Raw genomic sequence first — 55,399 nt, 5'->3', positions numbered from 1 at the left:
TTCCCGGACTGACGATGCCGGCGGTTCACCAAAGTGAAACGAGCGGGGTGTGATAATCTCCGCCCGTTCGCGTGCCGCGAACTGCAAGGCATCCCGATGGCCAAGCTTTCCGACAAGAAACCAGCCGAAGCCAAATCAGGTGGGCCAGCGCCGATCGACCTCATCTGTGCGGATGCCGACGTCTCGCTGCAAATGACGCGCTGGCTGTCGCATTTGCGTGCCGAGCGACGGCTGTCGCCGAAGACGCTGGAGGCTTATGCGCGCGACGTCCGGCAGTTTCTGACATTTCTCGCCGAACACTGGGGCGCGCTCCTCTCGCTGCCACGTTTCGCCAAGCTCGAGGCCAGCGATATCAGAGCCTTCATGGCGGCACGGCGCAGCGATGACATCGGCGGCCGCTCGCTGATGCGGGCGCTGGCTGGTCTGCGTTCATTCGGGCGATTTCTGGAGCGTGAAGGCAAAGGCAACGTCGGTGCGCTGTCAGCGATACGCGCGCCCAAAATCGGCAAGAGCCTGCCGAAACCGTTGCAGATGGTCTCGGCCAAGCGCCTCGCCGACGCCGACGAGCGCGCCGGCGAAAACCGCGATCCATGGATCTGGGCGCGGGATGCCGCGGTGATGGCGCTGCTCTATGGCTCGGGCCTGCGCATCTCCGAGGCGCTTGGCCTCAAGCGGCGCGACGTGCCGGCACCTGGTGCCGGTGACGTGCTGATCGTCAACGGCAAGGGTAACAAGACCCGTATGGTACCCGTGTTGCATAATGTGCTCGAGCTTATCGCCGACTATGCGGCGCAGTGTCCGCACCCGCTGCCCGCCGAAGGGCCGATGTTTGTCGGTGCGCGGGGCGGCCCGCTCAGTCCTCGGATCATCCAGTTGACCATGGAGCGGATGCGCGGCGCGCTTGGTCTGCCCGACAGCGCCACGCCGCACGCGCTGCGCCACTCCTTTGCCACCCATCTGCTGACTCGCGGTGGTGACCTCCGCGCGATCCAGGAATTGCTCGGCCACGCCTCGCTGTCGACCACGCAGATCTATACCGGCATCGACACCGAGCGGCTGTTCGAGGTCTACAAAACCGCACACCCGCGAGCGTAGGGTCAGGCAAACCCCAGCTGTAGTAGAAGTGTCATGAGCTGCCCCTTGCGAAGTCGCCGCGGTTCGGTCAAATCGACACATCGACCAACCGGAGGGGATTACGATGGGCGCGCACGAAAGTATGGAGCACGCGGAGCATGCCGAGCATGCGTCCGGCTCGAACAAGAATATTGCACTGCTGATTGCCGTGATCGCGCTGTTTCTGGCGTTCTCGGAAACCCTCGGCAAGGGCGCGCAAACCGAATCCATCAGCAAGAACGTCGAGGCATCCAACCTCTGGGCGTTCTTCCAGGCCAAAAGCATCCGCCGCACCGTCGTTCAGGCGACGTCGGATCAGGCTAGACTCAGCCTTGGCCTGATGGGTGACGATGCCGCCAAGGCCGCATTGTCCAAGCAGATCGACGACTGGAAGAAGACAGCGGATCGTTACCGCTCCGAGCCGGAGACTGGCGAAGGCTCCGAACAACTCGCCGCCCGTGCCAAGGAAGCCGAGCATGCGCGCGACCTCGCAATGGCGCGTTATCATCACTATGAAGTGGCCTCCGCCGCATTCCAGATCGGCATCGTGCTGGCATCGGCCACGATCATCACCGGCATGATCGCGCTGGCCTGGGTATCAGGTGCACTGGCGATTGCCGGCGTCGCCTTCACCGCGATCGGCCTGTTCGCGCCGCATGCGGTTCATCTCATGTAACGACTTAAGTCGAAGCGGTCCGGCATAGCTGCAGGACCGCTTCGGCAAACGCGTTGGGCGCTTCCTGTGGTACATTGTGGCCGACGCCGGAGATCACACGGCGCTCATAGTGCGCCGTAAAATACTGGCCGTGATTCTCCGAACCTTTCACCGGCCCCACGCCGTCATCAGCGCCGTGCAACACAATGGTCGGAACATCGATCTTCGGCTGCGTTGTGAGTTGCGTTTCCAGGAAAGCATAATTCGGATCGCCGGCGACGCTGCCGGTACGGTGCATGTAGGAATGTACGACGACTTCAACGAAATCGTCATTGTCGAAAGCCGGCGCTGACCGTTCGAAGGTTTCGTCGTCGAATGCCCAGCTGGGCGACCACATCTTCCAGAGCAGTTTGGCTAGTGCGTCGCGGTTCTGGATCAGGCCGTTGCGGCCGCGTTCGGTATGGAAATAATACTGATACCACTGTCGCGCTTCCTGCTCGGGAGCGAATGGCCGCGTCGCATTCGTCAGGTCCTGTATATTGTAGCCGGTGCAGCTGACGAGGCCGTGTACGCGTTCGGGCCATAGCGCAGAGACGACGCAGGCTGCGCGTCCGCCCCAGTCATAACCGGCGACGACAGCCTTGCCGATCCGCAGCGCGTCCATCAGCTCCAGTAGATCCTGTCCGAGCGCAGCCTGTTGCCCCGAGCGGATGGTCGCGCTGGAAAGAAACCGCGTTGGCCCATAGCCACGCAGATAGGGCACGATGGTGCGGAAGCCGGCGGCGTTGATGACGGCGACCGCGTCGTCATAGCCTCTGATGTCGTATGGGAAGCCGTGCATCAGCAGGACCGGAAGGGCGCCGTCCGGGCCGCTGTATTCATAGGCGATGTCGAGAAGGGGAGTTTGGATGCGTGCCAGTTCAGCCAAGTCGCTCTCCGTTTAAGCCTACCGCGCCGAATGCGCCCGATGACGCAGCCGTTGTACCAGCCGCATCCAGCGCGATGATGAATTGGAGCGGAACATCGCCATCGCTGCCTTGATTCTTGCAGTCACAGGCGCGACCAATTCGCCGGCCCGGCGGCGGATGTCGAGAACGAATTCGTAGAGCTTCCGAAACCAGTTCATCTGCAACAGCTTCGGCCGTGTCACGTCGAAGATGAACGCGGCGACGCCGACGCCAAGAAACTTGCTGAACACGATGAGCGCGAAAGCGCTGATCCAATACTGATGCATAAGTAGCCAGGCGCCGGCCAGTTTCAACGGAAACAGCAGGATCGCCGGAATAACAAACACGACCAGCGTCAACATTGGCGACAGCCGGGCGATTCGCGCGGCGAGCCATTCCTTGAAAGCGCGCAGCGGTATCGCTGCAACGAAGCGCGCGACGACCGGTTCGAGATGATCCCACAGCCACGCTTCGATCAGGAAGATCAAAGCGAGGAAGAACCAGAGCGGCTGCAGCACGCGTCGCATCATGGTGTTCGTCTCCCAGCCGGCGTCGCGCCGGCCGTGACTCACATATGGATAGCGCGCTTGGCTACTGCAAATGCAGCTTCCTTCACCGCCTCGGAGCGGGTCGGATGGGCATGGCACGTGCGGGCCAAATCTTCGGCGGAACCGCCGAATTCCATCAGCACGCAGGCCTCGTGGATCATTTCGCCGACTTCGCGGCCGATCATATGCACGCCGAGCACGCGATCGGTCTTCGCATCTGCGAGAATCTTCACAAAACCATCGGTGGTCTGGTTGACCTTGGAGCGGCCATTGGCCGTGAACGGGAACTTGCCGACATTGTAAGCGATACCGGCAGCCTTGAGCTCTTCCTCGGTCTTGCCGACGGCGGCGACTTCCGGCGTGGTGTAGACGACGCCCGGGATCACGTCATAGTTCACATGACCGGCCTGGCCGGCGAGAAGCTCGGCGCAGGCAACGCCTTCGTCTTCCGCTTTGTGCGCCAGCATCGGGCCGGCGACGACGTCGCCGATCGCGTAGATGCCCTTCACGTTGCTCGAGAAGTGATGGTCGATCTTGACGCGACCGCGTTCATCGAGCTCGACACCTGCCTCCTTGAGGCCAAGCGCTTCGGTGTAAGCCACGCGTCCGATCGCCACGAGAATCACATCGGCTTCGATGGATTCGGCAGCGCCGCCCGCGGCTGGCTCGATCTGCGCCTTCAGTTTCTTACCCGACGTATCGACGCCGGTGACCTTGGCACCGAGCTTGAAGGTCATGCCCTGCTTCTCGAGCATGCGCTGGAACTGCCTGGCGACTTCGCCATCCATGCCGGGCAGGATACGGTCGAGGAATTCCACCACGGTGACTTCGGCGCCGAGGCGGCGCCACACCGAGCCAAGTTCGAGGCCGATCACGCCGGCGCCGACCACGATCATCTTCTCCGGCACCTTGTCGAGGGATAGCGCGCCGGTCGACGACACGATGCGCTTCTCGTCGATCTCGATGCCCTTCAACTTCGCGACGTCAGAGCCGGTAGCGATGACGATGTTCTTTGTCTCCAGCGTCTGGGCCTTGCCGTCAGCGCCGGTGACTTCGACCTTGCCGGTGCCGAGCACACGGCCGGTGCCCATCACGACATCGATCTTATTCTTCTTCATCAGGAATTCGACGCCCTTGACGTTGCCGTCGATGCCCTGCTGCTTGAAGTTCATCAGCGCCGGCAGATCCAGCGTGGGCGCCGAGACCTTGATGCCCATTTTGCCGAAGGAGTGGCCGGCTTCCTCAAAAAGCTCCGACGAATAGAGCAAAGCCTTCGAAGGCATGCAGCCGATGTTCAGGCACGTACCGCCCAGCGTGCTGTTCTTCTCGACGACGGCGACCTTCATGCCGAGCTGCGCCGCGCGAATCGCGCAGACATAACCACCGGGTCCGGTGCCGATAACAACGAGGTCGTAAGAAGCCATGATGCAGTCCTGTATTGTCTTCAGATGATGTGGGGTGTCAGGGCCTCAGCGGCCACCGGACACGTCGAGAATGGTGGATGTGACGTAGGAAGCGTCCTCCGACAGCAACCAGACGATGGCATTGGCAACTTCATCCGCAGTACCGACGCGTTTCATCGGGACGTTGACGGAAAGACGATGCGCGCGATCCGGCTCGCCGCCTGATGCGTGGATATCAGTATCGATCAAACCGGGCCGAATGCCGGCAACGCGAATCCCTTCGGCTGCGACTTCGTATCCCAATCCGATGGTGAAGGAATCGATCGCGCCCTTCGACGCGGCATAGTCGACATAGGTGTTGGGCGCACCCAGTTTGGCGGCTACCGATGACAGATTGACGATGACGCCACCCTTGCCGCCATGCTTGGTCGACATCCGCTTCACGGCTTCGCGGGCGCAGAGAATGCTTCCGGTGACATTCACCGTCATCATGTTGGCGATGCGTTCGGCAGTCATCTGATCGACGCGGATGGAAGGGCCGACGATGCCGGCATTGTTGATCAGGGCGCCGAGAGGACCAAAGGCGTCCGCTGCCTTGAACAGCGCAAGAATGTCAGCCTCGGAGCCGACATCGCATTTCACCGCGATGGCCTTGCCGTTGGTCGCTTCGATCTTCGAAACGACCTCGTTGGCGGCGGCTTCGTTGCTGGCAAAGCCGACCACGACCTTGAACCCGCGTGCCGCGGCCTTGAGCGCCGTTGCGCGGCCGATACCCCGGCTACCACCAGTGATGATGATGACGCTATCGGTCATGTCCTGCTCCAGCTTCGCTGAGGTGCCAAGACTTCAGGTATCGAGGCTTCGGATATCAAGGCTTCTTGGTCATCAACCGGCAGCGTCTCCGCTACCGGCTGATAATAGTGAATAAGGAGAGATCAGAGATCCAGAACGAGACGGGCCGGATCTTCCAGGCTTTCCTTGACGCGGACGAGGAAGGTCACGGCTTCCTTGCCGTCGATCACGCGGTGATCGTAGGACACCGCCAGATACATCATCGGACGGATCTCGATCTTGCCGCCGACCACGACCGGGCGTTCCTGGATCTTGTGCATGCCGAGGATGGCCGACTGCGGTGCGTTCAGGATCGGCGTCGACATCAGCGAGCCGTAGATGCCGCCATTGGTGATGGTGAATGTGCCACCCTGCATTTCGTCGATCTTGAGCTGGCCGTCGCGGGCGCGCTTGCCGAAATCCGCAATGGTTTTTTCGATGTCGGAGATCGACTTGGTATCGCAGTCGCGCACCACGGGAACGACGAGGCCCTTGTCAGTGCCGACGGCAACGCCGACGTGATAGTAGTTCTTGTAGATCAGGTCGGAGCCATCGATCTCGGCGTTCACGGCCGGAATATCCTTCAGCGCCTGCACGCAGGCCTTGGTGAAGAAGCCCATGAAGCCGAGCTTGGTGCCGTGCTTCTTCTCGAACACATCCTTGTACTGCGAGCGCAGCGCCATCACGTTGGTCATGTCGACTTCGTTGAAGGTCGTGAGCATCGCGGCGGTGTTCTGCACGTCCTTGAGACGGCGCGCGATGGTCTGACGCAGACGCGTCATTTTCACGCGCTCTTCGCGGGCAGCATCGTCAGCGGGTGACGGCGCGCGTACCTGCACGGCGGCGGCAGACTGATTGATCGGCGTCGGTGCTGACGCAGCCTTTTCGATCGCAGCGAGCATGTCGCCCTTGGTCACGCGGCCATCCTTGCCCGAGCCGGGGACGGTGGCGGCATCGATGCCGCTCTCTGCCGAGATCTTGCGGACCGACGGCGCCAGCGGCGCATCGACGGGTGCGGACTTCTGAGCGGGAGCAGGCGCAGCAGCGGCAGGTGCAGCGGCCGGAGCCGGGGCAGCGGGCTTCGCGGGAGCAGCAGCCGGTTTGGCGCCACCGGCACCATCGGTGATCTGGCCGAGCAGTGCGCCGACAGCGACGGTCTCGCCATCCTTGGCAACGATTTCGCCGAGTACGCCAGCGGACGGCGCGGGCACCTCGATCGTGACCTTGTCGGTCTCGAGTTCGACCAACGGCTCGTCAACGGCGACGGCATCGCCAGCCTTCTTGAACCAGCGGCCGATGGTGGCTTCCGTCACGGATTCGCCGAGCGTGGGAACGCGAATTTCAGTCATTGTCTATTTCCTCTTGTGGCGTGGCGACCCGCTCGGTCATCCCTGCCTGAACTTGAAATCAATGGGAATATGCGAATGCCCCGCGGGTGCGGGGCATTCGCCAACAGAATGGAGGCTTAGCCGAGCGCTTCGTCGAGGAAGGCCTTGAGCTGGGCGAGATGCTTGGACATCAGGCCGGTGGCGGTCGCTGCCGAAGCTGCGCGGCCGGCGTAACGCGGACGCTTGTGGGTGGCGTTGATCTGGTTGAGCACCCATTCAAGATACGGTTCGATGAAGTGCCAGCCGCCCATGTTGCGCGGCTCTTCCTGACACCAGACGAATTCCGCACCCTTGAAGCGGGTCAGCTCCTGCACCAGCGTCTTCAGCGGCACCGGATAGAGCTGCTCGATGCGCATCAGGTAGACATCGTCGATGCCGCGCTTCTCGCGCTCCTCGTAGAGGTCGTAATAGACCTTGCCCGAGCACAGCACGACGCGACGGATCTTGTTGTCGGCGGTGAGCTTGATCTTCTCGTCCGGCAGCTTCTCCGCATCGTCGAACAACACGCGGTGGAACGAGGTGTCGGCACCGAGTTCGCTCAGCTTCGACACCGCACGCTTGTGGCGCAGCAGCGACTTCGGCGTCATGACGATCAGCGGCTTGCAGATCTCACGCTTCAACTGACGACGCAGCATGTGGAAGTAGTTGGCCGGAGTGGTCGGATAGACCACCTGCATGTTGTCTTCCGCACACATCTGCAGGAAACGCTCAAGGCGTGCGGAGGAATGCTCCGGGCCCTGGCCTTCATAGCCATGCGGCAGCAGGCAGACGAGGCCCGACATACGCAGCCACTTGCGTTCACCCGAGGAGATGAACTGGTCGAACAGCACCTGTGCGCCGTTGGCGAAGTCGCCGAACTGCGCTTCCCAGATGGTCAGCGCCTTCGGCTCGGCCAGCGAGTAGCCGTATTCGAAGCCGAGCACGGCTTCTTCGGACAGCAGCGAGTTGATGACCTCGTAGTGACCCTGGTCGGGCTTGAGGTGGTTGAACGGCGTGTAGCGGCTTTCGTCTTCCTGGTCGAACAGCACCGAATGGCGCTGCGAGAAGGTACCGCGCTCCGAGTCCTGGCCGGACAGCCGGACATGGTGGCCTTCTTCCATCAGGGTACAGAATGCCAGTGCCTCGCCGGTCGCCCAGTCGATGCCTTCGCCACTGTCGATCGCCTTGGCGCGGGTGTCGAGGAAACGCTGCACCGTGCGGTGAACGCGGAAACCATCGGGCACCTTGGTGATCTTGGCGCCGATCTCTTTCAGCGTCTTGACGTCGACGCCGGTCACGCCGCGACGGGGATCTTCCTCCTGGTCGGCATATTTGAAGCCGGCCCACTTGCCGTCGAGCCAGTCAGCCTTGTTCGGCTTGTAGCCGGCGCCGGCTTCGAGCTCGGCATCGAGACGGGCGCGCCAGTCGGCCTTCGCCTTGTCGACTTCGCCTTCGGTCATCACGCCATCGGCGATGATGCGCTTGGCATAGATATCCAGCGTCGACTGATGCGCGCCGATCTTCTTGTACATCACCGGCTGGGTGAACGCTGGCTCGTCGCCTTCGTTATGGCCGTGGCGGCGATAGCAGAACATGTCGATGACGACAGGCTTGTGGAACTTCTGCCGGAACTCGATCGCGATCTTGGCGGCGAACACCACCGCTTCCGGATCGTCGCCGTTCACGTGGAAGATCGGAGCATCGATCATTTTCGCGACGTCGGACGGATAGGGCGACGAACGGGAGTAACGCGGATAGGTGGTGAAGCCGATCTGGTTGTTGACGATGAAGTGGATCGAACCGCCGGTGCGATAGCCCTTCAGGTCCGACAGCGCGAAGCATTCCGCGACCACGCCCTGACCTGCGAAGGCCGCATCGCCATGCATCAGCAGCGGCAGCACGGAAATACGCTGGTCCGGCGGATCACCATTCTGGTCCTGCTTGGCGCGGACCTTTCCGAGCACCACGGGATCGACGATTTCAAGATGCGACGGGTTCGCCGTCAGCGACAGATGGATATTGTTGTTGTCGAACTCGCGATCCGACGAGGCGCCGAGGTGATACTTGACGTCACCCGAGCCTTCGACCTCGTCCGGATTGGCCGAGCCGCCCTTGAATTCATGGAACAGCGCGCGGTGCGGCTTGCCCATCACCTGGGTCAACACATTGAGGCGACCGCGATGTGGCATGCCGACGACGATGTCACGGACACCGAGGCTGCCGCCGCGCTTGATGATCTGTTCCAGCGCTGGGATCAGTGATTCGCCGCCGTCGAGGCCGAAGCGCTTGGTACCGGTGAACTTGACGTCGCAAAACTTCTCGAAGCCGTCGGCTTCGACCAGCTTCTGGAGGATGGCGCGGCGGCCTTCCGGCGTGAAGCTGATTTCCTTGTCCGGGCCTTCGATACGTTCCTGGATCCACGCCTTCTGTGCGCGGTTGGAAATGTGCATGAACTCGACGCCGAGGGTCTGGCAGTAGGTGCGCTGCAGGATCGCAACGATCTCGCGCAGCGTGCCGTATTCGAGGCCGATGACGTTATCGAGGAAGATCTTGCGGTCGTAGTCGGCATCGGTGAAGCCGTAGGAGCGCGGATCGAGCTCCTCGTGATCCTTCTGGCCTTCGATGCCCAGCGGATCGAGATTGGCGTGGAAATGGCCGCGCATGCGGAAGGCGCGGATCAGCATCAAGGCGCGCACCGAATCGCGGGTCGCCTGATTGATGTCGCCGGTCGGGGCGGCAGCACCGGGCTGCGCGGTCTTGGCGGCGAGCTTGGCGCCCATCACCTTCTCGACCTGGGCCCAGTTGCCGTCCATGGCGGAGGTCAGGTCGTCCTTGGGCGTCAGCGGCCAGTTGGCCTTCTCCCAGGACGGGCCTTCGGCGTTCTTTTGAACGTCGGCGGGCGAGTCCTTCAGGCTCTTGAAGAACTCCTGCCACTCGGCGTCCACCGAGGAGGGGTCCTTTTCGTAACGGGCATAGAGTTCGTCGATGTAAGTGGCGTTTGCGCCTTGCAGAAATGAGGAGAGTGCAAAGGCGGCGTTCGCGTCCTGGCGAGACATGATGGCGTCCTGATTTGGTATCGCGCGGAAATTTTAACGAGGGCTGATCCGGTTGCCGGACCATCCTAAAGTCGAGCGAGCTTCTACCCTATTTAATCCGAATGTGCGCCCTGAAAAGCACGAAGAACTGAATATTTCGTCAATTCTTTGTGCGCGAGATAATGTCCGCTGATTTCAGTCGACGACACTGAGGTCTTCCTTAGCCAAAGCGGCAGCGCCTCCTTGCAGTCCGGCGCGCCGGGTGCGGCGGATTTTGGGCGGTCCGCAGGCCTCGTCGAGCAGGGCATTGGCAGCCATACCGGCGGCGTCCGCGACAGTCGGATCGCGGGTCACCATGGCGGCGACAATGGCGCCGTCCATCAAGAGGCCGATCTGGTGCGCGAGAAAGTCCGGCTTCTTGGCGCCGGCGGCTTCAGCCAGTCCGGAGATGTGCTTGAGAATAAACGATTTGTGCCGGATCGTGATGTCGCGCAGCCGGGTCTCGTCCTTGGAGTGCTCGCCGACTGCATTGATGAAAACACAGCCATAATAGGTCTCTTCGGCAAACCAGCTCTTCAGCGCGGGGAAGATAGAATCCAGCTTTTCACGCGGGGTTTTGGCGCGTTCCACGGCTGCAATGAACCAGCCGCGCCAAGCCTCACTTTCCGCCTTGAGCACGGCGTCGACGAGATCGTCCTTCGATTTGAAGTTCTTGTAGAGCGTGGTTTTCGCCGTGCCGGCCTCACTGACGATGGCGTCTATGCCGGTGGCATTGATGCCATTCTTGCAGAACAGCCTTGTTGCCGCGTCCATCAGCCGCTCCCGCGGCGTTACCTGCGGAACATTGCTTTCGACAGCCTGCGGCATCGCATCAGTCATGCCCTGTCATATGTCATGGCGCGCGCGGGGCGCAAGCGATCATCGGTTCCTGACCAATATTCGAGCGGGTAAATACGCTTTTGCCGCGCTAAGCGGCAGTTCAGCCTGCGCCCCATTTTGCGCCAATTGTGCAACTCGCTGATCCCATGATGATTTTCGCATCGGCCGACGCTGGCACGGTTTCTGCAAAGCTACAGAACGTTCTGTATCTTTCCAATTCCCAAGGGAGAAAACCAATGACTGCTGTTGCCGCAAAAACCGCCCTGACCGGCTGCCTCGCGCCGATTGACAAAGGCGGCCTCGAACAGCTGATCGCCAACGGCAAAGCTAATCCCAATGTCATCAAGACGCTGAAGTGCAAAACGGTGGCCGAGGGCAAGTTCCGCCACGCCAACTACATCCGCAACCTGCCGCCTTACATCGTCGATGAGCCGCCGGCGCTGCTCGGCGACGACACTGCGCCGAATCCGTCAGAGGCGTCATTGGCGGCGCTTGGCTCGTGCATCGCCGTCGGTCTGCACGCCAATGCCGTGCATCGTGGCTGGACCGTCAACAAACTCGAGCTGCAGCTCGAAGGCGATCTCAACATCACAGCTGTCTGGGGCACCGGCGATATCAGCGAGAAGCCGGTCGGTTTTACCGATGTGCGTATCAAGGTCGACATGGAATGCGAAGGCGTTCCGCAGGCCGAGATCGATGCGCTGATCATCCACGTCAAGAAGTGGTCGCCCGTCGCCAACACGTTTACGCGCCCAGTCAATCTCGAAGTCTCTGCCTGAATGTGAGTTAGCGCGGCCGCAGCGATGCGGCCGCAGTCTCTCTTCCTTGCGTGTGACGGAGATCGACATGACCACGACGGCAGTGCTGCGGAAATCTGACGATGTTGAGGTGACGGGCGACACGCCGTCGCTCGTTGAACGAATAGCTGCCGTCGCGCGCACCGATCTTTCGCCGATCGCTTTGGAGATCGATGAAGGCACGATCTATCCGGATCGGGCGCTACGTCATCTCGGCGATGTCGGTGCCTGGTCGGCACACGCGGATCTCGGCGAGACGATCGCGGGCATCACCACTATCGGCGAGACCTGCGGCTCCACGGCCTTCATGGCGTGGTGCCAGAACACGCTGGTCTGGTACATCCTCAACTCAGACAACGCCGCACTGAAGGCGAAGTATCTGAGCGATGCCACGAGCGGCAAGCTGCTTGGCGGCACCGGCCTCTCCAATCCGATGAAGAGCTTCTTTGGCATCGAGAAGCTCAAGCTGAAAGGTCGCCGCATTGATGGCGGCTATATCGTGCGCGGTGCTCTGCCATGGGTGTCGAATCTTGGTCCCGACCACATGTTCGGCACCATCTTCGAACTCGATGACGGCTCCGGCGAGAAGGTGATGTTCCTCGCCGACTGCGCAGACGAGAATCTCTCGCTGACGCCATGCAAGCCGTTCCTCGCCATGGACGGTACCGGCACCTACGCCGTGCAATTCCGCGATGTCTTCATTCCCGACGATCAGGTGCTCGCGGCACCGGCGATGCCTTTCGTGAAGAAAATTCGCGCGGGGTTCATCCTGATGCAGATGGGCATGGGCCTCGGACTGGTGCGCGATTGCGTTGCTATCATGGAGAGCGTCAAGCCGTCGCTCGCCCACGTCAATTGCTTCCTGCCGCAGCAGCCCGAGGATTTCGCGGGTCTGCTGGCGAAGATGGAAGCCGAGACGATGATGCTCGTCGCCACGCCCTTTGATACCAGCAATGCCTATTGGCGCAGCGTCGTCGAACTGCGTCTGCGCGCGGGCGATGCCGCCGTCGCCGCAGCACATGCAGCCATGCTGCATTGTGGCGCCCGTGGCTATCTGAAATCGCACCGCGCCCAGCGCCGGCTGCGTGAAGCCTATTTCGTGGCGATCGTCACTCCCGCCACCAAGCAGCTCAGAAAAATGCTCGCAGACAATGCGCGCGACTATCAGGGAGACCAGGGCGGGGCGTGATCCCGATCATGCAAATGAACCCGATTACGCGAACAGAAAGCGAATTGACTTAAGTCACGGCGAAACGACAGGCGATTCAGCACAAACGATTCAACAACGACGGTTCAACACAGTGGAGGCTTTCAATGGCTGAAGTTCTCATTTCCGCAGACGACCTCGTCACGTTCATGAAGTCAGAACCTTGTGTCATCATCGACACGCGCAATCCCGACGCCTATGCGGCCGGGCATATCCCCGGCGCCGTCAATCTCCATGAGATCTTTACGTTCCTCGCCACCTCGACGCCGGAAGGCATGGACGAGTTGAAGAAGAAGTTCGCCGAAGCGTTTGGCGGTGCAGGCCTCTCCGGCAGTGAGACGGCCGTGATCTACGAACAGTCGATGAATTCCGGCTTCGGCCAGTCCTGCCGCGGCTACTTTCTGCTGGAGTTTCTTGGCTATCCCAGGATCAAGGTTCTGCATGGCGGCTTTGAGGCCTGGACCATGAAGGGCCTGCCGACCACCACGGATGTTCCGACGCCGCCAGCAGCATCCTTCGCCATCAAGCCGGAAGCCGGTTCGATCCTGATCGATGCAGGCACCATGCAGGGCGCGCTCGGCAATCCGTCGATCGCCATCCTCGACGTGCGCGATGTCGACGAGTGGATCGGCGAAAGCTCGTCGCCTTACGGCAAGGATTTCTGCCCGCGCATGGGCCGCATTCCCGGTGCTGTCTGGATCGAGTGGTACCGCATGATGAAGCCGACATCGGAAGGTCCGCGCTTCAAGTCGAAGAACGAGATCCTCGCCGAATGCGCGACCGTCGGCATCACGCCGTCGACCACTGTCTATCTCTATTGTTTCAAAGGCGCGCGGGCGTCGAACACGTTCCTCGCGCTGAAGAACGCGGGCGTCGCCGATGTCAGGATGTACTTCGGGTCGTGGAACGAATGGAGCCGCGATACGAAGTATCCGATCGAGGAAGGTTTGCCGCTGGTTGGCGAGAAGCAGGCGCAGGCGGCGTAGAACTCCAGTGTCGTCGCCCGGCCTGGCGCTCACTTGCGCGCTTTGACCGGGCGATCCAGTCAGAGTGTCAAAACAAAAGGCCCGCTCTCACGAGCGGGCCTTTCTTATTCTCAGCGCTCTTGAGCTCAGCTTAGCCCTTCAGCACATCCACCAGCGTGGTGCCGAGGCGGGCCGGTGACGGCGAGACGCGGATGCCGGCGGCTTCCATGGCGGCGATCTTCGACTGGGCGTCGCCCTTGCCGCCCGAGACGATGGCGCCGGCATGGCCCATGCGACGACCGGGAGGTGCGGTGACGCCGCCGATGAAGCCGACCATCGGCTTCTTGCGGCCGCGCTTGGCTTCGTCCTTGATGAACTGCGCCGCGTCTTCTTCCGCCGAACCACCGATTTCGCCGATCATGATGATCGAGGTGGTCTTGGGGTCGGCCAGGAACATCTCGAGCACGTCGATGAATTCGGTGCCCTTGACTGGGTCGCCGCCGATGCCGACTGCCGAGCTCTGGCCGAGGCCGGCCTGGGTGGTCTGGAACACAGCTTCATAGGTCAGCGTGCCGGAGCGCGACAGGATGCCGACGCTGCCGGGCTTGAAGATGTTGGCCGGCATGATGCCGATCTTCGATTCACCGGCGGTGACGACGCCCGGGCAGTTCGGCCCGATGAGGCGTGACTTGGAGCCGGACAGCGAACGCTTGACGCGCACCATGTCGAGCACCGGAATGCCTTCAGTGATGCAGACGATCAGCGGGATTTCCGCATCGATCGCTTCGCAGATCGCATCGGCTGCGCCCGGCGGCGGCACGTAGATCACGGATGCATCGGCGCCGGTCTTGTCGCGGGCTTCGGCCACGGTGTCGAACACCGGCAGGCCGATATGTGTCGAGCCGCCTTTGCCCGGCGAAGTGCCGCCGACCATCTTGGTGCCGTAGGCAATCGCCTGTTCGGAGTGGAAGGTGCCGTTCTTGCCGGTAAAGCCCTGGCAGATGACCTTGGTGTTCTTGTCGATCAGGACGGACATCGGCTTACTTTCCCTTCACGGCGTTGACGATCTTCTGAGCGGCGTCGTCGAGATCGTCGGCGGGCAGAACGTTGAGACCGGATTCACGGATGATCTTCTTGCCTTCCTCGACATTGGTACCTTCGAGGCGGACAACCAGTGGCACCTGGAGGCCGACAGCCTTCACTGCGGCAACCACGCCGGCAGCGATGACGTCGCACTTCATGATGCCGCCGAAGATGTTGACCAGGATGCCCTTCACGTTCGGATCGGCAGTGATGATCTTGAACGCTGCGGTCACCTTCTCCTCGGAAGCGCCGCCACCGACGTCGAGGAAGTTGGCCGGGCTTTCGCCATAGAGCTTGATGATGTCGAGCGTAGCCATTGCGAGGCCGGCGCCGTTGACCATGCAGCCAATGGTGCCGTCGAGCGCGATGTAAGCGAGGTCATACTTCGATGCCTCGATTTCCTTGGCGTCTTCTTCGGTCGTGTCGCGCAGCGCGACGATTTCCGGGTGACGATACAGCGCGTTCGAGTCGAACGACATCTTGGCATCGAGGCACTTGAGTTCGCCCTGCTTGGAGATGATCAGCGGATTGATCTCCAGCATGTCCATGTCCTTGGCGATGAACGCGGTGTAGAGCTGGGACACCAGCTTCTCAGCCTGCTTGGCGAGATCGCCCTTGAGACCCAGCGCCTGAGCCACGGTGCGGCCGTGGTGGCCCATCACGCCGGTGGCCGGATCGACCGAGAAGGTCACGATCTTGTCCGGGGTGTTGTGCGCGACTTCCTCGATGTTCATGCCGCCTTCGGTCGAGACGACGAAAGCCACGCGCGAGGTCTCACGGTCGACGAGGAGGGACAGATAGAACTCCTTCTCGATGTCCGAGCCGTCTTCCAGATAGATCCGGTTGACCTGCTTGCCCGCGGGGCCGGTCTGTTCGGTCACGAGGGTCGCGCCGAGCATTTCCTTGACGAACTGCTTGGTCTCGTCGATCGACTTGGCGAGGCGGACACCGCCCTTGTCGCCGGCCGATGCTTCCTTGAACTTGCCCTTGCCGCGGCCGCCGGCGTGGATCTGGCTCTTCACCACCCACAACGGACCGCCGAGCTGCTTGGCGGCAGCTTCCGCTTCCTCGGCCTTGAGGATGGGCACGCCCTTGGAAACGGGCACGCCGAATTCCTTCAGCACGGCCTTCGCCTGATATTCATGGATATTCATAAGTTGCTCCCGAACCCCGGATGGTGAACTTGGAATTCACGTCATTTTCTTTGAACTGGCATACCGTATACCAAGCATGCTGCAAGTCAAAGCCGACGATAATTCCGCGTGACGGACGAATTGGCTGAGGGGTTCGTTGCAGTGTTTGCCAACGTCGTCAAATGCAAAACCGGCACCCAGAGGGTGCCGGTGAAGTGAGCTTGATCTTAGCCGAGCAGGTCGGGCGCGATCTTCTTGCAGGCGTCCATCAGGCCGACCACCGAAGCCACCGACTTGTCGAAGCCTTCCTTGTCCTTGCCGGCGAGTTCAATCTCGACGATGCGCTCGACACCCTTGGCGCCGATGACGACGGGAACGCCGACATACATGTCCTTGACGCCGTATTCACCGTTCAGGTGTACGGCGCAGGGCAGAACGCGCTTCTTGTCCTTGAGGTAGCTCTCGGCCATCGCGATGGCCGAAGCGGCCGGAGCGTAGAAGGCCGAACCGGTCTTCAGCAGGTTGACGATCTCGGCGCCGCCATTGCGGGTGCGGTCGACGATTTCGTCGATGCGGGCCTGCGAGGTCCAGCCCATCTTCACGAGGTCGGGCAGCGGGATGCCGGCAACGGTCGAATACTTGACCAGCGGAACCATGGTGTCGCCGTGGCCGCCGAGCACGAAAGCGGTGACGTCTTCGACCGACACGTTGAATTCATCGGCCAGGAAGTAGCGAAAGCGCGCAGAGTCCAGCACGCCAGCCATGCCGACGACCTTGTTCGCCGGCAGGCCGCAGGCCTTCTGCAGCGCCCAGACCATCGCATCGAGCGGGTTGGTGATGCAGATGACGAAGGCATTCGGGGCGTACTTCTTGATGCCTGCGCCAACCTGCTCCATCACCTTGAGGTTGATCGAGAGCAAATCGTCGCGGCTCATGCCCGGCTTACGCGGCACGCCGGCCGTGACGATGATGACGTCCGAACCTTCGATCGCCTCATAGGAGTTGGCGCCGGTCAGCTTGGCGTCGAAGCCGTCAACCGGCGAGGATTGCGCGAGATCGAGCGATTTGCCCTGCGGCACGCCTTCCGCAATGTCGAACATCACGACGTCGCCGAGTTCTTTCAGGCCAACGAGGTGAGCAAGTGTTCCGCCGATCTGACCAGAACCAATCAATGCGATTTTGTTACGCGCCATGGGAAATCTATCCTTTAAGCCCGAAGGGGTAGGGAGGGAGCAGGAAATGCTGACAGGCTGGTTATCCCTTTCGCGGACACCGTTCAAGTCGGGGCCTGCCCAATTGTCGAGCGCCGGCCTGCAATGCAAATTATTATGAGCAAACCGGAAATTGGAATCGCTCGCGAAAGTACCGATTCCGCTTTGATATCGATCCAAACGCGCGCGTCAGGTTTCGACCAGGCCCGTGGTGGCGCCTGACGCCGTGGAATCGCTGCGGCCATGGGGCAGGGCCAGATATGTTTCTGAACCCATCTCGAACAGCCGCGACGCGGTCCGCGCGAATTCCATTGCCTCGAAACCTTCGCTGGCCTGATACAGCGCGTGCGGTTCGCCGGCGGCTGAGGCCATCAGCTTCACGGCATTGTCATAGAGCGTGTCGATCAGCGCGATGAAGCGCTTGGCGGCGTTGCGGTCGCCGTAGTCCATCATCGGAATATGTTCGATGAAGAGCGTGTGATAGTCGTGCGCCAGTTTCAGATAGTCTGACGCGCCAAGCGGCTTCTCGCAGAGGTCCCCAAATGAAAACCGGGCCACGCCCTGCGCTTCCAGGGGAACACGCAGCGTGCGGCCCTTGATCGAGATATTGCGCGACTTTGCCGGTGCGCCGCCCGTGAGCTTTGCCCAAGCCTTGTCGAGCGCGGCCTTTGCTGCATCGTCGTCCGGCACCAGCCAGCTCTTTACGCCGGCCAGTTTTTCCAATCGATAGTCGGTGCGCGAATCCAGTTTGCGCACTTCCATATGCTCTTCGATCTGTTTGATGAATGGCAAAAACAGCGCGCGGTTGAGGCCGCCTTTATAGAGATTGACGGGTTCGACGTTGGACGTCGCGAAGACGACGGTGCCGAGTTCGAACAGCCGTGCGAACAGTCGGCCGAGGATCATCGCATCGGCGATGTCGGTGACGTGAAATTCGTCGAAGCAGAGGAGCCAGGCTTCGTCGAAGATCGAATTCGCCGTCAGCGCGATGACATCGCCGTCGGGGAGCTCGCCGCTCGCGATTTTCTGGCGAAAATTATAGATGCGCTCATGGGTGTCGGCCATGAACTCATGGAAATGAGCGCGACGCTTGTGCGTGACCGCGCTGGCTTCGAAGAACAGGTCCATCAGCATGGTCTTGCCGCGGCCGACCTCGCCATGGACGTAGAGACCGCGCGGCGGTTGCATATCCTTGTCGCCGAACAGGCGTCCGAAGAAGCCCTGCTTGCGCGGTGGCTTATAGGTGGACAGCGCAACATCGAGCGCCGCGATGGCCTCGACGGCGCCGGCCTGCGCCGGGTCAGCCTCGATAGCGCCGGAGGCTACGAGGGCTTGATATTGTTCGCGGAAGGATTGCGGAGGGCTGGACGACATGGGGCCCTAACGGCCCCATGCGCCCGGAAAATGCAAGATGCGAATTGGTCGAAGCGGATATGCGCTCATGCGCAGAGCGCGTAGGAATCCTCGACCAGATAAGGGCCGCCGCCCGTGGATGCCCGCGAGGAGAACAGTACGAAGCGCGAGGCGGTGAAGATCTTCGTCGGGAAGTAGCCACGCACCGAAAGATAGTCGGCGACGTCACGGTCGCAGGAATCGCGCAGCCGGGCCAGCGTGACATGCGGCGTGAATTTGCGGCCCTCGGGCTCGAGCCCGCAGCGGCGCACCAGCCGTTCCAGTTCGGATTGCAGTTCAAGCAGCGGACGGCTCGGATCAACCGAGGCGACGACAGCGCGGGGCTTCTTGCCGCCGAAGCTCGACAGGCCGCGCACCGCGACCTCGAAGGGTCGGCGTTCCACGCGCGACATCAGATCGGCGATTTCGTTGGCGGAAACGCCATCGATATCGCCGATGAAGCGAAGCGTGACATGATAATTTTCGGGATCGATCCAGCGTGCGCCTGGCAGGCCGCCACGCAAATTGGCCAATGTCTGGCCGATCTCGGCTGGTATCTCCAGTCCGGCGAACAAACGCGGCATAGTCAGCTCCTCTTTGCCGGGGCGCGATTTTCGCCGAAAGGTGCTGACTACGGTGTGCTTACGCACGCCCGCACCCCTCGGCGAAAATCATGCCCGAACAAACGAGCCGGTGACGAATCACCGATGTCTTTTTTTACCCGACTTCTGTGACTCTGCGAAGCAGATGCCGCGCTCGGTGCATGAAGGTTCCGTGAAAAACCGTCGTTAAGGTTGAGGCTGCCTGTTTTTCAACTGCGTTGCCCAGCGATCGTGCCGACAAATGCCTCGACGCTGGGCAGGATGTTTTTCACGACGATGTCCACGCCCTCTGCTGTCGGATGCATCGCGTCGGCCTGGTTGAGCTTACTGTCACCGGCGACGCCTTCGAGAAAGAACGAATAGAGCGGCACGCCAAATTGCTTGGCGAGATCCGGATAGATCGAATTGAACTTTTCCGCATAGTCGGCGCCGTAGTTCGGCGGTGCCACCATGCCGCAGAGAAGCACGGCGACGTTGCGGGCCTTCAGCCGCGTCAATATCTCGGTGAGTGCCGCACGCGGGACCTTCGGATCGGTGCCGCGCAGCGCGTCGTTGGCGCCGAGTTCGACGATCACGCCCTGCGTCCCCTCGGGCACCGACCAGTCGAGCCGGCCGAGGCCGCCCGAGGTGGTATCCCCGGATACACCGGCATTGATCATCTCGACCTCTATCCCCTTGTCCTTCAGGGCCTTTTGTAGCCGGACCGGAAACGCGGCTGCCGCCGGCAGGCCATAACCTGCGCTCAGGAGTCCCCCAGCACGACCAGTTTGACGGGCTTGGCCATGCCGGTGGCGGCCGTCTGCGCCGTAGCGGTGGGGATCGGAAGTACGACTGTCAGCCCGGCGACGACCAGCCACATAAACGTGCGCAGCAGCCCCTCGACCGCCGCAAACGAAGTGCCATATGAAGCTCGCATGGATACTTTCATTGAAGCCTCATCATCGGCCGGCGTTTCGCCGGACACCATTTCAATCTCGAACATCAACCTCTCGCTCGGCACCGGCGCGGCGCGCGTGCATATCCTCAAGGATATCAGCCTGCGCGTCGGATCGGGTGAAGCGATCGGGCTGATTGGCCCGTCGGGCTCCGGCAAGTCCACGCTGCTGATGGTGATGGCGGGGCTGGAGCGTCCTGACTCCGGTCAGGTGGTGGTCAATGGCACCTCTTTCAATGATCTCGATGAGGACGGATTGGCGCGGTTTCGCGGCCGTCATGTAGGCATCGTCTTCCAGTCCTTTCACCTGATCCCGACCATGACTGCGCTGGAGAATGTCGCGGTACCGCTGGAGCTGGCAGGTCATCCCGATCCGGCCGGCCGTGCGGCGCGCGAGCTGGAAGCGGTCGGCCTCGGCGCCCGTCTGCATCACTATCCGACCCAGCTGTCTGGTGGCGAACAGCAGCGCGTCGCGTTGGCGCGCGCATTGGCGCCAGATCCCGCGATCCTGGTCGCCGACGAGCCGACTGGCAATCTCGACGAATCCACCGGCGGCCAGATCGTCGATCTCTTGTTCGCGCAGCACGCGCAGCGCGGCATGACGCTGGTGCTGGTGACCCACGACAATACGCTGGCGCATCGCTGCGACCGCGTGGTGCGATTACGTTCCGGTCGGATCGATGGGCCCGCCACCGAGCGCAACTGGGTCGAGACGGCCTGATCCGATGACCACCATCACCGAGACCATTCCTAACAGCCGAGGCCCGTCGCTGGCGTTGCGTTACGCTTTCCGCGAGATGCGCAGCGGCCTGCGCGGCTTTTACGTTTTCATCGCCTGCATCGCGCTGGGCGTCATGGCCATCGCCGGCGTCGGCTCGGTCGCGGCAAGTTTGGGCGAGGGCGTGGCGCGCGAAGGCCGTACGCTGCTCGGCGGCGACGTGGCATTCTCGCTGATGCAGCGTGAGGCCAAGCCGGACGAACTCGCCTTCTTGCGCGCACGCGGTGCAGTGTCGGTTGCCGCAACGCTGCGCGGCATGGCGCGCGCGCCGGACGGCAATCTTGCGCTTGTTGAGATCAAGGCCGTCGATGGCAGCTATCCCTTGCTCGGCAAGGCGACCCTGGCGCCGGACATGCCGATGAGCGATCTGCTCGCCGAACGTGACGGGGCCTATGGCGCCGCGACGGATACGACATTGATGGCCCGGCTAGGCCTCAAGGTTGGTGACCGCCTCACGGTCGGTAATGCGACGTTCGAGCTTCGCAGCGAAATTTCAGCGGAGCCCGACAAACTCGCCGGCGGTGTCGGTTTCGCGCCGCGTTTCCTCACCAGTGAGGACGCTCTGCGCGCCACCAAGCTTCTGCAGCCCGGCAGTCTGGTGCGCTGGATCTACCGTGTTCGCCTGCCGGACACCGTTTCCGGCGATCGCGCTGCCAAGGCGCTGGCCGACGATGCGCGTGTCCAATTGCCGCAAGCAGGCTGGGAAATCCGTTCGCGTGACAATGCATCGCCGCAGCTCGAGCGCACCATCACGCGATTCACCCAGTTCCTGACGTTGGTCGGCCTCGCGTCCCTGCTGGTCGGCGGCGTCGGTGTCGCCAATGCCGTGAAGAGCCATATCGACCGCCGCCGCGACGTCATCGCGTCGTTGAAAGCGCTTGGTGCGACCGGCCGCGACGTATTCGCGATCTACCTCACCCAGGTGCTGGTGCTGGCGGTGATCGGCTCGCTGATCGGTATGGTGGTCGGTGCTTCCCTGCCGTTTGCCATTGTCGGCCTGTTCGGCAAGCTGCTGCCGCTGCCGGTGGTGCCGGTGCTTCATCTCGGCGAGCTGGCGCTGTCGTTGCTGTACGGGCTGCTGACGGCGCTGGCCTTCGGCCTATGGCCCTTGGCGCGCGTACACGACGTGCCGGTTGCGGCGCTGTTTCGTGATGCGGCACTGACGGAATCGCACCGGCCGAAGCTGCGCTATATGCTCTGGATGGCACTCGTGGTCGGGCTACTGATCGCGGTGGTGGTCGGGCTCGCTTACGACAAACGGGTTGCTGCCGTGTTCGTGGTGTCGTCGATGGTCGTTTTCGCCTTGCTGCGCGGTATCGCCGGCGCATTGATGGCTTTTGCGCGCAAATTACCGCGGCCGAGCATGACCATGCTGCGGCTGGCTATTGCCAATATCTACCGGCCGGGCGCGCTGACTCCGTCGGTGGTGATGTCGCTCGGGCTCGGCCTGACGGTGCTGGTGACCGTCACCCAGATCGACGGCAATCTGCGCCGGCAGTTCATGGCAGCGCTGCCGGAGAAGGCGCCGTCGTTCTATTTCATCGACATTCCCTCCACCGAGGCCGACCGCTTCAGCGCATTTCTCAAGGAGAAGCAGCCGCAGTCGACCGTCGAGGATGTGCCGATGCTGCGGGGTCGGATCGTTGCCGCGCGCGGCGTCAAGGCAGAAGACCTCAAGCCGTCATCCGATGCCGAATGGGTACTGCAGAGCGACCGCGGCCTCAGTTACACCAACGAGGTTCCGCGTGGTTCCAAGCTGGTCGAGGGCGAATGGTGGGCGCCCGACTATAGCGGCCCGCCACTGGTGTCGTTCGAGAAGAAGCTGGCCGACGGGCTCGGGCTCAAACTCGGCGACGAGGTCACCGTCAACGTGCTCGGCCGCGATATCACCGCCAGGATCGGCAATATGCGGTCCGTCGACTGGCAGAGCCTCGGCATCAATTTCGTGCTGGTGTTCTCGCCCAATACCTTCCGCGGTGCGCCGCATACCCATATTGCCACGCTGACCGAACCGAAGTCCGATCCGTCCCAGGACGCAGGTCTGGTCAAGGCGGTGGCCGACGCATTCCCGATGATCACCACCGTCCGGGTCCGGGAAGCGCTCGACACTGTGGGATCGGTTGTCACAAATCTCGTGCTGGCGATCCGCGGTACCAGCGCGGTGACGCTGCTCTCGGCCATTCTCGTGCTCGGTGGCGCGCTGGCCGCCGGTCACCGGCATCGCGTCTATGACGCCGTGATCCTCAAGACCCTCGGCGCCACGCGTGCGCGGCTTCTAGGTGCCTATGCACTCGAATACCTGATGATCGGCCTGGCCACGGCAGTGTTTGGGGTCATCGCCGGCTCGGTGGCGGCGTGGCTGATCGTCACGCGCCTGATGACGCTGAGCTTTGTCTGGCAGGCTGGCAGTGCGGCTGGCGTCGTGCTGGCGGCGCTAATTGTCACAGTGGGCCTGGGCCTGGTGGGTACGTTGGTAGCCTTGAACCAGAAGCCTGCCACCGTGTTACGGAATTTGTGACCTGTTTTGACACGAAGCAGCCTTTGCGCGGGCTGATTCGTGCAAAATGACTGACAAATCGCCAAGCTTGCGTCAGGCTGAAAGTTTACCAGGATGCCTGAATACAAATCGGAGCGACATTCCGCCACGCGTGGAAGCTTGCAGCGAATGTGTTAGTTTACCACATACCCTTTGGGTCAGACATCGAGCGCAGATGACATCGATTTTTTATGAAATCGAGTTTAGTGTCAGGAAGCGCAGATATCTGGGATATAATTTGAACCGGCGACGCGAACCCTTTGCGATCAGCCGGACAACATCGAGGTTTCGACCATGTCGGATCTAGACCGTAACTATGCTTCCCCCTTCGGCCGGGCCGGCGCGCGCGATGCCGCTGCCGTGGACGCCGGACTGCGCTCCTACATGCTGCGCATCTACAACTACATGACGATCGGTCTGGCCATCACCGGCCTGGCTGCTCTCGGCGTGTACATGGCCGCCGTGACCACGGACCCGTCGGGCGCTGCTGCCCGGATCGGTAGCTCCTACCTGACGCCGTTCGGCTACGCGATGTTCGTGAGCCCGCTGAAATGGGTATTCATCTTGGCGCCGCTGGTGATGGTGTTCGCCATCTCGTTCGGCATCAACCGGCTGAAGCCGGCTACCGCGCAGTTGCTGTTCTGGGCCTTCGCGGCTCTGATGGGCATCTCGCTGTCGTCGATCTTCCTGGTGTACACGCACACATCGATCGTGCGGGTGTTCTTCATCACCGCTGCCTCGTTCGGTGCGCTGAGCCTCTACGGCTACACAACCAAACGTGATATGACGGGCATGGGCTCGTTCCTGCTGATGGGCCTGTTCGGCATCATCATCGCGAGCGTCGTGAACATCTTCGTGGCGTCGTCGATGCTGCAGTTCATTGTGTCGGTTGTCGGCGTGCTGATCTTCGCAGGCCTGACTGCCTACGATACCCAGCGGTTGAAGAACGACTACATCTACGGTTACGCCTCGCAGGGTGGCGATATCGCCGAGCGCGCGGCGATCACCGGTGCCCTGTCGCTCTACTTGAACTTCATCAACCTGTTCACGCTGCTGCTGCAGCTGCTCGGACAGCGCGAATAAGCTTCAGGATTTCGAGAAGATCTTAGCCCCGGCCAGAAGCCGGGGCTTTTCTTTTGGGTCGGGCAAAAATAGTCTCTGCGCCATGTCCGATATTGAAATCAGACCCGCAGTCGCGGCGGATCTGCCCGCGATTACCGCGATCTATGACGAGGCGGTGCAGTTCGGCACGGCCACGTTCGAACTGATCCCGCCAGATTTGGCCGAGATGACGCGGCGTTTCGAGGCGCTGGGGAGCGGGGGCTATCCGTATCTTGTGGTTGTGCTGGAAGGCCAGGTTGTCGGCTATGCCTATGCCGGCGCGCATCGCCCGCGACCGGCCTATCGTTTTACCGTCGAGAATTCGATTTATCTCGATCCGAAAGCCCAGCGGCGAGGCGTTGGCGGCAAACTTCTGGCGCGGCTGATCGCCGAATGCGAGAGTCGCGGCTACCGCCAGATGGTCGCGGTGATCGGTGACAGCGCCAATGCTGGCTCCATCGCGGTTCATCGCAATGCCGGGTTTCAGATGGTTGGGGTGCATCCCGATGTCGGTTTCAAGTTCGATCGCTGGCTTGATACCGTTTCGATGCAGCTCGCACTTGGCGACGGCGCCCGCACGCTGCCCTGACGCTCTGCGAATCGATTACACCACCGCCAGCTTGCGATCGATCACCAAGAGCACGCGGTCGAGTTCCTGGCCGCGGCGCAGGATCAGGCCACCAGCCGAAATCACGCTATACATGCCCTGCTTGCGCGCCAGTCGCGGATCTTTCTCGATGCGATACAGCGGCACTTCCGACGAGCGGCGGAACACCGAGAACACCGCGCGGTCGCGCAGAAAGTCGATGGCGTAATCACGCCACTCGCCGTCGGAGACCATACGGCCGTACAGATTGAGGATGCGGCTGAGCTCAAGGCGGTTGAAGCTGACGACCGGCGCGGCGGCGGCAGAGCCCGTCGCCGCGCGATTCTCGGTGGGCTCAGCATCTCCCGGAATCACATTCATACAGCGCCTCCTGTCATATCGCCGACATGATCGCGCCGACCGCGGTCCTCTGCAAGGGCCGATCCGCAGGCCCGATGGTAGAAATTTCCCGTCACGGGAACGTCAGGTGAATCTTATTGCCGCCAAATTTTGGCCCATCGGGCGCCCTTCTGGATTGCGACAAGAAGATACTGCGTCGGGTCCGGTTCTTCCGGTCTCGGATTCCTCAGCCCCCAGCCCCCCGCGGTCGTTGGGATCGGACCCTGCGCAGGAAGTTAATCCCCACTGGGCCAACGCAAGTTGGTCCTTTTCTTTTGGTGGATGCTTTTGCGAGACCATCAAGCGTCATTGCGATAGGCGAAGCGACGAAGCAATCCAGTCTTCGCCGAGGGCTCACAATGATGCAGGCACGCCACGCGTAAGCGCAGCAGCTACCGAAGTTATCAATCTGATGACTTACTGCAGCGACGTATAGGCCGCGCCGCGCATCGCGCCGGGCTTGTCGCGCGTGCCGTCTTGCACATAAACGACGGCCGCATCGACTCCATCCCTGGAGATGTTCTCCAGCGGCAGCGTCCAGTTGGCGGCGTTGCCGGTCCAGTCACCGACCTTCAGCCAGTTCCGGACGACATTGTAGTAGGTCAGTTGCTTGCCGCGATTCTCACCGCGACCGACCGTGATCGGCACTGCCTTCGACACGGAACAGATCCAGACTTCGCCATGCGCCGTATCCGGCGCATTGCTCGATGCGGCAACGGACACGTTGACGTGTTTGCCGGAAACCGACATCGACACCGGCACCGTCATCACAGTGCCTTTCTTGGTTTCGCTGATCGCGCCCTGGATACGATCGGCATCGCTGCCGATCACCTGAGTGGCGCCGTTGACAACGACTTGCGGCGTGTAGACGTCGCGATCTCCGCGCATCTGTGAATAGGCTTTCTGACGCGCGCTGAAACGCGAGTCGGCCAGCGTATCCTTCCAGCCAAGGTAGTCCCAGTAGTCGATCGGCATGCTTAATGCGATCACGGACGGGTCTTTGGCGAGGTCGCCGATGATCTTGTCTGCAGGCGGGCAGGACGAGCAACCCTGCGAGGTGAAGAGCTCCACCACGGCCCGGGGCTGAGCCAGCGCGCTACCACTCGCTGCAATGGCGGCGCATACGCTGAGCGCGCCTGTCCACTGCGATATGCCGCCAAAGGATTTCATGAGGTTTTGCCACGCTCGAGGTGAGACACATGACAGACGGTGTCGCACATTGGTGTCGCTAACACGTTCATGCCCTCAAACGCCAGAAGGCGGCCCTTCATAGGCCGCCTTCTGTTCACTAGCCACTCACTTCGCGGTGAGGCACTACGTCACACCACGTATGGGCGTCAGGCTGCAAGCTGACGCAGCACGTAATGCAGGATGCCGCCGTTGCGGTAATATTCGAGCTCGTCCAGCGTATCGATGCGGCAGAGCAGCGTCTCCTTGTGGAGTGAGCCATCGGCCGACACGATTTCCGCCACCATCTGCTGGCGCGGCTTGATATCGCCGGTCAGGCCGCGGATCGTGACCTTCTCGTCGCCCTTGAGGCCGAGCTTCTTCCACGACGAACCATTCTCGAAGGTCAGCGGCAGAATGCCCATGCCGACCAGATTGGATCGGTGAATACGTTCGAAGCTTTCGGTAATCACGGCGCGAACGCCAAGCAGACGCGTGCCCTTTGCCGCCCAGTCGCGCGACGAGCCGTTGCCGTATTCGGCACCGCCGAACACGACCAGTGGCACCTGCTCGGCCTGATACTTCATCGCGGCGTCGTAGATCGACATCGCTTCGCCATCGGGCCAGTGCTTGGTCATGCCGCCTTCCGGCACGTTGCCGTCAGCACCCTGCATCATGAAGTTCTTGATGCGGATGTTGGCAAAGGTGCCGCGCATCATCACTTCGTGGTTGCCGCGGCGCGTGCCGTACTGGTTGAAGTCGGCCGGGCGCACCTGGTGCTCCGACAGATACTTGCCGGCGGGTGAGGTGAGTTTGATCGAACCGGCCGGCGAGATGTGGTCGGTGGTGATCTTGTCGCCGAACAGAGCCAGGATGCGCGCATCGACGATGTCGGTGGTCGGCTCCGGTTCCTTCTTCATGCCTTCGAAGTAGGGTGGGTTCTGCACATAGGTCGAACCCATGTTCCACTTGTAGGTCTCGCTCTCGACCGTCTTGATCTTGCGCCAGTTGGCATCGCCGTCGAACACGTTTGCGTACTTCTTCTTGAAGATCGTCGACGTCACGTACTTCTTGATGAAGGCGTTGATATCCTTCGTGGTCGGCCAGATGTCTTTCAGGAACACCGGCTTGCCATCCTTGCCTTCGCCGATCGGCTCGACCGCTAGATTCTTGGTCACCGTACCGGCAAGTGCGTGCGCGACGACCAGCGGCGGCGAGGCGAGATAGTTTGCCTGCACGTCCGGCGAGACGCGACCCTCGAAGTTACGGTTGCCCGAGAGAACCGCTGCGGCAACGATGCCGTTGTCGTTGATCGACTTCGAAATCTCCGGCGGCAGCGGGCCGGAATTGCCGATACAGGTGGTGCAGCCGAAGCCGACGAGGTTGAAGCCGATCTTGTCGAGGTCGAGCTGCAAGCCGGAATTGGCGAGATATTCAGCGACGACCTGCGAGCCCGGCGCCAGCGAGGTCTTCACCCACGGCTTGGTCTTGAGGCCCTTGGCCACGGCGTTACGTGCCAGCAGGCCGGCGGCGATCAGCACGCTCGGATTTGAGGTGTTGGTGCAGGAGGTGATGGCAGCGATCACCACGTCGCCATGGCCGACATCGAAGTTCTTGCCCTCGACGGGGAAGCGCGCGTTGTGGTTATCCGGCTTCTTGTATTCGGTGGTTAGCGCGGCAGAGAAGCCTTCGGCGATGGCGGGCAGTGCGACGCGGCCTTCCGGACGCTTCGGGCCGGCCATCGAGGGTACGACGTCGCCGAGATCGAGCTTCAGCGTTTCGGTGAACACCGGATCGGGCGACTTGGCGGTGCGGTACAGGCCCTGCGCCTTGGCATAAGCGGCAACCAGTGCGACACGCGCCGATTTGCGGCCCGAAGTTGTCAGATAGTCGATGGTGGCGGCATCGACCGGGAAGAAGCCGCAGGTTGCGCCATATTCTGGCGCCATATTTCCGATTGTCGCCTTGTCAGCGACCGACATGGCGTCGAGGCCGGGGCCGTAGAATTCCACGAACTTGCCGACGACGCCCTGCTTGCGCAGCATCTGGGTGACGGTGAGCACGAGGTCGGTGGCGGTGACGCCTTCCTTGAGTGCGCCCGACAGCTTGAAGCCGACCACGTCGGGCAGCAGCATCGACTGCGGCTGGCCGAGCATCGCGGCTTCCGCCTCGATGCCGCCGACGCCCCAGCCGAGCACGGCGAGGCCGTTGACCATGGTGGTATGCGAGTCGGTGCCGACCAGCGTGTCCGGATAGGCGACCTCGAAGGTGGCGGTCTTCTTGCCGACCGTCATCTTCTGCTTCTTCGTCCAGACGGTCTGGGCGAGATATTCGAGATTGACCTGGTGGCAGATGCCGGTGCCGGGCGGCACGACGGAGAAATTCGAGAACGCGCTCTGGCCCCACTTCAGGAACTCGTAACGCTCCTTGTTCTGCTTGTACTCTTCGGCGACGTTTTTGCCGAACGCCTTGTTGTCACCGAAGAAGTTCACGATCACCGAATGGTCGATGACCAGATCGACCGGGACCAGCGGGTTGATCTTCTTGGGATCGCCCTTCAGCGCCTGCATCGCGTTGCGCATCGCGGCAAGATCGACCACCGCGGGGACGCCGGTGAAGTCCTGCATCAGCACGCGCGCAGGGCGGAACGAGATTTCGTGCTCGAGCTTGCGCTTCTTCAGCCATTTCGAGAAAGCAACGATGTCTTCCTTCTTGACGCTGCGGCCGTCCTCGTTGCGCAGCAGATTCTCGAGCAGGACCTTCATCGAATAGGGCAGCTTCGAAATGCCCGCGAGACCGTTTTTCTCAGCGAGCGGGAGGCTATAGTACACGTAAGTTTTAGCGCCCACCTTGAGGGTTTTTTGGCACTTGAAACTGTCGAGCGAGGTCATGTGAAGGGGTCCCAATTCAGTTGACCGATACCCGGAAAATGGTACCGAGACACCGTCGGCGGAGAAGGCCGGTTTGCTCGCAGGCGCCGATTGTGTGCTGCATCAAGTTCCGACTTATAGAATCTTTCTAGAACCGCTGCCATATCGACAATCGTTTGCAGCCCTGCGAAATGATGCAACAACGCCGCGGCGACCTCTGAACCAAATCAGATGGTCATGGAAGGGTTAGGATGCGGCTCTCGGGGCGCAATTTGAGATGCCTGCGGGGTGGCCGCGAAGTCTTCGCCGGGCTCGATTTCGATGCCACGGCAGGCACGACCGTGGCGGTCATTGGCCCTAACGGAGCAGGCAAAACCTCGTTGTTGCGGTTGATCGCAGGCCTGCTGGCGCCGGCCGAGGGCTCCATCACTCTCGAGGGCGGCGACGGCGAAATGACTGTTACCGAACAGGCCCATTACCTGGGCCACCGCGACGCCATGAAGCCGGCTTTGACGGTGACGGAAAACCTGACCTTCTGGGCCGACTTCCTCGGTGGCACGCCGGCCGATCCAGCCACGTGCATTGCAGCAGTGGGCCTCTCCCATGCCGCGGCGCTACCCGCGGGCTTCCTGTCGGCCGGCCAGCGCCGCCGGCTGTCGATCGCGCGATTGCTGACCGTCCGCCGGCCGATCTGGCTGCTCGACGAGCCGACAGCGGCGCTCGATCTGGTCAGTCAGCGGGTATTCGCGGGACTGATGACGGATCATCTCGCCACTGGCGGTCTGATTATCGCTGCGACCCATGGCCCGCTCGGCATTCCTGCACGGGAGTTGCGCATCGGGGGCGAGGCGTGAGTGCCCTTGGCGCGTTGATTCGACGCGACATCCGCATTGCCGTCCGGGTCGGCGGCGGGGCGCTGATCGGTGTGCTCTTCTTTCTGACGGTTATCGTGCTGATGCCCTTCGCGCTGGGGCCGGATCTAGCGCTGCTGGCACGGCTGGGGCCGGCGATTCTATGGCTCGGGGCGCTGCTCGCGAGCCTGCTGACCCTCGACCGGCTGTTCACTGCCGATCACGACGATGGTTCTCTGGATCTCATCCTGATGAGCCGGACGCCGCTGGAACTCGCCTGCGCCGCCAAGGCCCTTGCCCACTGGCTGGCCGCAGGCGTGCCGCTGATCGTCGCGACGCCAGTGCTGGGGCTGCTGCTCAATCTCGACGGTCCGTCGACGCTGGCAGTGGCGCTGACGCTACTGGCGGGTACGCCAGCACTGACTTTCACTGGCATGATCGGTGCCGCACTGGCGGTGACGCTGCAGCGCGGTGGGCTCTTGCTGGCGGTGCTGGTGTTGCCGTTGTCGATCCCGGTGCTGATTTTCGGCGTTGCGGCGTCGAATGCCGCCATCCTTGAGCAGGGGGCGCTGACATTCTCGACCCCGTTCTCCATTCTCTGCGCGCTATCGCTGGCGAGCCTCGTGATCGGGCCTTTTGCGGCGGCGGCGAGCCTGCGGCATGGACTGGATTGAGACGGTTGGAATAATCGCGACAGGCTGAGACACTGGATTGACCTGGGTGGATTGACTTGGGTCAACTCGTCGCGAGCTGTGTTGAACGAGAATAAGTTGCATTGATCGCGGACAGAGCCGCGACTATTGGAAATGCCATGACGCTGACCGAACTCGCCAATCCGACCCGGTTCCTGTCGCTTGCCACACGCATCCTGCCGTGGCTGGCGATAGTGACGGGCGTTCTGCTCGCCATCGGCCTGTATCAGTCGGCCATGGCCCCGGATGACTACCAGCAGGGTGCCACCGTCAAGATCATGTTCATCCATGTGCCGAACGCCTGGCTATCGATGTTCGTCTGGGGCGTCATGAGTGTGGCATCGCTGGGCACGCTGGTGTGGCGGCATCCGCTCGCCGATGTCGCCGCCAAGGCGGCGGCGCCGATCGGCGCCGCCTTCACCTTTCTCGCGCTGGTCACGGGATCGCTCTGGGGCCGGCCGATGTGGGGCACCTATTGGGAATGGGACGCCCGACTGACTTCGGTGCTCATTCTGTTTCTGATGTATCTCGGCCTGATCGCGCTGTGGCGCGCCGTCGAAGATCCATCGCGCGCGGCGCGCGCCGCTGCGGTGCTGACGCTGGTCGGTGCCATCAATATTCCGATCATCAAGTTCTCGGTCGATTGGTGGAATACGCTGCATCAGCCGGCTTCGGTGATAAAGATGGGCGGCTCGTCGCTCGACAAGTCGTTTTTGATCCCGCTGTTGGTGATGGCTGTGGCGTTCTCGCTGCTGTTTATCACACTGCATCTCGCGGCCATGCGTAACGAGATCCTGCGGCGTCGTTTGCGCGCGTTACAGATGTTGCAGGCCGCGAAGCCGGTGGCACTTCCGTGATGGCGCTTGGTCCCTACGCATCTTTCATCGTCACGTCCTACGCGCTGGTCGCAGCGGTGGTGCTGATCCTCATCGTGTGGATCGCCATCGATCACCGCCGCGTCCGTGCGCGGCTGCATGAGTTGGAATCCTCCGGCGTGGCGCGGCGCTCGGGTCGTGGTACGACGGATCTCACATGACCACGCAGGCCACTCCGAAGCGCCGCTGGGTACTGGCATTGCCTCTGCTGATCTTTGCCGCGCTCGCGGCGCTATTCTGGTTTCGGCTCGGAGCCGACCCCGCGAAACTGCCCTCGGCATTGATCGGCCGCGCCGCGCCCCAGACGACATTGCCGGCACTGGAAGGCCTCACCGATAGCGGTGCGCCGGTGCCGGGTCTCGATCCCGCAGCCTTCAAGGGCAAGGTCAGTCTCGTCAATGTCTGGGCATCGTGGTGCGTGCCGTGCCACGAGGAGGCGCCGCTGCTGACAGAACTCGGCAAGGACAAACGGCTGCAGCTGGTCGGCATCAACTACAAGGACGCGCCGGACAACGCGCGCCGCTTTCTTGGCCGCTACGGCAATCCGTTCGGCATCGTCGGCGTCGACGGCAACGGTCGCGCCGCGATCGAATGGGGCGTCTATGGCGTGCCCGAAACCTTCATCGTCGGCCGCGACGGCCGCATCGCCTACAAGATGGTCGGCGGCATCACGCCGGAGAATTACGAGCGCGTGCTGAGGGTCGAGATCGACAAGGCGCTGCAGGCAGGGTCCTGACGTCTATTGATCCGTCGCCTCGAGCCGCCGGGCAACATGAAACGACTTCGCGGTCACCAGCCAGGCCTCGCCGATGCGATGATAGGACAGGTAGTCGCAATACCAGACCGTATCGATCCGGACGACAACCTTGACCAGCGCCTGGGTCGGTGCGGCGAAGTCCACCAGCAACACCTCCTGTTCGCGCGGCGCGCCCTTGCTCTTCGGCGATGGTGTGGAGGCCAGCATCGCCTTGTAGTCTGCAGCCGGCAGCAAACGCAGGCTGCCGTCGCGCAGTCCATGCAGTTGCGCACTTCCGGCAAATACCTGGTCAAAATGCGAGACGTCGTTATCGAACATCAGATCGAAGTAGCATTCGACGGCATCGAGCAGTGATTGCGTTATCAGTCGGTCGGGCATCGGGATGCTCTTTCGTTGGGAGAATGAGTCCGACGATGACACTTGACCCCTGCGCATGTCCTTGCGAATTTAGCTAATATGGAGCGCGTCCGCGCAACGAATGATCTTTTGCTGACCTTTGATTGGTGGGTCATGCCCGAAATCCAGTTGGACGACATCGATCGCCGAATTATCGCGGAGCTTCAGGCCGACGGCCGCCTGAGCAACATCGAGCTGGCCGATCGGGTCGGCCTGTCGCCGTCGCCGTGCTTGCGGCGGGTCAAGAACCTGGAGCGAGCGGGATATATCGATGGATACCGTGCGGCGCTGCGGCGTGAGCGCGTTGGATTGGGGTTTACGGCCTTCGTCGGTGTGAAGATCGATGGGCATGCCAACAAGCGTGCGATCGCTTTCGAGAAGGCCGTCGTGGAGATGCCCGAGGTGGTCGCATGCCATCTCGTGTCCGGCGAGTCCGATTACTTTCTTGAAGTGGTCGTGCCTGAACTGGCTGACTATCAACGTTTCCTTGTCGGCAAGCTTCTCAACCTGCCCATCGTGCGTGAGGCGCGGAGCAATATCGCGATTCAAACGCTGAAGGCGGGCGCACCGCTCCCGCTCGAACACTTGAAGCCGGTCGCTCCCGAAATACGCGCGAAATAAACTTCAGCTTTTATCTGCGGTTCATTTTCGCGCCATGGCGGCGCCATGAATCCGCAGCTAGCTTGATGGCGTTACTTAAACCGTCCTTGGAGGGACACCACGATGCGCCATTTCAAATTTGCTACTTTGACCGCTGCCGCTCTCACTCTGGGTCTACTCGCATCCGCGCCGTCGATGGCGCAGTCGCCGCAGCCCGCTGCTCCCGCCGGCAAGATGGCCCCGGCTGCCACATCTAAGATGGCGCCTGCCAGCGAATCGAAGATGGCCCCGGCACCGAAGGCTGAACTGCTTGATCTCAACTCGGCGACCGTCGAGGCGCTCGAAGCTCTGCCCGGTATCGGCAAGGCCTATTCGGCGGCCATCGTCAAAGGCCGTCCGTATAAGGGCAAGGACGAACTCGTGCAGAAGAAGATCGTGCCCGAGAAGACCTATGACGGCATCAAGGACAAGGTGATCGCCAAGCAGAAGAGCTAAGCGCGATCGCTTCACTCGTCTGGAAACGCACCGGCGCAGCCGCGCCGGTGCGTTTTCTTTTGTGGCCCATATCGATCAGCCGATAACGCTGTCCTTCACCACATCGCCCAATGCGGCGAAGTCCGCTTTGCGCGGCGACGTCCGGCGAAAAGCGAGGCCGATGGTGCGGCCGGGCTGCGGATTCTCCAACCGCAGGAATTTGACGCGCTGGTCGCGTTGTTCGACGTCGGCGGCGATCTGCGGGATCAATGTCACGCCATAGCCGCTGGCGACCATCTGCATCACCGTGGAGAGGCTGGACGCAGCGAAGGCCATGCCGTTGCCGCCGGACTGATGGCCGCGCGCTGCGGTGGCGCAGAAGGCGAGCGCCTGATCGCGCAGGCAGTGGCCGTCTTCCAGCAGGATCAATCGGCTCTGGTCGATCTCCATCGCCTTGATGCGTTTGTCGGCCGGGCGGGGATCGTTTGCCGGCACCGCGAGCAGGAACAGATCGTCGAACAATTTGGCCGTGTCGATCTCAGGCTCACCAAGCGGCAGGGCCAGCATCGCGGCATCGAGTGCGCCTGACTTGATATCGTCGACCAGTTGCCTGGTCTGCGTCTCGCGCAGCTCCAGCCGCAATTCCGGAAACTGTTTCTGTAGCACCGGCAGGATCCGCGGCAGCAGATAGGGCGCCAGTGACGGGATCACGCCGAGCGTCAGCCGCCCGGTCAGGAGTCCGCCGCGATGCCGCGCAAAGTCCACCAGGTCGCGCGAGGCCGCCAGCACGTCCTCGCCGCGCCGTGCCACTTCGCACCCGACATCGGTCAGCATCACCTCGCCGGGCCGGCGCTCCACCACCTTGACGCCCAGCGTCCGTTCGAGATCGCGTATCTGCATCGACAGCGCAGGCTGGGTGACGTTGCAGGCCTCGGCCGCGCGGCCGAAATGGCCGTGTTTGGCGAGCGCGGCGAGATAGCGGAGCTGGCGGAGCGTGATCATGGATCATCAGATAAACTGATCGGAGAGAGAAGACAATTCGACTGGACCTGATCTAAGAATTCTTCCAATCTCTCGTCACGAAATCCAATTAGGGTGAGCGCCAAGCTCGCCGAGGAATTCGGCAGATAATTGAAATTAGACAGCTTTTGGAAAATTTGAGCGGTGTCTCTACGGCGATCCGGCAAGCCGGCATCGCCTGGGACTGCTCCCGTTCCAGACAGCCGGAAGGAGAGAACGATGGACGCGAAGACTGATGATGCCGGCAAGTGCCCGATGGGGCACGGCGCAAAGGGCAACGGACCCAAGAGCAAAGGCCATGGCAACAAGGATTGGTGGCCGGGCCAACTCGACATCGGCGTGCTGCATGCCATCCACCCGTCCGCCGATCCGCTCGGCGCAGCGTTCGATTATGCCAAGGAATTCGAAAGCCTCGACCTTGACGCGGTGATCAAGGACCTGACTGCCCTGATGACCGACTCGCAGGAATGGTGGCCGGCCGACTTCGGTCACTACGGCGGTCTGTTCATCCGCATGGCCTGGCACAGCGCCGGCACCTATCGCATCACCGACGGCCGTGGCGGCGCCGGTGGCGGTCAGCAGCGCTTCGCACCGCTGAATTCGTGGCCTGACAATGTCAACCTCGACAAGGCGCGCCGGCTGCTGTGGCCGATCAAGCAGAAATACGGCCAGAAGATCTCTTGGGCCGACCTGTTCATCCTCACCGGCAACGTCGCTTTGGAGTCGATGGGCTTCAAGACCTTCGGTTTCGCCGGTGGTCGCGCCGATACCTGGGAGCCGGAAGAGCTGTACTGGGGACCCGAAGGCACCTGGCTGGGTGATGAGCGCTACAGCGGCGAGCGCGAACTCGCGGAGCCGCTCGGTGCCGTGCAGATGGGCTTGATCTACGTCAATCCGGAAGGCCCGAACGGCAATCCCGATCCGCTCGCCTCGGCGAAGGACATCCGCGAGACGTTCGCCCGCATGGCGATGAATGACGAAGAGACCGTTGCGTTGATTGCCGGCGGTCATACCTTCGGCAAAACCCATGGCGCAGGCGATCCGTCTTTTGTCGGAGTGGACCCGGAAGGCGGCGATCTCGAGGATCAGGGCCTCGGCTGGAAGAGTACCCACGGCACCGGCAAGGGCGCAGACGCGATCGGCAGCGGTCTCGAAGTCACTTGGACCTCGACGCCGACGAAGTGGAGCAACAACTTCTTCTGGAATCTGTTCGGCTACGAATGGGAGTTGACCAAGAGTCCGGGTGGCGCGCATCAGTGGAAGCCGAAGAACGACGCCGGCGCAGGCAGCGTACCGGACGCTCACGACAAGTCGAAGCGTCACGCGCCTGCGATGCTGACCTCCGATATCGCGCTCAAGGCCGATCCGATCTACGAGAAGATCTCGCGTCGCTTCTATGAAAATCCGGATGAGTTCGCCGACGCCTTCGCGCGCGCCTGGTTCAAGCTCACCCATCGCGACATGGGCCCGATCGTGCGCTATCGCGGCAAGCTGGTGCCGAAGGAAACGCTGATCTGGCAGGATCCGATCCCGGCCGTCGATCACCCGTTGATCGGCGACAAGGACGTTGCGGACCTGAAGGCGAAGATCCTCGCCTCCGGTCTCACGGTGCCACAGCTCGTTTCCACCGCCTGGTCATCGGCCTCGACGTTCCGCGGCTCCGACAAGCGCGGTGGCGCCAACGGTGCGCGCATCCGTCTCGCGCCGCAGAAGGACTGGGAAGTCAACCAGCCGGACCAGCTCACGATCGTGCTCAGCAAGCTCGACGCGATTCAGAAGGACTTCGGCAAGAAGGTGTCGATTGCCGACCTGATCGTTCTCGGCGGCGTTGCTGCGATCGAGAAGGCGGCGAAGGATGCCGGCGTGACCGTCACGGTCCCGTTCGTGCCGGGCCGCATGGACGCGTCGCAGGAGCAGACCGACGTGCCGTCGTTCGCGCCGCTGCAGCCGCGTGCCGACGGTTTCCGCAACTATATCCGCAACACCCATCAGTTCATGAAGCCGGAGGAAGCTCTGGTTGATCGTGCGCAATTGCTGAAGCTGACGGCGCCCGAAATGACGGCGCTGGTCGGCGGCCTGCGCGTCCTCGGCGCCAATGCCGGCGACAGCAAGCACGGCGTGTTCACGTCGAAGCCGGGCACGCTGACCAACGACTTCTTCGTCAATCTGCTCAGCATGGACACGGTGTGGTCGAAGGCGGCCGGTTCGGATGACGTCTATGAAGGCCGCGACCGCAAGACCAATGCGGCGAAGTGGACAGCCACGCGTGTCGACCTGATCTTCGGTTCGCACTCGCAGCTCCGCGCGCTCGCCGAAGTCTATGGCAGCGCCGACGCCAAGGAGAAGTTCGTGAAAGACTTCATCAAGGCTTGGGTGAAGGTGATGAACGCGGACCGTTTCGATCTCGCCGAACAGCCGATGCTGCAGGCGGCTGAGTAACCTCGGCCCGCCATCGTGAATATAAAAGCCCCTGCGACTATGTCGCGGGGGCTTTTTCTTGTCGCGCCGCGTCACACTCAACTGTCGTCGTCCGGCCTGATCCCCGCTTTCGTGGGTATGAGAGTTTCAGAGAGTCTGAGCGCTGCGCGTCTTGCAGCTTTCTCCGAATCCTCGCACAAATGGCAAAATGTTTCTCCGGAGGATCTCCAGATGATGAAACTCTACTGGTCGCCACGCTCGCGTTCGTTCACCGCGCTTTGGCTGATGGAGGAAACCGGCGTCGCCTATGAGCGCGTGCTGACCGATATCTCCACCGGTGCGCAGCGCACGCTGGAATTCCTCGCCGTCAATCCGATGGGCAAGGTGCCGGCTCTGCAGGACGGCGACGCCACCATGGCTGAGGCTGCGGCGATTTGCGCTTATGTAGCCGAGCGCTATCCCGACGCGAAGCTGGCGCCCCCGCTCGGGGACTCGCATCGTGCGAAATATCTCTATTGGCTGTTCTTTGCGCCGGGCTGTATCGAACCGGCGATCGCACAGATCGCGACCAAGATGGAGCTGAATCCGGTGGCCGCAGGCTGGGGTGATGCGCAGCGCGTGTTCGATGTGCTCGAAGCCGCGCTTGATGAAGGTCCGTGGATTCTCGGCGCGCAATTCTCTGCCGCCGATATCGCCATCGGTTCAGGATTGAACTTTGCCGTGCGCAATTTCAAGATGGTGCCGTCGCGCCCGGCGTTTGAGCGCTATCTCGACCGTTGCAGCGCCCGTCCGGCCTTCCAGCGTGCGATGGAATTTGCATCGGGGGAAAAGACGTAAGGCGAATTACTCGCCGGCGTCTGCCTTCAACGCATCCGGATGCGGCATCGAGATGATGTTGTAGCCGGAGTCGACGAAATGCGTTTCACCGGTCACGCCGCCGGAAAGATCCGACAGCAGATACAGCGCAGTGCCGCCGAGTTCTTCCAGTGTCACGCCGCGGCCGAGCGGCGAATGTTTCTGCTGGAATGCGAACATCGCGCGGGAATCGCCGATGCCCGAGCCGGCCAGTGTACGTACCGGGCCAGCCGACACCGCGTTGACGCGAATGCCCTGGCGGCCGAAGTCCGATGCGAGATAACGCACCGAGGCTTCAAGAGCGGCCTTGGCAACGCCCATGACATTGTAGTTCGGCATCACGCGGGTCGATCCGCCGAAAGTCAGCGTGATCATAGCGCTGCCGGGCTTCATGATTTCCGACGCGCGCTTGGCGACTTCGGTGAAGGAGAAGCAGGAGATCACCATGGTGCGCGAGAAATTCGCGCGCGTGGTGTCAGCGTAGCGACCCTTGAGTTCGTTCTTGTCGGAGAAGCCGATGGCGTGGACCAGGAAATCCAGCCCGCCCCATTTCTCCTTGATCGCAGCAAAGGTCGCGTCGACGCTGGCGATGTCCTCAACGTCGCAGGGCAGGATCAGATCGGCATTGAGCGATTCCGCCAGCGGCTTGACGCGCTTGCCAAGCGCATCGCCCTGATAGGTGAAAGCCAGTTCGGCACCCTGCGCATGCAGGGCCTTGGCGATTCCCCACGCGATCGAATGATCATTGGCGACGCCCATGATCAGTCCGCGCTTGCCCTGCATCAGTGATGGCATCGCGTTATGCATCCATCCGCTTGAAGACCAGCGTGGCGTTGGTGCCGCCGAAGCCGAAGGAATTCGACAGCACGGTGCCGACCTTCACATTGTCGATGCGCTTGCGCACGATCGGCATGTCGGCGAACACCGGATCGAGTTCGGTGATGTTGCCGCTCTCGCAGATAAACCCGTTCTGCATCATCAGCAGCGAGTAGATTGCTTCCTGCACGCCCGTGGCGCCGAGCGAGTGGCCGGTGAGGGCCTTGGTCGCCGAAATTGGCGGGCATTTCTCGCCGGTACCGAACACGTTGCGGATCGCCTGCATTTCCGGCGGGTCGCCGGCCGGCGTCGAGGTCGCATGCGGGTTGATGTAGTCAATCTTGATGCCGCCAGTGGTGGCCAGCGCCATCTTCATGCAACGCTCTGCGCCTTCGCCCGACGGGGCGACCATGTCGTAACCGTCCGAGGTGGCGCCGTAGCCAATGATTTCGCCGTAGATCTTGGCGCCGCGTGCTTTTGCGTGTTCGAGTTCTTCGACCACGACAACGCCGGCGCCGCCGGCGATGACAAAGCCGTCGCGACTGACGTCATAGGGACGCGAAGCGGTGGAGGGTGTGTCGTTATACTTCGATGACATCGCACCCATGGCGTCGAACAGCACCGAGAGCGACCAGTCGAGTTCCTCGCAGCCGCCAGCAAACACGACGTCCTGCTTGCCCCACTGGATCATCTCATAGGCATTGCCGATGCAGTGGTTCGAGGTCGCGCAGGCGGAGGAGATCGAATAGTTCACGCCCTTGATCTTGAACCAGGTCGCGAGCGTGGCGGATGCCGTCGAGGACATCGCCTTCGGCACCGCGAACGGGCCAACGCGCTTTGGCCCCTTCGTTCGCGTGATGTCCGCGGCTTCGACGATGGTGCGTGCGGAAGGCCCGCCCGAGCCCATGATGATGCCGGTGCGTTCGTTGGAGATATCGGCCTCTTCGAGGCCGGAGTCCTGGATCGCCTGTTCCATGGCGATGTGATTCCATGCGGCGCCTTCGCCGAGGAACCGCATCGCGCGGCGGTCGATCACATCGGCCGGATTGATGGTCGGTGCGCCTTGCACCTGCGAACGGAAACCGAGCTCTGCATATTTGTCGGCGCGCGTAATGCCCGACTTTGCCTCATGGAGGCTCGCAAGCACTTCTTGAGTGTTGTTTCCGATAGATGAGACAATGCCCATCCCCGTGACGACAACCCGCCTCATGATCGCCTCGCCCTTTGAATTACGTTGTTGTGGAACTGGCGGTCGCCCCCTCGGAGACCGCCGTTGAATGGCACCCGGTAAATTACGTTCCCGGCTGCAATGCGGCAGGTGCTTCCTGCTTGAACAGGCCGACCTTCAGGTCCTTGGCGCGATAGATAATCTCGCCATCGGCCGAAAGCGAGCCGTCAGCAATCCCCAACCACAATTTTGAACGCATCACCCGTTTGATATCGATGGTGTACACGACCTTCTTGATGTTCGGGAGAACCTGACCGGAAAACTTCAGCTCGCTCAGCCCGAGCGCACGTCCGGGACCGATGCCACCCGACCAGCCCAGAAAGAACCCGACCATCTGCCACATGGCGTCCAGGCCGAGGCAGCCCGGCATGACCGGATCGCCCTTGAAGTGGCAGGCAAAGAACCAGAGGTCCGAATTGACGTCGAGTTCAGCGCGCACGAGACCCTTGCCGAATTCGCCGCCATCAGCCGTGATCTCGGTGATGCGGTCGAACATCAGCATCGGCGGCAGCGGCAATTGCGCGTTGCCGGGTCCGAACAGCTCGCCGCGGCCGCAGGCCAGCAGGTCTTCATATGCGTAGCTGTTGCGTTGTTCCTGGATCATGCCGGCTTTCTGGGTCCATCGATGGTGGTGGCTACCCGGGTCGAGTCGCCACATATAGAATTGTTCCAAATGACACGGGAACTTGCCCCGGCTGGGCGCTCTCTATCATAGGCTTAGGGGGCGGCAAAGCGCCGGATCGCCTGCTTTTGGCGGGTTATTGACCATGTTGCGATGCACTGCGGAAGCATCCCTTCTGATGCATGGCTCCTAGTTGCGAAAACCTTGCATCTGAGGCCCCGCCTTTCTATAATAGAAGGCTAATTCAGTGTTCTTTTTGAGTGTGAACGGCAGGATTACTGACGTGGATATGAGCGACAGCGTTTCAGTTCTGGATGACGCAGCTGCGGTTGCGGAAATCAATCATGGCCGCCAGCCGGCATTGACTGGTTGCCCGTGGCATGACGTCAACGAGATGCTGCAGTCGGTCGGCCTGCGTCCCACCCGTCAGCGCATGGCGCTGGGTTGGCTGCTGTTCGGCAAGGGCGCCCGCCATCTCACTGCGGAAATGCTTTACGAGGAAGCGACCCTCGCCAAGGTGCCGGTGTCGCTGGCGACCGTTTACAACACGCTCAATCAGCTCACGGATTCCGGCCTGCTTCGTCAGGTCAGCGTCGATGGTACGAAGACCTATTTCGACACCAATGTGACCTCACACCACCACTACTATCTCGAGAACAACCACGAGCTGGTTGATATTCCGGACCAGAATCTCGTGCTGACCAAGATGCCGGAAGTCCCCGAGGGCTTCGAGATCAGCCGCATCGACATGGTCGTTCGTCTGCGCAAAAAGCGCTAACGGCTTTATCCAAATTCTGAAGTTATTTGCGCCGCCGAACCGGTTTCGGCGGCGTTTGCTCGCCAGCTACAGCCGTCGCCACGATCGCGCGGGCGAGGGCGCGGCCGGTGCATTCGTAGCCGGCTGCGGAATTGTGTAGTCCGTCCCAGGCCGTCAGCGCGCCCATGGAGAGCCCTGCGTCCACTGCACGGCGCATCAGCTCGAAGCGCGAGAATAGCGGCACGCGTTCCTGCCGGGCGGCTTCAGCTATGCTCGCCTGCATCTTGGAATATTGCGATGCGAGAATGACAGGCGCGTATTGCTGATCCATCAGGATCACGTCGGCCCCGTCAGCCTTCAGCAGGCGGATGCCCTCGACGATCCTGCCGGTCAGGCTGTCCGCGCTTTGCAGCCAGGTCACGTCATTGGTGCCGATCTGCCAGATCACCAGATCCGGGCGATGCGCCAGCACATCGCGGTCGAAGCGGACGATATTGCCCGGGATCGTGTCGGCGTTCCGGCCGCTATTGATGACCTCCAGCCGCAGTTCCGGCTTCAGGTGCTGCAGCTCGCTCTGCAGCATGCCGGGATAGGTTTTGGCGGGGTCGGATTGCCACAGGCCGAGCGTCGATGACGAGCCCATGGCGACGATCTTGAGCGGGCCACCGGTTTTGAACGCAGCCACGGTGCGCGGAAGGGTCGCATCACCAGACAGTCGCTGATCCACAGCCAGGCACGTCTCAGTGGCGGATTGTGCACGGGCGGGGCCGGACCATGACAGCGCTGCAGCGCCGATCAGTGCGCCGGCGCAGGCCAGACTCCTGATGCCGGATGTGCTCAGTTCACCTTCTCGTCGGCGTAAACGCCCCATAGCCGCTGCTGTTCGATCCAGCCGTCGAAACCGTTGCCAATCACACGGCACCAGCCATTGTTGCAGCGCTTCACCTGCGCCACAACGCCGGCCTGCAGCCGGGCCACAACAGCGCTGGTCGCATCCGGATTGTCATAGATTGAGGCGAGTTCGTCTTTGGATTTCATGGTCACGACCGCGGTGCGGCGGCCGGACAGCAACGAGTGATAAACCCAGCCCTCGGCGCCCTCGGAATCGCGGACGCGGCGCCAGTTCTCATATTCGGCGGTGATCTCCACCGGCAGGCCGGAGCGAGTATAGACCCAGGCGACATCGTTGTCCTTGGTGGGGCCGGCGCGGACATTGACGTGATCCGACTTGAGGCTGACGTAGCGCGGCACCGGCAGGCCGCTGGCGCCCAGCGGCGTATCCTTGGCAGCGAGAACCGGATCGATTGCTGTCGCGATCAGGGTAACCATCGCCAACACCGCACACGCAAACTGCCGGAACGCCATCAACCCCACCTCAACCCAATCCAAAGAACGCAACTATCGCCGCGCCGCACGCGCCCGCTGGGTTCTTGTTTTGGCTCGGTCTTCTGCTAGAGAGGACCGAAGGCCAAGGCACCAAAAAGGGTGTCGGGGAACCCGAGGAAACGGTGAATTCGCGGCTGCGGCAGTTTCGAACAACCGGGTTAATGCGGACTGAACGGATTAGCCAAAGCGCGAGTGAGCAGGACATGTCGGTCAAGAAAAAGCCTCTCGTCATCGTCACGCGCAAGCTGCCGGACTCGATCGAGACCCGCATGCGCGAACTGTTCGATGCGCACATCAATCTCGACGACACGCCTCTGACGCCCGAGCAACTCGCTGAAGCGACCCGCACTGCCGATGTGCTGGTGCCAACCGTCACCGACGAAATCACCAAGGAACTGCTCGAGCATCCCGACTGCAAGCTCAGGCTGATCGCCAATTTTGGCAACGGCGTCGATAATATTGACGTCACCGCCGCCCATGCCCGCGGCATCACCGTCACCAATACGCCGAAGGTGCTCACTGAAGACACCGCCGACATGACCATGTCGATGATTCTCGCGGTACCGCGCCGGCTGATCGAGGGTGCCTCGATCCTGACCGAGGGCAAGGACTGGCAGGGCTGGTCGCCGACCTGGATGCTGGGCAAGCGGCTCGGCGGCAAGCGGCTCGGCATCATCGGCATGGGCCGCATCGGCCAGGCTGTGGCGCGCCGCGCCCGCGCCTTCGGGCTACAGATCCATTATCACAACCGCAAACCTGTCGCGCCGAAGATCGCCGAAGAACTCGGTGCGACCTATTGGGATTCGCTCGACCAGATGCTGGCGCGCATGGACATCATCTCGGTGAACTGTCCGCATACGCCGGCAACGTTCCACCTGTTGTCAGCACGTCGTCTCAAGCTGATCCGTAAGGACGCCTATATCGTCAATACCGCGCGCGGCGAGGTGATCGACGAAGAGACGATGATCAAGCTGATCGAGTCGGGCGACATTGCCGGTGCCGCGCTCGACGTGTTCGAACATGAGCCCGCGGTGAGTCCGAAACTGGTGCGGCTCGCGCGCGCCGGCAAGGTCGTGCTGTTGCCGCATATGGGCTCGGCGACGATCGAAGGCCGTGTCGAGATGGGCGAGAAAGTCATCATCAACATCCGTGCCTTCCTCGACAATCACAAGCCGCCGGATCGTGTGCTTCCGAACATGCTGTGAGGCGAAGCGCTTACGCTGGCCGCTTATCTTACGAGATCAGCTTGAAGATGAGATAGGCCGCGATGCGCCCCTCGCGCGTGGCTTTGCGGCCGTAGCGCGTCATGGTGTAGTTCGGCCATGGCAGGCGCCAGTCATCGGCGCGCTCTGCGGTCCAGATGAAATCCGGCGATCGCGACACATGCCAGAGTGTCCACGCGACGTAATCCGGAATGTCATGCACGAAACGAAATTCGCCTGACGGTTTCAGCACGCGCGCGATCGCAGCCAGTGTCGCATCCTGCACGAAGCGGCGCTTCCAGTGACGCTTCTTCGGCCACGGATCCGGATGGATCAGGTCGATGCGTGACAGCGATTGGGCTGGTGCCCATGTGAGAAGTTCAGCGGCGTCGCCGGCGACGAGGCGGATATTGCCGATGTTCTGCGCTTCGATCTGCGTCAGAATTTTCGCCATGCCGTTGATATAGGGCTCGCAGCCGATGAAGCCGATATGTGGATGTGCCAGTGCTTCCGCGACGAGATGTTCGCCGCCGCCGAAGCCGATCTCCAGACGCACGGTCTCGACGTCTGTACCGAACAGCGTGCGAATATCGTCAGGCGCGGGATGTGCAATGTCGACGGTGAGTGCGGGCAGCAGCGTCGCCATCAGGTCGGCCTGATGATCGCGCAGCTTGTGGCCCTTGCGGCGCCCGAAGAACGAGCCCGTATAGTGGCCGCCCTCGGCATGCGTGGGCGTACCCGCGTTTGCGGGGCCGTCATGATCGTTATGGTCGGAATCGGCTGTGGTCATCGCGCGCGAGTGATACAGCCGAAACGCCATCGGCGCCATCAGGCGCGATGACGAATTTCCGTTGAAAGTACCGTGATTTTAGCGCTGATCCGGGGCTTCGCGCGAAGCGATCTGTTCGACCAGGTCGACGATGCTGCGGCGGAGCTTGGCGTCGGTGATGCGCGTGAAGGCGCGGGTCAGAGCGAGGCCTTCGGAGGTGGCGAGGAAGTCGGAGACATAGGCAGGCGAGGACGCTTCAGCGAAGCCTTCGCCATTATGGATCGCGCCGGGGCCGCCTTCGAACAGGAACGAGACGGGGACCTGCAGGATTTCCGAAATTTGCTGCAGCCGGCTGGCGCCGACGCGGTTGGTGCCCTTCTCGTATTTCTGAACTTGCTGAAACGTCAGACCAAGGGCTTCGCCCAGCTTTTCCTGACTCATGCCGAGCATAATGCGCCGCATGCGCACACGGCTGCCGACATATTTGTCAACAGGATTGGGCGCTTTCGTCGACATCTCAATTACTCCTGGATCACATCAAGGGAGACGGATCATGCGTGGCAATCCGTCATTAGGTCGGCTTCGGTTGTAACCAAAGGTATCCTAGTGAATTATAACAACCGCGCAAATTTTCCTAAGCGGAAAATTTAAGCCACTGCACCTTTATTTCTCAATAGGTGAGAAATAAAGCTAACAAAGCTAGCTTAAAAAGCAATCACATCGGGACGGTTGTTCGGTAGGCGGCGAAAGCGGGCTCGCCAACTATATCAAATGCTTCAAGTCTCGCGCTAGTGGCGTGCCGGCGTACGCCGCCGAACAGCGAAAATGATCGCGAGTGCAACGGACATCGCGGCGGGAATATCGCCGATTTTCGAATAGACCGTCGGCGAAATGGCCGCCGGCAATCCCGAATCCAGCACGCCTTCGACACCGAGATCGAGCCGCGCGATCAGGCGGCCGACAGGGTCGACCACGACCGAAATGCCGGTGTTCGCGGCGCGAACCAGCGGCAGGCCTTCCTCGATGGCGCGGACGCGGCTCTGCTGCAGGTGCTGATAGGGCCCCGTGGAAATCCCGAACCAGCCATCATTGGTGAGATTGACGATCCAGCCCGGCCGATCGTTACGCGTGGTGATATCGTCCGGGAAAACCGCCTCGTAGCAGATCAGCGGCAGCATGCGCGGTGCGCCGGGAATGTCCATCGGCTTGCGACGGGTGCCGGGAATGAAGCCGCCATGGACTTTGGTCAATTGCTGGAAGCCGATCTTCTCCATGAAGCTCTGGAACGGCAGGTACTCGCCGAACGGCACCAGATGAAGTTTGTCGTAGGTCGACAGGATGCTGCCGTCATGATCGATCACGTAAATAGAATTATAGGCCTGCGTGATGCGTACGCCGAGCGGAGCATCCGGCGGGCGCACGGCGCCCGTGACCAGCACGGTGCCCGTCGGCAGCAGATTGGCGATCTGCGCCATCGCATCGGGTTCGCGCGACAGGAAGAACGGGAATGCCGATTCCGGCCAGATCAGGATGTTGGCTGCGCCGACGCCTGAATTCTGCGGACCGGTCGCGCGGTCCGATAGCGCAAGATATCTGCTCATGACATCCGCCTTGGCAGAATAGTTGAAGCGCGTGTCCTGCGACAGATTCGGCTGCATGATGCGCAGTTTCACATTGGCAACCAGTTGCGTCGGGGTGCGCGATAGCCGGGCCATGCCATAGGCGCCCATCACGACGAGCAGCACCAGCGCAAGCGCCGGCGCCAGCCACGGCCGCTGCGTGCGCGAGCGGCCGTCGATCAGAACCGCAGGTGATGCAAAGATCGCGACGGTGACAAATGTCAGTCCCCACAGGCCGATCAACGACGCGCTCTGCGCCAGCGCGAGCGGTTCGGTGAGTGCATAGCCGAACGCATTCCAGGGAAAGCCCGTCAGCACGTGGCCGCGCAGCCATTCGCCGATCGTGAGACTCGCCGCGAGCGCGAAGATGCGGCTGGCGTCCTTGGTCCAGAGCAGGCGCGCTAGCGCGAAACCGATCGCGGTGAACAGCGCGAGATAGGCGGGCAGGCCGCAGATCGCAGCAGGCAACAGCCACGCAAAGGTCTGCGCGTCGACGAGGAAAGCGTAGCCAATCCAGTACAGGCCTGGCACGAAATAGCCGAAACCGAACCACCAGCCGGCCATGGCGGCGGCTGGAATGCCGCGCATCTTGCCTGCGGCAGCGCCATCGATCAGCCAGACGACGATCGGGAAGGTGAAGAACAGCACCGGCCAGGCATTGAACGGCGCCATTGCCAGCGACGACACCGCGCCGGCCAGCAGCGCGATGCCTGCGCGCTTCCAACCCCATGCGAGAATGATGCTGAGTGCGATCGAGCGCAGGCTACGTGATGTCACGGCGTTCCCGCGCTGTCGCCTGACGGAGGCGTATTCACATTGTCATTGGAAGGTGCTGCGCCGGTGTCCGAGGTCGTATCGCGGCGGCGCGGCTCGCGGGTGCGCGGCGCAGGCCGCTCCTTGCGAGGCCCGACGCGCAATCGCTTGACGCGACGCGGATCGGCATCGAGCACTTCGATCTCGAAATTACCAGGGCCGGAAATCACTTCGCCGCGCACGGGCAGCCGTCCGACATGGGTGACGAGATAGCCGCCGAGTGTCTCGACTTCCTCGCCGTCTTCGCCGGTCTCGAATTCTTCGCCTATCATGGCGCGCACGTCATCGAGGCTGGCGCGTGCATCGGCGATGAAGCTGTCGCCCTGCCTGACAATGGATGGCGGCTCGTCGCTGTCGTGTTCGTCGTCGATCTCGCCGACGATCTGCTCGACGATGTCCTCGATGGAGACGAGGCCGTCAGTGCCGCCATATTCGTCGACAACGAGTGCGAGATGGATGCGTGCTGCCTGCATCTGCGCGAGCAGATCGATCGCGCGCATCGATGGCGGCACGTAGAGCAGCTTGCGGATGATGCCGGTGTCAACGACGGTCTGCGCCAGATCGACCGAACGCAGGTCGAGGCCCGCGGGAAACACTTTCTTCTTCTTGGCCGTCGAGGGCACGACGTTGCGCGCCTTCACGGTCATGTATGCCAGCAGGTCGCGGATATGGACGATGCCGACGGGATCGTCGAGAGTTTCGTTGAATACAACCAGTCGCGAATGCGCCGCGCTCTCAAACAGGCCCATCAATTCGCCGAGCGAGATGTCCTGCTTCACCGCGATAATATCGGCGCGATGCACCATGACGTCGGCGATGCGGCGCTCGTTGAGCCCCAGAATATTGCGCAGCATCGTGCGCTCGATGGTGGAGAAGCCGGTCTCGTCCGGCGCGGAGGCGTCGAGCACGACTTGCAGGTCGGCACGCACCGAGCCCGGCTTCCAGCCGAACAGCGAGCGGATCGCGCGGGTCAGCCAGGTCTCCGACGTTGGGCGCATGACCTCGCCGTCGTGAACCACCGCAGGCAGATTGCTTGAGGTTTTCGAATGATCGTTTCTAGTGTCGCCGTCCGGCATCTCAGGTCACCCGATCCTGATCTGCATAGGGGTCCGGGATTCCAAGTGTCGCCAGGATCTCGCGCTCCAGCGCTTCCATCTCTTCGGCCTCGTCGTCCTTCTCATGGTCATAGCCGACGAGATGCAGAAAGCCGTGAATGGCGAGATGGCTGAGATGATTGGTGAAGGTCTTATCTTCCTCGTCAGCCTCGCGGCGCGTGGTCTCATAGGCGATCGCGATGTCGCCCAGCATGCGCGGCATATCATCGGGCTCGTCCGCGCCTTCGGGTGGCTGCAGCGCCGGGAATGAAAGGACGTTGGTCGGCTTGTCGATGCCGCGCCAGTTCTGGTTCAGCGTACGGATGCCCGCATCGTCGGTGAGCATGATGGCGAGTTCGGCGTCGGCCGTGTCGGTATCGACCATGGCAGCGGCGGCTTCGATGGCGCGGTGGATCACGGCGTCGGCATCGGCCTCCGCGGACCAGCAATCGGCGACAACAAGAACCTCTGTCGCGGGAGATGAATAGGTCGGCATCGGTATCGAACTTCTTTCGCGAACGGACCCGATCCCGGGTCCGTCGTCAGCGTATGAGTGTGTCATCAGGTCTTGGTGGCGACCGCCTTCTGCGGCGTTCCTTCGTAAGCGGCGACGATGCGGGCCACGAGTTCATGGCGGACCACGTCCTCGCCGGTGAATTTCACCTGCGAGATGCCTTGCACGCCGTCAAGCAGACGCGCGGCTTCGGCAAGACCCGAGGTCTGGCCGTTGGGCAAGTCAACCTGCGAGGGATCGCCGGTGATGATCATGCGGCTGTTCTCGCCGAGACGCGTCAGAAACATCTTCATCTGCATTGAGGTGGTGTTCTGCGCTTCGTCGAGAATGATTGCGGCATTGGTCAGCGTGCGGCCGCGCATGAACGCAAGCGGCGCGATTTCGATTTCGCCGGTCTGCAACGCGCGTTCGACAATGCGCCCGTCCATCAGGTCATAGAGTGCGTCATAGATCGGGCGCAGATACGGATCGACCTTCTCGCGCATGTCGCCGGGCAGGAAGCCGAGCCGTTCGCCGGCTTCTACCGCGGGACGCGACAGGATGATGCGATCGACTTCCTTGCGCTCGAACAGCATCGCCGCCTGCGCAACCGCAAGCCAGGTCTTGCCGGTACCGGCGGGGCCGATGCCGAACACTAGCTCGTTGCTTCTCAGCGCGCGGATATAGGCGTCCTGCGTCGCGGTGCGGGCACGCACCGGGCGCTTGCGCAAATTGATGGTGTCGAAATTCGAGGCCGCTGCTTTCGACCCCTTGGGATCGAACGGAAATAGCGTGCCTTGCGCCAGTGTCGCGCGAATCGTGCCTTCGACATCGCCGGGGGCAAGGTCATGGCCCTGCACCGCCTGCGCATACAGCGTTTCAAGCACGCGCCGGGCGGCATCGCAGGCGTCGCGGGTGCCGGTGAGGGTGATGTGGTTGCCGCGGGAATCGACGACGACATTCAGCCGGCGTTCGATGATCGCGAGATTCTGGCCATAAGGCCCGACCAACGAAGAGGCCGCCCGGTTGTCATCAAAGTCGATGACGACCTGCGTCTCGGCCTGCGGTGGAGTATCGAGTTTACGAACAGCGAGCGTAGACGAATCCGATGCGCTTTTGGCCAAGAATTCAGGCTCCCGTGACGGTGTGAGAACGGACTGGCTGCAACACTGGTGGTACTGGAGAACTAGCAATTGGAGATGATGCGAGGCTGCCGAGCAGGCTGTAGCGCTCAAGGCTCTCAATGGTTACCGGAAGCATCTGGCCGATGATGTCGTCAGAAGCCATCACATGGGCCGGCTGCAGGTAAGCGGTGCGACCGACGATTTGGCCGGGATTGCGCGCCTTGCGTTCGAACAGCACATCCGCAGTGCGTCCAATCATGGCCGCGTTGAAGGCCGATTGCTGGCTGTCGATCAGGTTCTGAAGCCGCACCAATCGCTCGTCCATGTCAGCCTGTGACACCGTCTCCTGCAAATCCGCGGCCGGCGTTCCCGGACGCGGCGAATACTTGAACGAATATGCGCCAGCGTATCCGATTTGTGTGACGAGCGCGAGCGTGGCCGCAAAATCTTCCTCGGTCTCGCCGGGGAAGCCCACGATGAAATCAGAAGTAAAAGCAATGTCTTGCCGCGCGTCGCGAAAACGGTCGATGACGCGGCGATAATCTTCGGCTGTATGTTTCCGGTTCATGGCCGCCAGAATGCGGTCGGAACCCGACTGCACGGGCAGATGCACGAAGGGCATCAGTTCCGGTAAATCGCGATGCGCCGATATCAGCGTGTCCTCGACGTCGCGGGGATGGCTGGTGGAATAGCGCAGCCGGGCGATGCCGGGAATTTTTGCGAGGCGATAGAGCAGCGTGCCCAGTGCCCACGGGCGGCCCTCGGGACCCTCGCCGTGATAGCCGTTGACGTTCTGGCCGATCAACGTGATCTCGCGCACGCCGTTGTCGGTGAGCCGCTGCACGTCATCGATGATCTTCGCCACGGGGCGCGAGACTTCGGAGCCGCGGGTGTAGGGCACCACGCAGAAGGTGCAAAACTTGTCGCAGCCCTCCTGCACGGTGACGAAGGAGGAAATGCCGCGGGCGCGAATCGCTGCCGGCTTCGGCGGCGGCAGGAAGCCGAACTTGTCCTCGACCGGAAATTCGGTGTCCAGCGCGCGGCCACCGGCTTTCGCCTGCTTCAGCAGCGCAGGCAGGTTGTGATAGCTCTGCGGCCCGACCACGACATCGACAACGGGGGCACGGCGAATGATCTCGTTGCCCTCGGCCTGCGCAACGCAGCCGGCGACGACCACGTTCATCTTGCGTCCGGCCTGCGCGGCTTCTGCCTTGGCCACGCGCAGCTTGCCGAGCTCCGAATAGACCTTCTCGGACGCCTTCTCGCGGATGTGGCAGGTGTTGAGAATCACCAGATCCGCGTCGTCGACATTGGCCGTCTCGACGAAGCCTTCCGGCGCCAGCGTGTCCACCATGCGCTGGGCATCGTAGACGTTCATCTGGCAGCCGTAGGATTTGATATGCAGCTTACGCGGCGCGGTCATGGAACCTGCAATGGGCTGGAAACGCGCTTGCTGCGCAGCGCTCAATTATAGGCTAACGCTCGGAAAATCCAGCATTTCTGCAAAATATAAGTGCTCGCAATGGCTTAGGCGAGGCCGACGGGCTCGCCAGCCAGTGCGCCCCTGACCACCAGGCCAGGGAGCTGCCGCATATCGTCGAATACGAGATGGGCTCCAGCGGCCGTCAGGGCTGCCGCGGTGGCTGGGCTGCAATGGCCGCCGCCGTGATAGCCGAACACGGTCATGCCGGCGGCAATGCCCGCCGTAACGCCGGGAATGCTGTCCTCGATCACCACGCAGCGCTCAGGTGCGGCATTCATTTGCGCGGCGGCAAACAGAAACAGATCGGGCTGCGGCTTGCCGCGCTCGACCTGCAGAGCGGAAAACAGATGCGGATCGAAACGGTCGAGCAGCCCGGTCGTGGTAAGGCTGCTGCGAATGCGCGTCGGTGTGCCCGAGGATGCCACGCAAACCGGTTGTGACAATATTGCGAGCGTCTCTGCGATATGCGGGATCGGCTGCAACTTTGCGCCGAACACCTCGTCGATCGTGGCGCGCAGCGTCGCGGTGTAGTCATCGGGCAGCACGCGGCCGAGCTCGGTCTCGACTTCCAGGCGGGCCTCGCGCGCGGACCGGCCGAGGAAACGCTCATGCACCTGATCGGTGGTGATGGGATAACCGAACTGTGTCAGGACATCCGCGTGGACGACGCAGGCGAGGGACTCACTGTCGACGAGCACGCCGTCACAATCGAAGATGACGAGATCGAAGCGCGAAGGAACTGAACTCACTTGGTTGATTCGCTCACTTGGTGGTTTTGTCCTCGTCGAGCGGCACGCAGTACAGCTCCAACCGGTGATCGACCAGCTTGTAACCGAGCTTTGCGGCGACTTCAGCCTGCAATTTCTCGATCTCTTCAGACGTGAATTCGATGACGGTCCCGTCACGCAAGTTGATCAGATGGTCGTGATGGCTGTCACGCATCGTCTCGTACCGCGCGCGGCCTTCGCGAAAATCGTGACGCTCGATGATGCCGGCGTCTTCGAACAGCTTCACCGTGCGATACACCGTCGAGATCGAGATCTTGTCATCCACCGCAACGCAGCGGCGATACAGTTCCTCGACATCGGGATGATCGTCGGCTTCCGCCAGAACGCGCGCAATCACGCGGCGCTGTTCCGTCATGCGCATGCCGGTCGCGGCGCAGCGCGCCTCGATACCAGCAGACTTCATCGCAGATGATTTCAGTGCAGTCATGATCCGGATCCCATCGTGGCTTCTTTTGCCACTCCGCAGGCGTCAGGACAAGTCGCGCCGCATCACCAGCGCATTCAATTCCGCTCCATCCGCTTCCTTGTAGTAGCGTTCGCGGCGTCCCGCGACTGCGAAGCCGGTTCTGACATAAAGCCGCCGCGCCGGTTGATTGTTTTCCTCGACTTCGAGGAACACGGTACGCACGCCGCGACCGGCCAGATGACCGAGATGGGTGAGGAACAGGTCGCGCGACAGGCCGCGGCCGCGATGAGCGGGCGATACGGCGATGGAGAGAATCTCGGCTTCGTCGGCCGCGATTCGTGAGACGGCGAAGCCGATGAGGTGGCCGCGCAGTTTGAGCCGATGCACGAGGGTGTTTTGTTCGCGCAGCATCTGTTCGAATTCTCCGGCACCCCAACCGCGATGGAAGGACGCGGCATGCAACTGCGCGAGTTGTCGCGCGTCGCGTAATGTTGCGGGCTCGACCACAGCATTGCCGTGGCTGAACAGGCGCAGCCACCAGGCCGGCATCATGATGCGCCTAGTGCGGCCTGCTGCATCAGGCTGCTTTGCGGCTTGGCATCGGGTGCGCGCAGATAATAGGGACGCGCCAGCGCGGTTTCCGGATTCACCGCGGCGCCAAGCCATGCCACCCATGAGATTTCGGGAGCGGGTTGCATGTCAACACGCAACGGCGCCGGCGCGTCGGACGGCCAGCGTGCGGCAATGATCTCGGCGGCATTTCCGACCAGATACGGCGCGCCGAACTGTGCGGCCTCAAGGGCCTCGTGGATGGGGATGACGCCCGGCCGCACCAGTGAGGTGCCGTTACCGCTGACGGCCTGGAAATAGACATGGTCATGCCGGGCATCGATGGCGGCAATGACAGGCGCATCCATGTTCTCGCTGACGACGGGCGCTGCATAGGCCGTTAGTGTGGTGATGCCGACCACCGGCTTGTTGGCCGCCAGGCCGAGGCCCCGTGCCGCCGACAGGCCAACGCGCAGGCCGGTAAAGCTGCCCGGACCAGTGGTGACGGCAATGCGGTCGAGGTCGGCGAAGGCGATGCCAGAGCCCGCCATGATGCGCCCGAGCAACGGCATCAGCGCCTCGGCGTGACCGCGCTTCATCGACATGGACTCATGCGCAATGAGCTTGCTGGTGCGGGTGTCGAGGATGCCTGCGGCGCAGGCGTCAAGGGCGGTATCAATGGCAAGGATCAACATAAAAGAGACGCTACCACGGCTTGTGAGGGTTTGCGCCTGCCACTCGCAGAATATCGCTCCACGCGCAATGGTGCTGTGATTCGCGTTGCTGCCGGAGAGGGGGCGGCAGCTTTGGCGTGCACCCACTACTCGCTTTCTCATAAAGATATTTTCACAAGATACGATAGCGAGATCACGAAAGTTCCCGGGACAGCTTCAGTTTCGCTCTGGTTAAAAGCTTTACTTAATAAATTCTTCGGAGATCGATGAGATAAGCATACCGTTTGGAAGCGACATTTCGCGGATGTGCGTGGCTTTCATGCGGGCTGAAATTATTCGTCTAATTTTTTGAATACGATTATATTTATGGGAGGCGATCCGATGCTGCATTGGTTGAGCAGTTCAGAGGCGCGCGAGGGGTGGGCCCTGGCGGCAGCGATCAAAAAATCGCAAGCGGTGATCGAGTTCAGCGCTGACGGCACGATCCTCGGAGCCAATCAAAACTTCCTGTCCGCCCTTGGATATACGCTGGAAGAAATCGTCGGCAAGAACCACAGCATGTTCGTGACGCCGGAGATGAAGAGCAGCGCGGAATATCGCACGTTCTGGAACAACCTCAATCGCGGCGAGTATCAGGCCGGCGAGTTCAAGCGTCTCGGCAAAGGTGGCAAGGAAGTCTGGATCCAGGGTTCCTACAACCCGATCCTTGGGAATGATGGCAAGCCCCTCAAAATCGTCAAGTTTGCCATGGATACAACTGCAGTGAAAATCCGCAGCATGGATGATGCCGGCAAGATCGCGGCCATCGGTCGTTCGCAGGCTGTCATCGAGTTCAAGCTCGATGGGACGATTGTCACGGCCAATGACTTGTTCTTGAATGTCATGGGTTACAATCTCGCGGAAATCGAAGGCAGACATCACAGCATGTTTGTCGATCCTGCAACCCGCGACGGCGCGGCCTATCGCGAATTCTGGGCCAGCCTCAATCGTGGTGAATATCAGGCCGCCGAATATAAGCGGATCGGCAAGAACGGCAAAGAGGTCTGGATTCTCGCGACCTACAATCCAATCCTTGATGAGACAGGCCGGCCAATCAAAG

The 55,399-nt window shown here is 61.7% G+C and carries 56 protein-coding genes and 1 pseudogene (2 of these 57 only partly in view); 23 read left to right on the top strand and 34 right to left on the bottom strand.

Features of this window, described 5'->3' with window-relative positions:
- The 3 genes from RSO67_RS17290 to RSO67_RS17280 all read left to right on the top strand — a co-directional run.
- A protein-coding gene (locus tag RSO67_RS17290) for a carboxymuconolactone decarboxylase family protein (RefSeq protein ID WP_315839860.1) crosses the window boundary here: on the top strand, positions 1-12 show its end. 621 nt of this gene lie to the left of the window's left edge; only the last 12 of its 633 coding nucleotides appear in the window; the start codon falls outside the window, past its left edge; the stop codon is at positions 10-12.
- Positions 13-96: 84 nt separating this feature from the next.
- The gene (locus tag RSO67_RS17285; protein ID WP_315839859.1) at positions 97-1,095 is read left to right on the top strand and encodes a tyrosine recombinase XerC; all 999 of its coding nucleotides are present in this window, start codon (positions 97-99) and stop codon (positions 1,093-1,095) included.
- 103 nt (positions 1,096-1,198) lie between these two features.
- Positions 1,199-1,789 (top strand): DUF4337 domain-containing protein, encoded by a 591-nt coding sequence (locus RSO67_RS17280; RefSeq protein ID WP_068730131.1) that lies wholly within the window; start codon positions 1,199-1,201, stop codon positions 1,787-1,789.
- 4 nt (positions 1,790-1,793) lie between these two features.
- Here RSO67_RS17280 and RSO67_RS17275 read toward each other — a convergent pair whose 3' ends face one another.
- The 7 genes from RSO67_RS17275 to RSO67_RS17245 all read right to left on the bottom strand — a co-directional run bounded on the left by RSO67_RS17275 (position 1,794) and on the right by RSO67_RS17245 (position 10,778).
- Positions 1,794-2,687: an alpha/beta hydrolase gene (locus tag RSO67_RS17275; RefSeq protein ID WP_315844285.1), complete on the bottom strand. Its 894-nt coding sequence runs from the start codon at positions 2,685-2,687 to the stop codon at positions 1,794-1,796.
- A 27-nt stretch (positions 2,688-2,714) separates the two neighbouring features.
- Entirely contained in the window at positions 2,715-3,245 is a 531-nt protein-coding gene (locus tag RSO67_RS17270) for a hypothetical protein (protein ID WP_315839858.1), read from the bottom strand.
- Positions 3,246-3,283: 38 nt separating this feature from the next.
- Positions 3,284-4,687, bottom strand: a complete 1,404-nt coding sequence (gene lpdA, locus RSO67_RS17265) for a dihydrolipoyl dehydrogenase (RefSeq protein WP_315839857.1) — start codon at positions 4,685-4,687, stop codon at positions 3,284-3,286.
- A 45-nt stretch (positions 4,688-4,732) separates the two neighbouring features.
- The gene (locus tag RSO67_RS17260) at positions 4,733-5,479 is read right to left on the bottom strand and encodes an SDR family oxidoreductase (RefSeq protein WP_315839856.1); all 747 of its coding nucleotides are present in this window, start codon (positions 5,477-5,479) and stop codon (positions 4,733-4,735) included.
- A 122-nt stretch (positions 5,480-5,601) separates the two neighbouring features.
- Positions 5,602-6,846, bottom strand: coding sequence for a 2-oxoglutarate dehydrogenase complex dihydrolipoyllysine-residue succinyltransferase (gene odhB, locus RSO67_RS17255; RefSeq protein WP_315839855.1), 1,245 nt, complete (start codon positions 6,844-6,846; stop codon positions 5,602-5,604).
- Positions 6,847-6,962: 116 nt separating this feature from the next.
- A complete protein-coding gene (locus tag RSO67_RS17250; protein WP_315839854.1) occupies positions 6,963-9,920 on the bottom strand; it encodes a 2-oxoglutarate dehydrogenase E1 component in 2,958 nt (985 codons plus the stop codon).
- 174 nt (positions 9,921-10,094) lie between these two features.
- Positions 10,095-10,778, bottom strand: coding sequence for a TetR/AcrR family transcriptional regulator (locus tag RSO67_RS17245; RefSeq protein WP_315839853.1), 684 nt, complete (start codon positions 10,776-10,778; stop codon positions 10,095-10,097).
- A 236-nt stretch (positions 10,779-11,014) separates the two neighbouring features.
- On the opposite strand from RSO67_RS17245, the gene RSO67_RS17240 reads away from it, so the two are divergent.
- The 3 genes from RSO67_RS17240 to RSO67_RS17230 all read left to right on the top strand — a co-directional run bounded on the left by RSO67_RS17240 (position 11,015) and on the right by RSO67_RS17230 (position 13,768).
- Positions 11,015-11,557 (top strand): OsmC family protein, encoded by a 543-nt coding sequence (locus tag RSO67_RS17240; protein ID WP_315839852.1) that lies wholly within the window; start codon positions 11,015-11,017, stop codon positions 11,555-11,557.
- Between the two features lie 67 nt (positions 11,558-11,624).
- Positions 11,625-12,764, top strand: coding sequence for an acyl-CoA dehydrogenase family protein (locus RSO67_RS17235; RefSeq protein WP_315839851.1), 1,140 nt, complete (start codon positions 11,625-11,627; stop codon positions 12,762-12,764).
- Positions 12,765-12,889: 125 nt separating this feature from the next.
- A complete protein-coding gene (locus RSO67_RS17230; protein ID WP_315839850.1) occupies positions 12,890-13,768 on the top strand; it encodes a sulfurtransferase in 879 nt (292 codons plus the stop codon).
- 130 nt (positions 13,769-13,898) lie between these two features.
- Here the strand turns inward: RSO67_RS17230 and sucD are convergent, their stop codons facing one another.
- The 6 genes and pseudogenes from sucD to RSO67_RS17200 all read right to left on the bottom strand — a co-directional run bounded on the left by sucD (position 13,899) and on the right by RSO67_RS17200 (position 19,952).
- Positions 13,899-14,783, bottom strand: a complete 885-nt coding sequence (gene sucD / locus RSO67_RS17225) for a succinate--CoA ligase subunit alpha (protein ID WP_093757749.1) — start codon at positions 14,781-14,783, stop codon at positions 13,899-13,901.
- A gap of 4 nt (positions 14,784-14,787) precedes the next feature.
- Positions 14,788-15,984: an ADP-forming succinate--CoA ligase subunit beta gene (gene sucC / locus RSO67_RS17220; protein WP_089263274.1), complete on the bottom strand. Its 1,197-nt coding sequence runs from the start codon at positions 15,982-15,984 to the stop codon at positions 14,788-14,790.
- A gap of 206 nt (positions 15,985-16,190) precedes the next feature.
- On the bottom strand, positions 16,191-17,156 hold the full coding sequence (mdh, locus tag RSO67_RS17215) for a malate dehydrogenase (RefSeq protein ID WP_089263276.1): 966 nt from the start codon (positions 17,154-17,156) through the stop codon (positions 16,191-16,193).
- Positions 17,157-17,363: 207 nt separating this feature from the next.
- Positions 17,364-18,548: a cell division protein ZapE gene (gene zapE / locus RSO67_RS17210; protein ID WP_315839849.1), complete on the bottom strand. Its 1,185-nt coding sequence runs from the start codon at positions 18,546-18,548 to the stop codon at positions 17,364-17,366.
- Positions 18,549-18,613: 65 nt separating this feature from the next.
- On the bottom strand, positions 18,614-19,150 hold the full coding sequence (thpR, locus tag RSO67_RS17205; RefSeq protein WP_231078692.1) for an RNA 2',3'-cyclic phosphodiesterase: 537 nt from the start codon (positions 19,148-19,150) through the stop codon (positions 18,614-18,616).
- 227 nt (positions 19,151-19,377) lie between these two features.
- Positions 19,378-19,952, bottom strand: a pseudogene (locus RSO67_RS17200) (arylesterase).
- A 130-nt stretch (positions 19,953-20,082) separates the two neighbouring features.
- Between RSO67_RS17200 and RSO67_RS17195 the strand changes: the two are divergent.
- From RSO67_RS17195 to RSO67_RS17180, 4 genes are all read left to right on the top strand, one after another.
- Positions 20,083-20,823 carry an ABC transporter ATP-binding protein gene (locus RSO67_RS17195; RefSeq protein ID WP_089263284.1) on the top strand — a complete coding sequence of 247 codons (741 nt, stop codon included), beginning with the start codon at positions 20,083-20,085 and terminating at the stop codon, positions 20,821-20,823.
- A 4-nt stretch (positions 20,824-20,827) separates the two neighbouring features.
- Positions 20,828-23,398 (top strand): ABC transporter permease, encoded by a 2,571-nt coding sequence (locus RSO67_RS17190; protein ID WP_315839848.1) that lies wholly within the window; start codon positions 20,828-20,830, stop codon positions 23,396-23,398.
- A gap of 312 nt (positions 23,399-23,710) precedes the next feature.
- Entirely contained in the window at positions 23,711-24,499 is a 789-nt protein-coding gene (locus RSO67_RS17185; RefSeq protein ID WP_089263288.1) for a Bax inhibitor-1/YccA family protein, read from the top strand.
- A gap of 82 nt (positions 24,500-24,581) precedes the next feature.
- Entirely contained in the window at positions 24,582-25,106 is a 525-nt protein-coding gene (locus RSO67_RS17180) for a GNAT family N-acetyltransferase (protein WP_315839847.1), read from the top strand.
- A gap of 15 nt (positions 25,107-25,121) precedes the next feature.
- Here the strand turns inward: RSO67_RS17180 and RSO67_RS17175 are convergent, their stop codons facing one another.
- From RSO67_RS17175 to acnA, 3 genes are all read right to left on the bottom strand, one after another.
- Complete coding sequence (locus RSO67_RS17175) at positions 25,122-25,484, bottom strand: DUF2794 domain-containing protein (protein WP_315839846.1); 363 nt, start codon at positions 25,482-25,484, stop codon at positions 25,122-25,124.
- 435 nt (positions 25,485-25,919) lie between these two features.
- A complete protein-coding gene (locus RSO67_RS17170; protein WP_089263293.1) occupies positions 25,920-26,672 on the bottom strand; it encodes a DUF1223 domain-containing protein in 753 nt (250 codons plus the stop codon).
- 167 nt (positions 26,673-26,839) lie between these two features.
- Positions 26,840-29,560, bottom strand: coding sequence for an aconitate hydratase AcnA (acnA, locus tag RSO67_RS17165; protein ID WP_315839845.1), 2,721 nt, complete (start codon positions 29,558-29,560; stop codon positions 26,840-26,842).
- Positions 29,561-29,790: 230 nt separating this feature from the next.
- Here acnA and ccmA point away from each other — a divergent pair, with 230 nt between their 5' ends.
- From ccmA to RSO67_RS17140, 5 genes are all read left to right on the top strand, one after another.
- Positions 29,791-30,393: a heme ABC exporter ATP-binding protein CcmA gene (gene ccmA / locus RSO67_RS17160; protein ID WP_315839844.1), complete on the top strand. Its 603-nt coding sequence runs from the start codon at positions 29,791-29,793 to the stop codon at positions 30,391-30,393.
- Positions 30,390-31,064 (top strand): heme exporter protein CcmB, encoded by a 675-nt coding sequence (gene ccmB / locus RSO67_RS17155; RefSeq protein ID WP_315839843.1) that lies wholly within the window; start codon positions 30,390-30,392, stop codon positions 31,062-31,064. Before ccmA ends, ccmB begins: the two co-directional genes overlap by 4 nt.
- Before the next feature lie 137 nt (positions 31,065-31,201).
- Entirely contained in the window at positions 31,202-31,939 is a 738-nt protein-coding gene (locus tag RSO67_RS17150) for a heme ABC transporter permease (protein ID WP_315839842.1), read from the top strand.
- Positions 31,939-32,118 carry a heme exporter protein CcmD gene (gene ccmD, locus RSO67_RS17145; protein ID WP_315844284.1) on the top strand — a complete coding sequence of 60 codons (180 nt, stop codon included), beginning with the start codon at positions 31,939-31,941 and terminating at the stop codon, positions 32,116-32,118. Before RSO67_RS17150 ends, ccmD begins: the two co-directional genes overlap by 1 nt.
- Positions 32,115-32,693 (top strand): DsbE family thiol:disulfide interchange protein, encoded by a 579-nt coding sequence (locus tag RSO67_RS17140; RefSeq protein ID WP_315839841.1) that lies wholly within the window; start codon positions 32,115-32,117, stop codon positions 32,691-32,693. Before ccmD ends, RSO67_RS17140 begins: the two co-directional genes overlap by 4 nt.
- Before the next feature lie 3 nt (positions 32,694-32,696).
- Here the strand turns inward: RSO67_RS17140 and RSO67_RS17135 are convergent, their stop codons facing one another.
- Positions 32,697-33,092, bottom strand: coding sequence for a nuclear transport factor 2 family protein (locus tag RSO67_RS17135; RefSeq protein ID WP_315839840.1), 396 nt, complete (start codon positions 33,090-33,092; stop codon positions 32,697-32,699).
- A 42-nt stretch (positions 33,093-33,134) separates the two neighbouring features.
- Here RSO67_RS17135 and RSO67_RS17130 point away from each other — a divergent pair, with 42 nt between their 5' ends.
- Both RSO67_RS17130 and RSO67_RS17125 read left to right on the top strand, forming a co-directional pair.
- Positions 33,135-33,731, top strand: coding sequence for an Lrp/AsnC family transcriptional regulator (locus RSO67_RS17130; protein WP_315839839.1), 597 nt, complete (start codon positions 33,135-33,137; stop codon positions 33,729-33,731).
- Positions 33,732-33,833: 102 nt separating this feature from the next.
- Positions 33,834-34,205 carry a ComEA family DNA-binding protein gene (locus RSO67_RS17125; protein ID WP_315839838.1) on the top strand — a complete coding sequence of 124 codons (372 nt, stop codon included), beginning with the start codon at positions 33,834-33,836 and terminating at the stop codon, positions 34,203-34,205.
- 75 nt (positions 34,206-34,280) lie between these two features.
- Here the strand turns inward: RSO67_RS17125 and RSO67_RS17120 are convergent, their stop codons facing one another.
- Positions 34,281-35,186, bottom strand: coding sequence for a LysR substrate-binding domain-containing protein (locus RSO67_RS17120; RefSeq protein ID WP_315839837.1), 906 nt, complete (start codon positions 35,184-35,186; stop codon positions 34,281-34,283).
- A 237-nt stretch (positions 35,187-35,423) separates the two neighbouring features.
- On the opposite strand from RSO67_RS17120, the gene katG reads away from it, so the two are divergent.
- Both katG and RSO67_RS17110 read left to right on the top strand, forming a co-directional pair.
- Positions 35,424-37,643, top strand: coding sequence for a catalase/peroxidase HPI (gene katG, locus RSO67_RS17115; protein ID WP_315839836.1), 2,220 nt, complete (start codon positions 35,424-35,426; stop codon positions 37,641-37,643).
- Between the two features lie 210 nt (positions 37,644-37,853).
- Positions 37,854-38,459 (top strand): glutathione S-transferase family protein, encoded by a 606-nt coding sequence (locus tag RSO67_RS17110; RefSeq protein ID WP_116659774.1) that lies wholly within the window; start codon positions 37,854-37,856, stop codon positions 38,457-38,459.
- A 6-nt stretch (positions 38,460-38,465) separates the two neighbouring features.
- Here RSO67_RS17110 and fabI read toward each other — a convergent pair whose 3' ends face one another.
- The 3 genes from fabI to fabA form a co-directional block, all read right to left on the bottom strand.
- Positions 38,466-39,272: an enoyl-ACP reductase FabI gene (gene fabI / locus RSO67_RS17105; protein ID WP_068730452.1), complete on the bottom strand. Its 807-nt coding sequence runs from the start codon at positions 39,270-39,272 to the stop codon at positions 38,466-38,468.
- Positions 39,273-39,276: 4 nt separating this feature from the next.
- Positions 39,277-40,503 (bottom strand): beta-ketoacyl-ACP synthase I, encoded by a 1,227-nt coding sequence (gene fabB / locus RSO67_RS17100; RefSeq protein WP_315839835.1) that lies wholly within the window; start codon positions 40,501-40,503, stop codon positions 39,277-39,279.
- A gap of 82 nt (positions 40,504-40,585) precedes the next feature.
- On the bottom strand, positions 40,586-41,125 hold the full coding sequence (gene fabA / locus RSO67_RS17095) for a 3-hydroxyacyl-[acyl-carrier-protein] dehydratase FabA (RefSeq protein WP_410001752.1): 540 nt from the start codon (positions 41,123-41,125) through the stop codon (positions 40,586-40,588).
- 307 nt (positions 41,126-41,432) lie between these two features.
- Here fabA and irrA point away from each other — a divergent pair, with 307 nt between their 5' ends.
- Positions 41,433-41,921, top strand: a complete 489-nt coding sequence (gene irrA, locus RSO67_RS17090) for an iron response transcriptional regulator IrrA (protein ID WP_089263317.1) — start codon at positions 41,433-41,435, stop codon at positions 41,919-41,921.
- 22 nt (positions 41,922-41,943) lie between these two features.
- On the opposite strand, the gene RSO67_RS17085 is transcribed toward irrA, so the two are convergent.
- Positions 41,944-42,771 (bottom strand): SGNH/GDSL hydrolase family protein, encoded by an 828-nt coding sequence (locus RSO67_RS17085; RefSeq protein WP_315839834.1) that lies wholly within the window; start codon positions 42,769-42,771, stop codon positions 41,944-41,946.
- The gene (locus tag RSO67_RS17080; RefSeq protein ID WP_315839833.1) at positions 42,738-43,265 is read right to left on the bottom strand and encodes an SH3 domain-containing protein; all 528 of its coding nucleotides are present in this window, start codon (positions 43,263-43,265) and stop codon (positions 42,738-42,740) included. The genes RSO67_RS17085 and RSO67_RS17080 overlap by 34 nt, the downstream gene beginning before the upstream one ends.
- 224 nt (positions 43,266-43,489) lie before the next feature.
- On the opposite strand from RSO67_RS17080, the gene RSO67_RS17075 reads away from it, so the two are divergent.
- Positions 43,490-44,491 (top strand): 2-hydroxyacid dehydrogenase, encoded by a 1,002-nt coding sequence (locus RSO67_RS17075; protein WP_120287607.1) that lies wholly within the window; start codon positions 43,490-43,492, stop codon positions 44,489-44,491.
- 28 nt (positions 44,492-44,519) lie between these two features.
- Here RSO67_RS17075 and RSO67_RS17070 read toward each other — a convergent pair whose 3' ends face one another.
- The 11 genes from RSO67_RS17070 to tsaB all read right to left on the bottom strand — a co-directional run bounded on the left by RSO67_RS17070 (position 44,520) and on the right by tsaB (position 54,321).
- Positions 44,520-45,278 (bottom strand): tRNA (guanine(46)-N(7))-methyltransferase TrmB, encoded by a 759-nt coding sequence (locus RSO67_RS17070; RefSeq protein ID WP_410001897.1) that lies wholly within the window; start codon positions 45,276-45,278, stop codon positions 44,520-44,522.
- Between the two features lie 78 nt (positions 45,279-45,356).
- Entirely contained in the window at positions 45,357-45,773 is a 417-nt protein-coding gene (locus RSO67_RS17065; protein ID WP_068730045.1) for a helix-turn-helix domain-containing protein, read from the bottom strand.
- A 272-nt stretch (positions 45,774-46,045) separates the two neighbouring features.
- Positions 46,046-47,653 (bottom strand): apolipoprotein N-acyltransferase, encoded by a 1,608-nt coding sequence (lnt, locus tag RSO67_RS17060; RefSeq protein ID WP_315839831.1) that lies wholly within the window; start codon positions 47,651-47,653, stop codon positions 46,046-46,048.
- Positions 47,650-48,765 (bottom strand): hemolysin family protein, encoded by a 1,116-nt coding sequence (locus RSO67_RS17055; protein ID WP_315839830.1) that lies wholly within the window; start codon positions 48,763-48,765, stop codon positions 47,650-47,652. Before RSO67_RS17055 ends, lnt begins: the two co-directional genes overlap by 4 nt.
- Before the next feature lies 1 nt (position 48,766).
- Entirely contained in the window at positions 48,767-49,279 is a 513-nt protein-coding gene (gene ybeY / locus RSO67_RS17050) for an rRNA maturation RNase YbeY (protein ID WP_068730038.1), read from the bottom strand.
- 65 nt (positions 49,280-49,344) lie between these two features.
- Positions 49,345-50,400, bottom strand: a complete 1,056-nt coding sequence (locus RSO67_RS17045; protein WP_068730036.1) for a PhoH family protein — start codon at positions 50,398-50,400, stop codon at positions 49,345-49,347.
- Between the two features lie 4 nt (positions 50,401-50,404).
- On the bottom strand, positions 50,405-51,823 hold the full coding sequence (gene miaB, locus RSO67_RS17040) for a tRNA (N6-isopentenyl adenosine(37)-C2)-methylthiotransferase MiaB (RefSeq protein ID WP_315839829.1): 1,419 nt from the start codon (positions 51,821-51,823) through the stop codon (positions 50,405-50,407).
- A gap of 104 nt (positions 51,824-51,927) precedes the next feature.
- Positions 51,928-52,632 carry an HAD family hydrolase gene (locus RSO67_RS17035; protein ID WP_315839828.1) on the bottom strand — a complete coding sequence of 235 codons (705 nt, stop codon included), beginning with the start codon at positions 52,630-52,632 and terminating at the stop codon, positions 51,928-51,930.
- Positions 52,633-52,645: 13 nt separating this feature from the next.
- Positions 52,646-53,098 (bottom strand): Fur family transcriptional regulator, encoded by a 453-nt coding sequence (locus RSO67_RS17030; RefSeq protein WP_068730031.1) that lies wholly within the window; start codon positions 53,096-53,098, stop codon positions 52,646-52,648.
- 42 nt (positions 53,099-53,140) lie between these two features.
- Positions 53,141-53,626, bottom strand: a complete 486-nt coding sequence (gene rimI, locus RSO67_RS17025; protein WP_315844282.1) for a ribosomal protein S18-alanine N-acetyltransferase — start codon at positions 53,624-53,626, stop codon at positions 53,141-53,143.
- Entirely contained in the window at positions 53,626-54,321 is a 696-nt protein-coding gene (gene tsaB / locus RSO67_RS17020) for a tRNA (adenosine(37)-N6)-threonylcarbamoyltransferase complex dimerization subunit type 1 TsaB (protein ID WP_315839827.1), read from the bottom strand. The genes rimI and tsaB overlap by 1 nt, the downstream gene beginning before the upstream one ends.
- Here tsaB and RSO67_RS17015 point away from each other — a divergent pair.
- Together RSO67_RS17015 and RSO67_RS17010 are read left to right on the top strand one after the other, a co-directional pair.
- A complete protein-coding gene (locus RSO67_RS17015) occupies positions 54,238-54,570 on the top strand; it encodes a hypothetical protein (RefSeq protein ID WP_315844399.1) in 333 nt (110 codons plus the stop codon). The two genes, tsaB and RSO67_RS17015, sit on opposite strands and share 84 nt — an antisense overlap.
- Before the next feature lie 111 nt (positions 54,571-54,681).
- Positions 54,682-55,399: the beginning of a PAS domain-containing methyl-accepting chemotaxis protein gene (locus RSO67_RS17010; RefSeq protein ID WP_315839826.1), read on the top strand. 962 nt of this gene lie beyond the right edge of the window; 718 of the gene's 1,680 nt are visible here — the first part of the coding sequence; its start codon is at positions 54,682-54,684; its stop codon lies beyond the right edge, outside the window.

It is taken from the genome of Tardiphaga sp. 709 (assembly GCF_032401055.1).
Classification (GTDB): domain Bacteria; phylum Pseudomonadota; class Alphaproteobacteria; order Rhizobiales; family Xanthobacteraceae; genus Tardiphaga.
The sequence above is the reverse complement of the archived record's forward strand: the minus strand, read 5'-3'. Positions and strand labels throughout refer to the sequence as shown.

What these genes read in the sequence shown, in the direction of transcription:
- RSO67_RS17285 (WP_315839859.1), top strand. Translation starts at nt 97, where the DNA reads ATGGCCAAGCTTTCCGACAAGAAACCAGCCGAAGCCAAATCAGGTGGG.
- RSO67_RS17280 (WP_068730131.1), top strand. Translation starts at nt 1,199, where the DNA reads ATGGGCGCGCACGAAAGTATGGAGCACGCGGAGCATGCCGAGCATGCG.
- RSO67_RS17270 (WP_315839858.1), bottom strand. Translation starts at nt 3,245, where the DNA reads ATGATGCGACGCGTGCTGCAGCCGCTCTGGTTCTTCCTCGCTTTGATC.
- lpdA (WP_315839857.1), bottom strand. Translation starts at nt 4,687, where the DNA reads ATGGCTTCTTACGACCTCGTTGTTATCGGCACCGGACCCGGTGGTTAT.
- RSO67_RS17260 (WP_315839856.1), bottom strand. Translation starts at nt 5,479, where the DNA reads ATGACCGATAGCGTCATCATCATCACTGGTGGTAGCCGGGGTATCGGC.
- odhB (WP_315839855.1), bottom strand. Translation starts at nt 6,846, where the DNA reads ATGACTGAAATTCGCGTTCCCACGCTCGGCGAATCCGTGACGGAAGCC.
- RSO67_RS17250 (WP_315839854.1), bottom strand. Translation starts at nt 9,920, where the DNA reads ATGTCTCGCCAGGACGCGAACGCCGCCTTTGCACTCTCCTCATTTCTG.
- RSO67_RS17245 (WP_315839853.1), bottom strand. Translation starts at nt 10,778, where the DNA reads ATGACTGATGCGATGCCGCAGGCTGTCGAAAGCAATGTTCCGCAGGTA.
- RSO67_RS17240 (WP_315839852.1), top strand. Translation starts at nt 11,015, where the DNA reads ATGACTGCTGTTGCCGCAAAAACCGCCCTGACCGGCTGCCTCGCGCCG.
- RSO67_RS17235 (WP_315839851.1), top strand. Translation starts at nt 11,625, where the DNA reads ATGACCACGACGGCAGTGCTGCGGAAATCTGACGATGTTGAGGTGACG.
- RSO67_RS17230 (WP_315839850.1), top strand. Translation starts at nt 12,890, where the DNA reads ATGGCTGAAGTTCTCATTTCCGCAGACGACCTCGTCACGTTCATGAAG.
- sucD (WP_093757749.1), bottom strand. Translation starts at nt 14,783, where the DNA reads ATGTCCGTCCTGATCGACAAGAACACCAAGGTCATCTGCCAGGGCTTT.
- sucC (WP_089263274.1), bottom strand. Translation starts at nt 15,984, where the DNA reads ATGAATATCCATGAATATCAGGCGAAGGCCGTGCTGAAGGAATTCGGC.
- mdh (WP_089263276.1), bottom strand. Translation starts at nt 17,156, where the DNA reads ATGGCGCGTAACAAAATCGCATTGATTGGTTCTGGTCAGATCGGCGGA.
- zapE (WP_315839849.1), bottom strand. Translation starts at nt 18,548, where the DNA reads ATGTCGTCCAGCCCTCCGCAATCCTTCCGCGAACAATATCAAGCCCTC.
- thpR (WP_231078692.1), bottom strand. Translation starts at nt 19,150, where the DNA reads ATGCCGCGTTTGTTCGCCGGACTGGAGATACCAGCCGAGATCGGCCAG.
- RSO67_RS17195 (WP_089263284.1), top strand. Translation starts at nt 20,083, where the DNA reads ATGGATACTTTCATTGAAGCCTCATCATCGGCCGGCGTTTCGCCGGAC.
- RSO67_RS17190 (WP_315839848.1), top strand. Translation starts at nt 20,828, where the DNA reads ATGACCACCATCACCGAGACCATTCCTAACAGCCGAGGCCCGTCGCTG.
- RSO67_RS17185 (WP_089263288.1), top strand. Translation starts at nt 23,711, where the DNA reads ATGTCGGATCTAGACCGTAACTATGCTTCCCCCTTCGGCCGGGCCGGC.
- RSO67_RS17180 (WP_315839847.1), top strand. Translation starts at nt 24,582, where the DNA reads ATGTCCGATATTGAAATCAGACCCGCAGTCGCGGCGGATCTGCCCGCG.
- RSO67_RS17175 (WP_315839846.1), bottom strand. Translation starts at nt 25,484, where the DNA reads ATGAATGTGATTCCGGGAGATGCTGAGCCCACCGAGAATCGCGCGGCG.
- RSO67_RS17170 (WP_089263293.1), bottom strand. Translation starts at nt 26,672, where the DNA reads ATGAAATCCTTTGGCGGCATATCGCAGTGGACAGGCGCGCTCAGCGTA.
- acnA (WP_315839845.1), bottom strand. Translation starts at nt 29,560, where the DNA reads ATGACCTCGCTCGACAGTTTCAAGTGCCAAAAAACCCTCAAGGTGGGC.
- ccmA (WP_315839844.1), top strand. Translation starts at nt 29,791, where the DNA reads ATGCGGCTCTCGGGGCGCAATTTGAGATGCCTGCGGGGTGGCCGCGAA.
- RSO67_RS17150 (WP_315839842.1), top strand. Translation starts at nt 31,202, where the DNA reads ATGACGCTGACCGAACTCGCCAATCCGACCCGGTTCCTGTCGCTTGCC.
- ccmD (WP_315844284.1), top strand. Translation starts at nt 31,939, where the DNA reads ATGGCGCTTGGTCCCTACGCATCTTTCATCGTCACGTCCTACGCGCTG.
- RSO67_RS17140 (WP_315839841.1), top strand. Translation starts at nt 32,115, where the DNA reads ATGACCACGCAGGCCACTCCGAAGCGCCGCTGGGTACTGGCATTGCCT.
- RSO67_RS17135 (WP_315839840.1), bottom strand. Translation starts at nt 33,092, where the DNA reads ATGCCCGACCGACTGATAACGCAATCACTGCTCGATGCCGTCGAATGC.
- RSO67_RS17125 (WP_315839838.1), top strand. Translation starts at nt 33,834, where the DNA reads ATGCGCCATTTCAAATTTGCTACTTTGACCGCTGCCGCTCTCACTCTG.
- RSO67_RS17120 (WP_315839837.1), bottom strand. Translation starts at nt 35,186, where the DNA reads ATGATCACGCTCCGCCAGCTCCGCTATCTCGCCGCGCTCGCCAAACAC.
- katG (WP_315839836.1), top strand. Translation starts at nt 35,424, where the DNA reads ATGGACGCGAAGACTGATGATGCCGGCAAGTGCCCGATGGGGCACGGC.
- RSO67_RS17110 (WP_116659774.1), top strand. Translation starts at nt 37,854, where the DNA reads ATGATGAAACTCTACTGGTCGCCACGCTCGCGTTCGTTCACCGCGCTT.
- fabI (WP_068730452.1), bottom strand. Translation starts at nt 39,272, where the DNA reads ATGCCATCACTGATGCAGGGCAAGCGCGGACTGATCATGGGCGTCGCC.
- fabB (WP_315839835.1), bottom strand. Translation starts at nt 40,503, where the DNA reads ATGAGGCGGGTTGTCGTCACGGGGATGGGCATTGTCTCATCTATCGGA.
- fabA (WP_410001752.1), bottom strand. Translation starts at nt 41,125, where the DNA reads ATGATCCAGGAACAACGCAACAGCTACGCATATGAAGACCTGCTGGCC.
- irrA (WP_089263317.1), top strand. Translation starts at nt 41,433, where the DNA reads ATGAGCGACAGCGTTTCAGTTCTGGATGACGCAGCTGCGGTTGCGGAA.
- RSO67_RS17085 (WP_315839834.1), bottom strand. Translation starts at nt 42,771, where the DNA reads ATGGGGCGTTTACGCCGACGAGAAGGTGAACTGAGCACATCCGGCATC.
- RSO67_RS17080 (WP_315839833.1), bottom strand. Translation starts at nt 43,265, where the DNA reads ATGGCGTTCCGGCAGTTTGCGTGTGCGGTGTTGGCGATGGTTACCCTG.
- RSO67_RS17075 (WP_120287607.1), top strand. Translation starts at nt 43,490, where the DNA reads ATGTCGGTCAAGAAAAAGCCTCTCGTCATCGTCACGCGCAAGCTGCCG.
- RSO67_RS17070 (WP_410001897.1), bottom strand. Translation starts at nt 45,278, where the DNA reads ATGACCACAGCCGATTCCGACCATAACGATCATGACGGCCCCGCAAAC.
- RSO67_RS17065 (WP_068730045.1), bottom strand. Translation starts at nt 45,773, where the DNA reads ATGTCGACGAAAGCGCCCAATCCTGTTGACAAATATGTCGGCAGCCGT.
- RSO67_RS17055 (WP_315839830.1), bottom strand. Translation starts at nt 48,765, where the DNA reads ATGCCGGACGGCGACACTAGAAACGATCATTCGAAAACCTCAAGCAAT.
- ybeY (WP_068730038.1), bottom strand. Translation starts at nt 49,279, where the DNA reads ATGCCGACCTATTCATCTCCCGCGACAGAGGTTCTTGTTGTCGCCGAT.
- miaB (WP_315839829.1), bottom strand. Translation starts at nt 51,823, where the DNA reads ATGACCGCGCCGCGTAAGCTGCATATCAAATCCTACGGCTGCCAGATG.
- RSO67_RS17030 (WP_068730031.1), bottom strand. Translation starts at nt 53,098, where the DNA reads ATGACTGCACTGAAATCATCTGCGATGAAGTCTGCTGGTATCGAGGCG.
- rimI (WP_315844282.1), bottom strand. Translation starts at nt 53,626, where the DNA reads ATGCCGGCCTGGTGGCTGCGCCTGTTCAGCCACGGCAATGCTGTGGTC.
- RSO67_RS17015 (WP_315844399.1), top strand. Translation starts at nt 54,238, where the DNA reads ATGCGCAATGAGCTTGCTGGTGCGGGTGTCGAGGATGCCTGCGGCGCA.
- tsaB (WP_315839827.1), bottom strand. Translation starts at nt 54,321, where the DNA reads ATGTTGATCCTTGCCATTGATACCGCCCTTGACGCCTGCGCCGCAGGC.